Origin of the sequence: Streptomyces cinereoruber (genome assembly GCF_009299385.1) — a bacterium.
Classification (GTDB): domain Bacteria; phylum Actinomycetota; class Actinomycetes; order Streptomycetales; family Streptomycetaceae; genus Streptomyces; species Streptomyces bikiniensis.
Window position 1 is genome coordinate 4,148,852 of sequence record NZ_CP023693.1, and the last position, 57,671, is coordinate 4,206,522.

Genomic DNA, 57,671 nt, shown 5'->3' on the forward strand with positions numbered 1-57,671 from the left:
GGCGTCGGCGCGCTCCTGCCCGCGCAGGAAGAGCGGGAGACGGTCTCCGCGGACCGCGCCAACCCGAACCCGCTGACCTCCGCCACGTACACCACCGAGGCCGACGAGCGGGCCTCGCGGTCCGGCCAGGTCACGCGGACGAGCCTGACGACGGCGGAAGCCCCGGGCGCCGCCGACGCCGGCGAGGCCCTGCGCGCCCGCATCCTCCAGCAGGCCGAGCAGCAGCAGGCCTCCGCCGACGCCGCCGAGAAGGCCGCGGCGGAGAAGGCGGCCGCCGAGAAGGCCGCCGCCGAGGCGCAGGCCAAGGCCGATGCCGCGGAGAAGGCGGAAGCCGAGGCGAAGGCGAAGGCCGAGGCGGAGGCCAAGGCCAAGGCGGAGGCGGAAGCCAGGGCGAAGGCCGAGGCCGAGCGCCTCGCCAAGCTCGCCGCCAGCTACTCGATGCCCCTCTCCTCGTACTCCCTCACCGCCACCTACATGCAGTCCGGCTCCATGTGGTCCTCCGGCTACCACACGGGCCTCGACTTCGCCGCCCCCACCGGCACCCCGCTCAAGGCGGTCCACGGCGCCACGGTCAAGTCGGCGGGCTGGTCCGGCTCCTACGGCTACCGGATCGTCCTGGAGCTGGAGGACGGCACCGAGATCTGGTACTGCCACCTCTCCTCCATGACGGTCAGCGCCGGCCAGACCGTGGGCACCGGCGAGACGATCGGCCGCGTCGGCGCCACCGGCAACGTCTCCGGCGCCCATCTCCACCTGGAGATCCACCCCGGCGGCGGCGACGGCGTCGACCCGGCGGCCTGGCTGCGCTCCAAGGGCCTGACGGTCTGACCCCTTCCCGGATTCCCGGAAACTTCCTCCCCGGATTCCCGGAAACACGCGGAATAGGCCCGGCGGCGGAGGCCGTTGACCACCCCATGACCTCTCTCCGTACGCTGGGCACGTCCGACCTGCACGTCTTCCCGCTCGCCCTCGGCGGCAACGTCTTCGGCTGGACCGCCGACGAGGCGCAGTCCTTCGCCGTCCTCGACGCCTACGCCGCCGCCGGCGGCAACTTCGTCGACTCCGCCGACGTCTACTCGGCCTGGGCCGAGGGCAACGAGGGCGGCGAGTCCGAGACCGTCATCGGCCGCTGGCTCGCCTCCCGCGGCAACCGCGACGACGTCGTCGTCGCCACCAAGGCCGGCGCCCACCCCCGGTTCAAGGGCCTCTCCGCCCCCACGATCAAGGCCGCCGCCGAGGAGTCCCTGCGCCGCCTCGGCACCGACTACATCGACCTGTACTACACCCACTTCGACGACGAGTCCGTCCCCGTCGAGGAGATCGTCACCGCCCTCGACCAGCTGGTGCGGGACGGCAAGGCACGGGCCGTCGCCGCCTCCAACATCTCCCCGGAGCGGCTCCGCGCCTCCCTCGACTTCGCCGAGGCCGAGGGCCTCGCCCGCTACGTCGCCCTCCAGCCGCACTACAACCTGGTCTCCCGCGAGACCTACGAGGGCCCGCTCCTGGAGACCGCCGAGCGGGCGGGCCTCGCCGCCGTCCCGTACTACGGCCTCGCCTCCGGCTTCCTCACCGGCAAGTACCGTCCCGGCACCGCCGTCGACAGCGCCCGCGCCGCCGGGGCCGGCAAGCACCTCGACACCGAGCGGGGCCGGGCCGTGCTCTCCGCGCTCGACGCGGTCGCCGGGGCGCACGGCGCCGAGCCCGCCACCGTCGCCCTCGCCTGGCTCGCCTCCCGGCCGACGGTCGTCGCGCCGATCGCCTCGGCCCGTACGGTCGAACAGCTCCCGGCCCTGGTCGCCTCCGCCGGCCTGGAACTCACGGAGGAGGAACTGACCCTCCTGACCGAGGCGTCCGAGGCCTCCGAGGTCCAGGGCTGATCGCGGGCCGCTAACTGCGGTACGGGTTGTAACCGCTGTAGTCCAGGTACTGCGGCGGCGTCCACGCCCGGCCCGTCGCCCGCGCCGCGTACGTCAGCGCGGGCGAGGCGACCGTCCTGCGCTGCCACAGGTGGTGCAGCAGCTCCTGCTCGCGGGCCGCGAAGTCGGGCCCGGCGGTACCGCGCCGGGCCCGGTCCCGCAGGAACGCGAGGGTCGTCGCGAAGGACTCGTACTCGTTGACGGCCCGCGCCCCCTGCTTGCCGTACGTCCGGGCGGCGTAGGAGCGGGCGAGCTGCCGGGCCCGCATCGAGGAGAGCGCGAGCGGCTCGGCGGGGGAGAGCCAGCCGGCCGCCGCGTACGCCGGGAGCTCCCCGGAGACCGTACGCAGCTCCCGCTGCCGGCTCCACACCGCGAGCCAGGTCAGCAGGCCGAAGGCCGGCACCATGAGCGCCCCGTACACCGCGAAGAAGATCCAGGGGCCGCCGAAGGTGGCCGAGCCGTTCCAGGCGGCGTGCATGCCCATGGAGAGCAGCAGTCCGGCGAGCGGCAGTAGCACCTTCCGCAGCCGCTTCCCGCGCGGGGCGAGCGCGGCGAAACCGAAGCCGAGGCCGGTGAGCACGGTGAACAGCGGGTGCGCGAACGGCGACATCACGACCCGTACGAAGAAGGTCCCGGCGGTCACCATGCCGATGCCGGCGGCGCCGATCTCCTGGTCCTCGCCGAAGGCGTTGCCGAGGTAGAGGATGTTCTCGGTGAAGGCGAAGCCGGTCGCGGTGAAACCGGCGATCACCACCCCGTCGACGAGCCCGCCGAAGTTCCGGCGCCGGAAGAGGAAGAGCAGCAGGATCGCGGCGGCCTTGGCGCTCTCCTCCACCACCGGGGCGATGACGGTGGCGCCGAGGTGGCCGGCGGAGTCCGGGTCGGCGGTGGCCGTGGCGATCCAGCGGATCGCGAAGGAGTTCGCCAGGATCGCGACGAGCGCGGCGGCGAAGGCGCCCCACGCGAAGGCGAAGAGCAGGTTCTTCCAGGGGCCGGGCTCGACCCGGTCGAGCCAGCGGAACGCCGCCATCAGCAGCGGTACGGGGAGCACGGCGAGGCCCAGGCCGACGAGGAAGCCCTGCGTGCCCGTCTGCTCGCGGACCATCGCCAGGATGACCAGGGCGCATATCGCGAGCACGGTGACCACGCATATCGCCCGGACCAGCCGGCTGCGCCAGAAGGCCCGGCGCGGCCGGTAGCGCCACTGGGACCGGTCGGCCGCGGCGGGGAAGGCCGGTTCCTCGGTGTCCCGGTGGGGGACGGGGGCGGCTTCGGGGCCGTGCGCGGGACCGGCTTCGGCTTCGTGGCCGGGCCGAGGACCGTGCCCGGTTCCGGGGCCGGTTTCGGCGGGGGCGGGCTCAGGGCCGTGCGCGGGCCCGGGTCCGGCTTCGGCGGGGGCGGGGTTCGACACGTGAGCGACCCTAACGACCCGCACGGACAGCGGCGACGTACTTACGGGCCCGCCCTGCCCTCCCCGGCGCTACTTCCTCCGGAAGAGGAGGTCGTGGACGACGTGCCCCTTGTCCAGGCCCTGGCCCTCGAAGCGGGTGACGGGCCGGAAGCCGGGACGGGGCGCGTAGCCGCCGTCGGCCTGCGTGTTCTCGAAGTCCGGGTGCGCGGTGAGGACCTCCAGCATCTGCTCGGCGTACTCCTCCCAGTCGGTGGCGCAGTGCAGCACGCCGCCGGGCTTGAGCCGGGTCGCGAGGAGGCCGAGGAAATCGGGCTGGATCAGCCGCCGCTTGTGGTGGCGGGCCTTGGGCCACGGGTCCGGGAAGTACACCCGGCAGCCGTCGAGGGAGTCGCCGGTGAGCATCTCGCGGAGCAGGATGATCGCGTCGCCGTTGGCGACCCGGACGTTGGTGAGGCCGTTGCGGTCGGCGAGCCCGAGCAGATTGCCCTGGCCGGGGGTGTGCACGTCCACGGCCAGGATGCCGGTGCCGGGGTCGGCGGCCGCCATCTGCGCGGTCGCCTCGCCCATCCCGAAGCCGATCTCCAGGACGACCGGGAGCCCGCCGAACATCTCGTCCAGGTCCAGGACCCGCTTGCCGTCGATGTCGAGGCCCCAGTCGGGCCACCGCTTCAGCATGGCCTCGGCCTGCCCGGCGGTCACCCGGCTGCGCCGGGGCTGGAAGCTCCGGATCCGCCGCTCGTGGTGCGAACCGGCGGGGTCGGGCAGGGGACCCTCCCCGGGGGCGAACATCCGACTGCCCCGCCGCGCGACGGGCTGGGGGGCGGGGTCGGCGACGGGACGCGGGCTGTTCTCAGGCTGCTCAGACACAATGCGGCCGATTCTACGGGTGGGGACGACCGCACGCGGGTACGCGCGGGCGTGCACGGGCCGACGGCTACAGGAACGCCAGCGCCCGCCCCGCCACCTCCCGTCCGATCGGCAGCGAGGCCGTCGCCGCCGGGGAGGGCGCGTTCAGGACGTGGACCGTGCGCGCCGCCTCCCGGATCAGGAAGTCGTCGACGAGCGTCCCGTCCCGCAGCACCGCCTGCGCCCGCACCCCCGGCGCGGCCCGCCGCAGGTCGGACTCCTCCACTACCGGGAGCAGCCGCCGCACCGCCTCCGTGAAGGCCCGCTTCGAGAGCGAGCGGTGCAGCTCGCCCGCCCCGTACCGCCAGTGCTCCCGGGCGATGGCCCACGAGCCGGGCCACGCCAGGGTGGCGCCCAGCTCGCGCGGGCGGACGACGGACCAGCCGTACCCCTCGCGGGCGAGCGCCGGCACCGCGTTCGGCCCGATGTGGACCCCGCCGTCGATGCCCCGCGTCAGGTGCACCCCGAGGAACGGGAACGCCGGGTCCGGCACCGGATAGACCAGGCCCCGCACCAGCGACGGGTCCGCCAGCTCGTAGTACTCGCCCCGGAAGGGGACGATCCGCATACCCGGGTCGTCGCCCGCGAGCCGCGCGACCCGGTCGCAGTGCAGCCCCGCGCAGTTCACCAGGACCCGCGCCCGGACCACCCGCCCGTCCGCCGTCCGCACGGCGACGCCCCAGGGCCGCCGGTCGATCACGGCGGCCTCCGCGCCGTACAGGATCCGCGCTCCGGACGCCTCGGCGAGCCGCTCCGCCACGGCCCCGTAGTCGCAGATCCCGGTCGTGCCGACGTGGATCGCGGCGAGCCCCCGCACCCGCGGCTCGTACTCGCTGATCTGCGCCGGGCCCAGCTCCCGCACCGGGATGCCGTTCTCCCGGCCGCGCTGCACGAGCGCGTGCAGCCGGGGCAGCTCCTCGCGCGCGGTGGCGACGACGAGCTTCCCCGTCACCTCGTACGGAATGCCCCACTCCGCGCAGAACTTGACCATCTCGGCCGCGCCCTCGACCGCGAACCGGGCCTTGAGGGAACCCGGCCGGTAGTAGATGCCGCTGTGGATCACCCCGCTGTTGCGCCCGGTCTGGTGGCGCGCGAGGGCGTGCTCCTTCTCCAGGACCGTGACCCGGGTGCCGGGGGCGGCACGCGTCAGCGCGTACGCCGTCGACAGACCGACGATCCCGCCGCCGATCACCAGCACGTCACAGTCGAACACCGGCCCCACCTCCCACCCCCGATACTGCACTGGCCCACTGACAATCCCGTGAAACCCCGCGCGGCCTCATGAGACGCGGTTCACCCGGAGGCGGGTGTTCATGCGGGGCCGGGGGCCGCCCGGGGCGGGCCTCACGCCGGGGCGGCGAGCAGCGGCCGGGCCCGCTCGCGCAGCTCCATGACGCGCGGCTCGTCCCCGTACGGTTCGAGCCGGTGCAGCAGGTCCCGTACGTACTCGGTCGTCCGCGCCGACGAGATCCGCCCCGCCACCTCCACCGCGCGCGTGCCGGCCGCGCAGGCCGCGTCCAGGTTGCCGGACTCCAGTTCGGCGACGGCGGACACGACGAGCCGCAGGCCGTGCGAGCGGACGAACTCCTCCGTCGGCCGGGACAGCGCCTGCTCGGTGAAGCGGCGCACCTCGCGCGGCATCCGCAGGTCGCGGTAGCACTCGGCGGCGTCGGCGCAGAACCGGTCGTACGAGTAGAAGCCCAGCCAGGTCGGGTCGGAGTCGCCCGCCCGCGACCGCTCCAGCCAGCCCTCGGCGGACTTGAGCGCGGCCGCGGCGGCGGCCCCGTCCCCGGCCTTCGCGTGCGCGCGTGCCTCGACGAGCCGGAAGAAGGACATGGTGCGGGCGGTGGCGAGCCCCCGGTTGCGCTCCAGGGCCGCCTGGGCGAGGTCCACGCCCTCGTCGGCGAAGCCCCGGTAGGTGGCCTGGAGGGACATGGACGCCAGGACGTACCCGCCGAGGGGCACGTCGGCGGCGGCCCGGGCGAGCCGCAGGGCCTGGATGTAGTAGCGCTGGGCGGCCTCCTGCTGCCCGGTGTCGAAGGCCATCCAGCCGGCGAGCCGGGTGAGTTCGGCGGTCGCGCCGAACAGGGCCCGGCCGACCTCGTCCGAGTACGAGCCGAGCAGCAGCGGGGCCGCGTCCACGCGTAAGCACTCGGGGACCATGGACGAGCGCCAGTCCCCGCCGCCGTACTTGGAGTCCCAGCGGCGCGCGTCCTCGGCGGCCTCGCGGAGTTTGGCGACGTCGCTGTGGCCCACGCGCGCGTGCTCCGGCGCGGGCGCCGCCGGGGAGCCGGCCGCCGGGCGCGGGACCTCCCGCTCCACCGACGGGTCGGCCGGGGTTATCAGCCAGCGGGACGTGGGCGTGGCGTACGCGCTCACCGCGAACGACCCGGCGAGCGACTGCCAGATGCCGCCCCCGCCGGCCCGCCGCCCGGCGAGGTCGAGCCGGTACAGATCGGTGGCCGAGCGGACCGCCTCGCCCACGTCGCGCGGGAAGGCGAGGCCCACCTCGGGCGCCGGGTCGGCGTCGGCGAGCCCGATCTCGTGCAGCGGCACGGGCCGGCCGAGCTTCTGCCCGATCGCGGCGGCGATCAGGTGCGGGGCGGCGCCCTGCGGCACCATGCCCTTGGACACCCAGCGGGCGACCGAGGTCTTGTCGTACCGGAGCGTCAACCCCCGCTGCGCGCCGAGGTCGTTGACGCGCCGGGCGAGCCCGGCGTTGCTGATTCCCGCGAGGGCGAGAACCGTGCCGAGCTTTTCGTTCGGCCCGCGTTGCTCCCTGGACATGACGCCACCCCTCGACAGCACAGACGGCTGCCACGACGCCGGGCATAGGCGTGCGGCATTCGTAAGCACAGCGTAGTTCGCCGCATCCCTACCGTTAAGGGGCGGTGTTCCGTATGGCGAGATTGTTGTGTGACCAATCGGCGGGGAGGGCCGTCCGGGTGACGCGTGCTCCGGCCGTGTGGCCGTGCGCCCGGCCGTGCGCTCTCGTCCGGCCGGCGGGGGAGCGCTTCCATCGGTACCGCGTGGGTCGGCCCATTCGGCCGGGGTCGGAGTCCCGGACCAGTGGGCTGGGGGACACCGCCGCCCCATTCCCCGCGGGCGGCGGACGGCGCCGGGAGGCGGAAACGCCTCCCGGTCAGCTGGCGGCCGGTGGAGAACGGGCCGCTCCTGTTTGTGCCCGATCGCTTCCCAAACCTTCCGGCACGGTCGATATTCGGCCGAATGTCGGACGTGCCCAACTGGCCCATGCCAGGGGCGCATTCGGCTTTCGCGCGCGTGCACCCGGACACCGCCCCGTGCGCCGTTGTCATGGCAGCATGTCTCCCACCGAAACGGACGTGGAGGCGCCGATGCGATGGCTGGTGGGCTGGAGCAGTGTCGCCGCGAGCTTCGCAACGACCGGGGGCGCACGGTCGGGAGCGGCGAACGGCCCGTACGGCTCCGGCACGGCGACCGGCCCCGGTCCGTACGGCTCCGGTACGTACAGCCCCGGCCCCGGCTCGTACAACGCCGGCCCGTACGACCCCGATCCCTACAACTCCGACCCGTACGGCTCCGGTACGGCGGCGGCCGAGGGGCGCACGGTGCAACCGGTGGGCGCACAGCTCCTGTGGGGCGGCCCCGACCCGCTCTGGGCGGTCGGCGACTGGCGCCCCGACGAAGTCAGGGTCGTGTCCGTCGACGACCACACCCACATCGCCGTCCTCGGCTGCTGCGCCGCCGGCGACGACGAACTGCGCAGGGGACTGCTCACCGCGCGCGGGGGCGCCCTGCGGCACCTCACGGCCTGGCCGGGAAGCTACACCGCCGTCGTCAGGGCCGGCCGCCGCGTCACCGTCACGGGCGACCTCGCCGGAGCCCGGCCGGTCTTCCACACCCCGTGGCAGGGCGGCACCGCGTACGCCACCGCCGCCCTCCCGCTCGCCGACCTCGTCGAGGCCCAGCTCGATATCGGCCACCTGGGCGCCCTCCTCGCCTGCCCCGAGACCCCGGAGGCGCTGCGCGACTCCACCCCCTACGAGGGCGTCCGCCGGGTGCCGCCCGGCCACGCGCTGATCCTGCGGGAGGGCTCGCGCGAGATCACCGGGTACGAGCAGGTCGCCTCGCTCGCGGTCGCCACCCCCGAGTCCGACCCCCGGCAGGCCGTCGAAGGGGTCAGGGACGCCCTGGTCGAGGCCGTACGGGCCCGGCTCACCGCCCCCCGGCACGCGCCCGAGATGCCGCTGCCCGACCCGGGCCCGGTCCCCGGCATGGGGCCCGCCGACCGGCGCGCCGCCCGGGGCGCGGGCCCGGCGCCCGGCATCGGCGCCGACCTCTCCGGCGGCAGCGCCTCCGGCACCCTCGCCCTCCTGGCGGCCGGGCTCCCGGGCGTCCCCGGCACGATCACGGGCCACGGCACGGGCGCGGGGGAGCGGCTGCTCGCCGTCACCTTCAACGACCTCGCCACGCGCGCGGGTGCGGACCGCGAGGACGAACTGAAGCGGGCCCGGGAGCTGGCCGCCGACCCGCGCCTGCACCACGTGGTCGTCGCGGCCGGAGAGGAGGCCCTGCCGTACGCCTCCCTGGACGGGCCGCTCACCGACGAGCCGGGACCCGCGCTCGTCACCGCCGAACGGCACCGGCGGCGGCTCGCGGGCGGCAGCGCCGACCACTTCACCGGCATGGGCGCCAAGCAGGTCCTGGACGCGCACCCGGCGCGCCTCGCCGACCTCCTGATGGACCGCAGACGCCGCTCCCTGGTGCGCCCCGTGACCGCGCTCGCCAAGGCCTCGGGCCCTTCGGCGGGCGCGCTCCTGGTGCCGCTGACCGTGTACCGGGCGGCCCGCAAGCTGGCCCGCACCCCGTACCGCACGGGCCTGGAGACGGCGGCCCGCCGGGTCCTGGAGGCCAACCGTGCCGCTCCCGACGGCTTCGGCCCCCTGGAGGCGTCCCTCTCCGCCCTCGCCTGGTCGCGCCCGGGCCCGGCGGCGCGCTGGCTGACGGGGGAGGCGCTGGCCGAAGTATCGGTTCGCCTGAACCGGGCGGCGACCCTCCCGTCCTCCGTCCAGCGCCCCGGCGAGGCACGCGCGCGTGCGGCCCTCGCCCGCGCCGCCGCCGACCACCGGGTCCTGGAGCAGGCCGCCGAGATCCGCGGCCAGCGGCTGCACGCCCCCTTCCTCGACAACCAGGTCGTACGGGCCTGCCGCGCCCTCCCCGAATCGCTCCGGGTCCAGCCGGACGCCCGCGCCGGCGTCCTGCGCACGGTCCTGACCGGCGCCGGCGTCCACGACCTGCCGCCCGGCTGGGGCGCCCCCCACCCGGCCGTCCCGGCCGCCGCCGCCCGCGCGGGCCTGCGCGCCGCGCTCCCCCAGCTCCTGGCCCTCTTCGACGCGCCGCTCCTCGCGGACGCGGGCCTGATCGAGGCCCGCACCGTCCGCGAGGCCCTGCGCGCCGCCGCCGACGGCGAACCCGTCCCCCTCGACGGCCTCGCCGACCTCGTCTCCACCGAACTCTGGCTCCGCCGCCTCCTCGCCCGCCGCGGCTCCTGCTGGACCAACACCACGGAACCGCGCGCCCACCGCGCGGTCCAGGGGCCTTTGATCCCGGCGTCGCGGTCGCTGCCGGCGTGACGCTCCGCAGGGCGCGAGAACGCCCTCAAGACGACGGTGGAGCGGCTCCTCGAACTGCGCAGCGCCCGGGAACCCGAAGGGGCACGGGTGGAGCTGATCGAGGGAGAGATCTGCGTCAGCCCACTCGGTGACGGGCGACACCGTCCACAGGCCGGGGGCGCCCGTCCCGATCCCCGCGCCCCTGAACCCCACCCTGGAAACAGCCGAGTTCCGACGCCCGCGGACTCCGGGTCGGGCCCGGGGAAACCCCGAGGCGTCCGCGCGGCACGGCCGCCACAATGAACCGGTGCGGTATCTCATCCTCGGCACCACCGAGGCCCTTCGTCCCGACGGCACCCCCCTCCCCCTCGGCGGTGCCCGGCTGCGCGCGCTCCTCGCCGCGCTCGCGCTGCGCGGCGGACGGCCCGTGTCCGTCGGCGAGCTCGTCGACGACGTGTACGGGGACGCCCCGCCGCAGGACGCGCCCGCCGCCCTCCAGGCCCTGGCCGGCCGCCTCCGCCGGGTCCTCGGCCGGGAGGCCGTCGCCTCCACCCCCGGCCCGGGCTACCGGCTCGCCGCCGGGCCCGACGACATCGACCTGTACGTCTTCGAGCGCCGGACCGCAGAGGCGGGCGCCCGCCTCGACGCCGGCGACCCCGACACCGCCGCCGCCCTCCTCCGGGAGGCCCTCGGCCTCTTCCGCGGCCCCGCCCTCGCCGACCTGCCCGGCCCGGCGGGCGTCCGGCCCGAGGCCCAGCGGCTCGCCGCCCTGCGCCGCCGCGTCGAGGCGGACCTGCGCCGGGGCGCCACCGACGGACTCGTACCGGAACTGACCGAGCTCACCCTCACGTACCCGTACGACGAGGCCTTCCACGCCCACCTCATCCGCGCCCTGCGGGCCGAGGGCCGCCACGCCGACGCCCTCGCCGCGTACGAATCGGCCCGCCGCACCCTCGCGGACGCCCTCGGCACCGACCCCGGCCCCGAACTCACCGCCCTCCACCGCGAACTCCTCACGGGCCTGCCCGCACCGGCCGTACCAGCCGCATCAGCCTCACCGGCCCTGCCGACCGAACCGACTGCGCCGACCGAACCGGTCCCGCTGACCGCATCAGCCCCACCAGCCGCACCGGCCCCATCAGCCGCCCCGACCCCCACCCAAGCCCCCACCGGCAACATCCGTCCCCGCCTCACCTCCTTCGTCGGACGCGAACCCGAGCTCGACGCGCTCCGCACCGACCTGGCCGGTTCCCGCCTCGTCACGCTCACCGGCCCCGGCGGAAGCGGCAAGACGCGGCTCGCAGAAGAGGCCGCGCTGCGGACCGGCGGCTCCGCCGCCTGGATCGCCGAGCTCGCCCCGCTCGACGACCCCGGGGCCGTCCCCGGCGCCGTCCTCTCCGCGCTCCGCCTCCGCGAGACCAGCCTCATCGCCCGCGACGGCGCACCCCTCCAGAACGACCCCACCGCCCACCTCGTGGAGCACCTGGCCGACCGCCCCCTCCTCCTCGTCCTCGACAACTGCGAGCACGTGATCGACGCGGCCGCCGCCCTCGCCGAGACCCTGCTCACCCACTGCCCCCGGCTCCGCGTCCTCGCCACCAGCCGCGAACCCCTCGGCGTCCCCGGCGAGACGGTCCGTCCCGTCGAACCCCTCCCGCCCGACCCGGCCCACCGCCTCTTCGCCGAACGAGCCCGCGCCGTCCACCCCTCCTTCGACCCCACCGGGGACAGCGACGCGGCCGTGGCCGAGATCTGCCGCCGCCTCGACGGCCTCCCGCTCGCCATCGAGCTCGCCGCCGCCCGCCTCCGCCTCCTCGCCCCCCGCCAGATCGCGGACCGCCTCGACGACCGCTTCCGCCTCCTCACCTCCGGCTCCCGCACCGTCCTGCCCCGCCAGCAGACCCTGCGCGCGGTCGTCGACTGGTCCTGGGACCTCCTCGAACCGGACGAGCGCACCCTGCTCCGGCAGGTCTCGGTCTTCGCCGGCGGCTGGGACCTCGCCGCCGCCGAGGCCCTCTCCCCGCACGCCGCCGACACCCTGGGCGCCCTGGTCGACAAGTCCCTCGTCGTCGCCACCCCCACCGAGGACGGCGGGATGCGCTACCGGCTCCTGGAGACCATCCACGAGTACGCGGCCGAGCGCGCCGCCGAGGCCCCCGCCCTGCTCGCCGCCGCCGAAGCCGCCCACACCGCCCGCTTCACCGCCCTCGTGGAGACCGCAGAGCCCCGACTGCGCTCCGGCGAGCAACTGCCCTGGATCGACCGGCTGGAGCGCGAGCTCGACAACATCCGCGCCGCCCTCCACCGCACCCTCATCACCGCCCCCGACGAGACCGCCGCCCTCCGGCTCGTCTTCGCCCTGGGCTGGTTCTGGTGGCTGCGCAACCACCGCTCCGAGGGCCTGGCCTGGACCGAACGCGCGGTCGCCCTCGGCGAGGACCCCGACGACCCGGCCGACCCGCGGTACTGGCCGCGGATGCGCCTGCGGATGCTGCACTTCTTCCTCGCGATCGAGAACCACACCGTCGCGGAGCTCCGCGAAGACCCCGAGACCCTCACCCTGGTCCGCCGGGTGCGGTCCGCGTTCGGGGACGAGCCGGGCCCCGAGGCCGCCCGCTTCCCCGGTCTGCTCTGGCCGTTCACCGAAGCCCTCGTCGGCACCCACGCCGAGGAACCGGACGGGATGCGGCGCCTGCTCGACACCGCCATCGCCAACTGCCGCCGCCACGGCGGGGACTGGGAGGTCGGCGTCACCCTGATGTTCCGTACGCACATGGTCGTCGACATGCCCGGCGGCCTGTCCGGCGTGGACGAGGACCTGGCCGAACTCCGCCGCGTCGCCCGCCGGGTCGGCGACCGCTGGATGGGGGCGCAGATCGCGAGCGCGGCGGCCGAGGCCTGCATGATGCGCGGCCGGTACGAGGAGGCCGGGGCGGACTACGAGGAGGCGCTCCGCCTCGCCCGCGAGGTGGGCGCCCACGCCGAGGCCCCGTTCCTCCTCGCCCGCCTCGCCGAGATCGCCTACCGCCACGGCGACACGGAGACCGCCGACCGGGGTCTCGCCGAGGCCTCGGCGGAGGCCGAGCGCCACCACGTCGGGGACGCCCGGCCCTTCATCGTCTTCCTCCGCGCCGCCATCGCCCTCCACCGGGGCGACATCGGGGCGGCCCGCGCCCACGTGGAGGAGGCGAGCCGCCTGGTCGAGGCCGGGAGCCCGCCACCGCACTTCACGGCCGCGGTCATCGGACTCGCCGCCCGCGTCGAGGCGTACGGGGGCGGGGGCGCCGCGGCCGTCGCCTCCGCCGCGACCGCGCTGCGCGCCGCGCGGGACGCCCGCTGCGCGGACCTCATCGCCGCGACGCTCGGTCAGGGGCTCGCGCTAGCCCTGTCCCGGGCGGACGAACCGGTCCTCGCCGCCACGGTCCTGGCCGCCGTGGACTCCTGGCGCCGCGAACTGCCCCGCTCGGTCCCGGAGCTGGAGGAGGCGGAATCGGTCACGGCCCGCTCGCTCGCGGCCCTCGGCGCGCCGGGCCTCGCCGCCGCCCGGACGGTGGGCGAGGACCTGGACGTCGACGGGGTCCTGTCCCTGGTGAAGGACTCTTCCGGCCCGTGAGGGACTTTCCCGGTCCGTGAAGGACTCTTCCGGTCCGGGCGGCGTCAGGAGCAGCTGATCCGGGACCGCGCCCAGTCGGCGATCGCGGCCCGCCCCAGCGGCCCGGCCTCCTCGACCACGAGCCGGAGCCTGGAGCGCCCGGTGATGTCGACGTGCACCGGGACCGGCGGGTCGCCCGCCTCGATCACGCCGGACCGCCAGAGCCGCTGCCCGTCGCCGTAGACGGAGAAGCGGACGCCGCCGACGCCGAACAGGGCGCTCAGGTCGTCGACGCCGACCATCGCGTCGTAACTCGTGCACTGCCGGTTCAGGTCGATGACCAGCGAGGACGGCGCGTGGACGCTCACCCCGTGCGCGTACCGGGTGCCGCCGACGGACAGGCCCCTGCGCTGCCACATGAAGCCGCTCTCCGCCATGGACACCTCGGGCTTGGTGCCGTCGCCGAAGATCTCGTAGTCCAGCTCGTCGACCGGGTAGACGGCCGGCGGCGCGGGCGGGGGCTTCTCGGGGCTCGGCGTCGGCTTCGGCTTCGGGGCGGGCGTCGGTTTCGGGGTGGGCTTCGGGCTCGCCGGCGGCGTGGGCCTCGGCGTCGGCTCCGGGGCCGGCGGGGCGGGTTCCGGCGTCGGCGCGGGCTTCGAGGTCGGTGCCGGCTTCGGCGTCGGCTTCGGGGCGGGCTTCTCCGGGGCGGGCGCGGTCGTCGGCGCGGGCGCCGGGGCATCGGCCTTCGCGGGCGGGGCCGGCGGTACGGGCTGTGCCGGGGGCGCGGGCTCCTGCGGCGCCACCGGGATGACGACCGGCTGCGAGGGCCGGGGCGCGGCCACGGGCTCCGGGTCCCCGGCCATGGCCCAGACGAGCCCGGCCGCAGCGGCGACGGCCGCGGCCGCGGCGATCCCCACCTTGGCCGGGGTGCCGAGTCCCTCGGCGGCGGCACCGCCCGAGGCGGCGCCCCCCGAGGCCCCGGAGGCGGCGGCCGCCGCACCGACCCCGGCCGCGGCGGCGCTGCCGCCCGCGACGACCCCGGCGGCCTTGAGCGAGTACCCGGCGGCGAACCAGCCGATGACGGCGACCGGCAGCAGCGCGGGGATGCCGGCGTTCACGTGCGCCAGCTCACCGGCGGCGAGCCGGCACTTGGCGCACTCCTCCAGGTGCTTGCGCAGCCCGCGCTCGGCCCGCATCCGCAGCCCGCCGCGCGCGTAGGCGCCGAGCCGGTCCGCGTACCGGGCGCAGTCGCCGCCCGCCGTCAGGGACTGGCTGACGTGGGCCTGGAGGTAGGCCTGCTTGAGCCCTTCGCGGGCCCGGCTGGCGAGCACGGCCGTGGCGTTGGCGGTCAGCCCGAAGAGCGGGGCGACCTCGCTCGGCGACTCCTCCTCGACGGTGGTGTGCCACAGCACGGCCTGCCACCGCTCGGGCAGCGATCGGAAGGCCTGCATGGCGAGCGACTGCTCGGCCTCGTGCATGGCCAGGACGTCCGCGCCGAGGTCCATCGTGTCCTGGTCGGAGACCTCGGAGGAGCGGGCGGCCTCCGCCGCGAACACCGCGAAGTCCTCGACGAGGTGTTCCCGCTTCTGCGTCCTGGCCCAGTTCGCGGCGACCCGCCGGACGGTGGTCATGAGGTAGGCGCGCACCGCCTGTTCGGGCCCGGCCCCGCCCCGTACGGCCTGGAGGGTGCGGGCGAACACCTCGGCGGTGAGGTCGTCGGCGGTGTGCGCGTCGCGGCAGCAGGTCTTGGCGTACCGGCGCACGGCCTCGGAGTGGCGGCGGAACAGCTCCTCGTACGCGGAGTCGTCGCCGTCCCGCATGAGCTGCACGAGGTCGGCGTCGGAGGGCGGCAGTTCGAGGGGCGGCGGAAGCACGCCCTCGGCCTCGACGTCCCCCTCGCCCGCGTCCTCCGCGAGGCCGCCCTCCGTGGGACCGGCCTCACCGAACCCGGCCCCGTCGTACGCGCCGGCGCCAGTACCGGACCCGGCCCCGGTGGCCGCCCCCGCGACGACCCCGGCCCCGTCCCCGGCACCCGGCCCGCTGGACTTCCCCTCGCGCTGCTGCGGAACGCTCGCGTCGAGCGCCTCGACCGGATCGACGTACCCGGGCGGCGCTCCTACCCCTCCTGAGGAACCCACCGCTCCCGCAGGACCCGAGGGACCCGCCGCTCCCGAGGGCCCCACCGGCCCGCCCTGGCTAGGCACCTGCCGGGCGGGCAGGCCTCCGGCCTCCGCGGTGCCGCTGTTCCCCAACGGCTCGTCCCGACCCTCACCGCTCATCGCGGAAGCCCCCGTACGCATGCTCAGAACCGAACACCGGCCAAGCCTGCCACAGAGCGCGGGCACGCCGAAGCGCCCCGTCCACATACCACTCGTCCGGGGCGACTTCCCGTATCCGGGCGTAACCGCTCACACGTTCGTGTCATGCTCGTCGGTCCGCCCGGACCACGGATCACACACCCGGCGAGGAGACGACTCCTCCCGGAAGAGCCCGCGGGAAGGTCCCGCCCCTACCGGGAGCGCAGCCCCTCGAGCAGGATGTCCAGGAGCCGCGCCGAAGCCGCCGCCTGCTGCACCGCGTCCGGCAGGGCCGGCGCCGCGGTCGCGATCACGAGCAGGACGTCCGCCACGGTCACGTCCTTCCGCAGCTCACCCGCCTCCCGCGCCCGGTCGACCAGCCGCCCGACGACCTCCAGGAGCTCGGAGGCCCCCGCGTCGTCCCGCTCCTCGGCCGGCACGCCGCGCGGCGCGACCACCCGCGCGTCCGCCTGCCCGTCACCACCCCGCTGGTACGGCACCCGGGCCGCCTCGTCCGCGTCGTCGGCGACGTCCGGCAGCACCGATTCGTCCACGCCCACCCGCAGCACCTGCGGCGGCAGCAGCCGCCCCGCGCCCGAGGCCACCGAGGTCCGCAGGAACCGGGAGAGCGCCGACCACGGCTCCTCCTCCTGGCCCAGCGCGGCCCGCGCCTGCTCGGTCAGCCGCGCGGTCTCCTCCTCGGCTATCCGGCGCACCAGCACGTCCTTGCTGGGGAAGCGCCGGTAGACGGTGCCGACGCCCACGCGCGCGCGACGCGCCACGTCCTCCATCGGAGCCCCGTAGCCGAGCTCGCCGAACACCTCGCGCGCGGCCCGCAGCACGTGCTCCAGATTGCGCTGCGCATCCACCCGCAGCGGCGCGGACCGGCCGCCCAGCGACAGCGCGCCGCGCTCGAAGCCGACGGCCCCCGCGGCACGCGCGTCGTCGACGGCCACCGATCCGGTGCCCGGCTGCCGACGTGAATCCTGCATCTGCATAAGCGTTCCCCCGCTCATGATGTCTCCCCCCGGAGACTCCCCGCCCTGACACGGGGCTTCCGGTCGACGAGCGCTTCGGTCCACGCGCTCCCATCCGACACCCCGACGAAGTACGAACATAGTTGAGTCGGAGTCAATTCAGAAGGGGGTGTTCCGCACGGTCCGCCCCCCGATCGGAGCAAGGACCGGATCACTCCCGTTTCCCACCCCCCGCCGGACCCGCCCCGACCTCCGTGACCAGGGTGGATCCTCCCGCGCCCGCCTCGCGCGCCACCCCGCGCCTCCGTACCCGCCCGGTCACACAATTTGTCGAGCCTGTGGACAAACAACGGGCGGGGGTGCGTCATGGGACAGTGACCGAACCTGCGCGCATTCTCGTGGTCGGCGGTGGCTACGTCGGCATGTACACCGCGCTGCGCCTCCAGCGGCAGCTCAGGGCGGAACTCCGATCCGGCGCCGCCGAGATCGTCGTGGTCACCCCCGAGCCGTACATGACGTACCAGCCGTTCCTGCCCGAGGCCGCCGCCGGCTCCATCTCCCCGCGCCACGTCGTCGTACCGCTGCGCCGCGTCCTCGACCGCTGCCGGATCCTCATCGGCGAGGTCCTCTCCGTCGACCACGCCAAGCGGACCGCGACCCTCTCCACCCTCGCCACCGACGAGGAGGGCACCGGCCCGGTCGAGCTCGCCTACGACGAACTGGTCCTCGCGCCCGGCTCCGTCTCCCGCACCCTCCCGGTCCCCGGCCTGGCCGAGCACGGCATCGGCTTCAAGACCGTCGAGGAGGCCATCGGCCTGCGCAACCACGTCATCGAGCAGATGGACATCGCCTCCTCCACCCGCGACCCCGCGATCCGCGACGCCGCCCTCACCTTCGTCTTCGTCGGCGGCGGCTACGCGGGCGTGGAGGCCCTCGCCGAGCTGGAGGACATGGCCCGCTACACCGCGCGGTACTACCACAACATCAAGCCCGGCGACCTGCGCTGGGTCCTCGTCGAGGCCTCCGACCGGATCCTCCCCGAGGTCGGCGAGACGATGGGCCGGTACGCCGTCCGCGAGCTGCGCGGCCGGAACGTCGACGTGCGCCTGGGAACCCGCCTCGACTCCTGCGAGGACCGGACCGCCGTGCTCAGCGACGGCACCCGGCTCCCCACCCGCACCGTCGTCTGGACCGCCGGCGTCAGGCCCGCCCCCCTCCTCGCCGCCACCGGCCTGCCCCTGAACGAACGCGGCCGGATCCGCTGCACCGCCCGGCTCTCCGTCGAGGGCGTCGACCACGCCTGGGCCGCCGGCGACGCCGCCGCCGTCCCCGACGTGACCTCCGGCGAACCCGGCAGGGAGTGCGCCCCCAACGCCCAGCACGCCGTCCGCCAGGCCCGCGTCCTCGCCGACAACATCGTCGCCTCCCTGCGCGGGCAGCCGCTCGAGGAGTACGCGCACGCGTACGCGGGCTCCGTCGCCTCCCTCGGCCTCCACAAGGGCGTCGCCCACGTCTACGGACGCAAACTCAAGGGATACCCGGCGTGGCTCATGCACCGGGCCTACCATCTGAGCCGGGTCCCCACCTTCAACCGGAAGGCCCGGGTCCTGGCCGAATGGACCCTGTCCGGCCTGTTCAAACGGGAGATCGTCTCCCTCGGCTCCCTGGAACACCCCCGCGCCGAATTCGAACTCGCCGCCTCCCCGCCCCCCGGAGACGACGACGAGCCGTCGTCCTGACATCACTGTCAGTGCACTCGTCCACACTGGGCGTGTGACCATAGGTGGGCTCACACCTGCACAGCGTGACTCTGCACGGCACCGACACCACGAGGCATACAGATCCGTGAACTTCACCCGTTGGAGCGCCCGGCTCCCCGGCACACAGCGCCGCACGGCGCGGGGGACCGAAGGCTCCGTGCCCGCCGCCCGCGGTGAGCACGGGCAGCAGCCGGAGCGGCCGGCCGACGTCGCCGAGGACGTCCCCTCCCTGGAGGACTTCTCCGTACGGGAGCTCCTCGGCCGCCTCCCCGGCCTGGTCGCGCTCGTGTACGGCCCGGAGCACCGCATCGCGTACGTCAACGACGCGTACGCCACCGCCTTCGGCCCCCGCACCCCCGGCGCCACCGTCGCCGCCACCTGCCCGGAGGCCGAGGACCTGGGCCTGGAGCCCCTCATGGACCAGGTGCTGCGCAGCGGCAAGCCCCGCACGGTCAAGTCCCGCCGCACCCGGGACGGCGGCTCGTACACGGTCACCTGCCTGCCCGTCGACAGCCCCCGGCTCGACGGCGGCGCCGTCCTCGTCCACGCCGCGGACGTCACCGACCACGCCGAGGCCGCCGAGCGGCTGCGCGCCAGCGAGCGCAAGCACCGCGAGACCGCCGTCACCCTCCAGCGCTCCCTGCTCCCGCAGGACCTGGAGCAGCCCGACGACCTGCGGATCGCCGCCACCTACCAGCCCGGCGGCACCGACGCGGCCGTCGGCGGCGACTGGTACGACGTGATCACCCTCGGCGCCGGCCGCACCGCGCTCGTCATCGGCGACGTGATGGGCCGGGGCGTCCGCGCCGCCGCCGGCATGGGCCAGCTCCGCACCGCCGTCCGGGCGTACGCGCGCCTGGACCTGCCCCCGCACGAGGTCCTCCAGCTCCTCGACGGCCTCGCCGCCGAGATCGACGCCAGCCAGATCGCCACCTGCGTGTACGCGGTCCACGACCCCAACGAGGGCAAGCTGGTGTACGCCTCCGCCGGCCACCTCCCGATCCTCGTACGGGACGAGGACGGCACCGTCCGCCAGGCCGAGGACCCCACGGGCCCGCCGCTCGGCACCGGCGGCTGGCTCCACACCTCGGGCTCCATCGCCCTGCCGCCCGGCTCCACCGCCGTCCTCTACACCGACGGCCTGGTCGAGCGGCGCCGCGAGGACATCGACGAGGGCGTCGCCGCCCTGGCCCGCGCCCTCTCCGGCGCGAGCGGCACCCCGCAGGTGGTCTGCGACCGGCTCCTGCGCTCCCTGGGAGTGACCGCCGAGCACGACGACGACGTCGCCGTCCTGGTCGTCCAGCACCCCTCCCGCGAGGGCACGGACGCGGAGCTCTTCCACAACGCCGCCCTGGAGCTCCTCGGCGGGGTGGAGGCGGCCCCCCGCGCGCGTGCCTTCGCCTCCGGGGTCCTCTCCAGCTGGCGCTTCCCGGTCGAACTGCGCGACCTGGGGGTCCTCGCCACCAGCGAGCTGGTGGGCAACTCCCTCCAGCACGGCACCCCGCCCATGCGCCTGCGACTGCGCCGCACCGACCGGCGCCTGATCATCGAGGTGACGGACGGCGACGACCACCTGCCGCGCCGCCGGAGGGCGGAAACGGAGGACGAGGCGGGTCGCGGAATCTCGATCATCGCGACGATCGCCTCGTCCTGGGGGAGCCGCCGCACCCCTGGCGGAGGCAAAGCGGTCTGGTGCGAGTTCGCCCTGAAGGACTAGGACGCCCCGACCGGCACGTCCTTCTCGACCGGCTCGTGCCGGGCGACGACCTTCGACGGCCGGAGGGCCAGGGACGGCTGGTTCTGCTCGGGGGTCAGCTGCTTGCCGAGCCGGACGGCGAGGAACGTGATCCCGAGCGAGAAGAGCACGAAGGTCACGATGTACGGACCGTGCAGCGCGGCCCCCATGGGCCCGCCCACGGCCGGACCGACGGCCAGCGCCAGCTGCTTCACCAGGGCGAAGGCCGAGTTGTACGAGCCGACCATCGACTCCGGCGCCAGATCGGCCACCAGCGGGGCCACGGTCGGCGACAGCATCGCCTCACCGAGCCCGAAGAGGGCGTACGTGGAGACGAAGGCCGCCGTCGCCATGGCCTGGCTGCCGTGCCCGAGGCCCGCGTACCCGGCGATGAGCCAGGCGACGGTCCAGATCAGGCCCACGGCCGCGATGACCCGGGACCGCTTGCGGCGCTCGACGAACTTCAGCACCAGGAACTGGGCCAGCACGATCACCGCCGTGTTGGCGGCGAGCGCGAGGCCGAGCGCGGACGGCTGGATCCCGGCGGCCTCGGTGCCGTACGCGGCGAGGCCCGACTCGAACTGTCCGTAGCAGGCGAAGAAGAGGACGAAGCCGAGGACGCACAGCTGCACCATCGCCTTGTGCCCGAGCAGCGCCCGGACGCCACCGCCCTTGCCGGCCCCGGACGGGCGGGCGTCCTGGAGCGCGGGGGAGCCCGGCATCCGGACGGCCCCGACGATCCCGGCGAGCACCAGGAACATCGCCGCCTCGATCGAGAACAGCAGGATGAAGCTGCCCGGCCGGCTGGTGTCGACCAGCTGCCCGCCGATCAGACCGCCGACGCCGAGGCCCAGGTTCTGCAGGAAGAACTGCGTGGCGAACGCCCGGGTGCGCCCGACGGGTGTCGAGCACCAGACGATCATCGTGGCGAGGGCCGGCTGGAGGACGGCCGTACCGGCACCCAGCAGCGTCGCGGCCCCCACGGCCGTCGGCACGCTGGAGGCGAAGCCCATCCCCACCGCGCCCACGGCGGCGACGACCGAGGCCACGAGCAGCACGGGCACGGGCCCGCGCCGGTCGATGGTCCGTCCGCTGAAGGGCAGCACCACGAGCGCGGCCATGGCGAAGACGGCCAGGACGATGCCCGCCGTCGCCGCGCCCAGATCCCGCACCTGTGCCACGTACACATAGAGGTACGGCACGGTGAAGCCGAGTCCGAACGCGCTCAGCGCGCTGCCTGCCTGAATCCGGCGCATCTCCGCGCCCCTCGCCTTGGTCACACTCACCCACTTCGGTCGCGGGTTCAGCCCTGTAGCCCTGAACCCTGAAGACTTAAAAGCTAAAGTTAACTCCTCAACTGTACACATAGAAGGACTTCGACGCCAACGAGGTCCGTGGGATACTCGCCGCATGCCCGAAAACCCCGAGCGGTCCGGCCCGCAGGCCCTCCAGGAGCCGAGCCTCGACGAGCAGATCGCCGCCTACCAGCGCGAGTTCCGCGACCTCGACCCCCAGGTCGAGAAGGTCGTCTCCGCCCTCGGCCGGCTGAACCGACGGATGAACGTGGCGTACGGACGCCAGCTCGCCGACCTCGGCATCAGCAACGCCGAATGGGAGGTCCTCAAGACGCTGGTCCTCTCCGGGGAGCCCTACCGGCTCGGCCCCGGCGAGCTGGCCAAGCGCCTGGGCCTCACCCCGGCCGCGATGACCCACCGCATCGACCGCATGGCGGGCGAGGGCCTGGTCACCCGCGACCGCGACGAGAACAACCGGGTCCGCGTGATCGTGGAGCTCACGGACGAGGGCCGTACGAAGTGGCTGGAGGCCATGCGCATGGCCACGGCCTTCGAGGAGGACCTCCTCCAGGACCTCACCGCGGAGGAGAAGGGCGTCCTGGGCGACGTCCTCATCCGCCTCCTCCGCCGCGTGGAGCACACCCAGCCCGACGCCGGCGGCCGCCTGACGGACCTCGACTGAGGCGACGGGGCGGCGGCCCGGGGCAGGTCGGAGGGAGGGGGTTGACACGCCCCTTTCGGATGCGTAGTGTTCTCCGAGTTGTCACGGAGCCGGAACGGTTCTGCGACAGCCACTCCCGCCGCTGATGCGGCACCTCTACTCAGCACGATCTCCCTCACGGGAAGAATTTCGGCATGCCGAAATTCATTTCGAAAGACTCGATTATGAGTCGCCGGGAGAATCCGCTAGAGTTTGAGACGTCGGAACGGCCCAACGGCCGGAAAGACAACTCCCGCTGACTGGGAATCAGACGCCGAAAGGATCTGATAGAGTCGGAACCGCCGGAAGGGCCCGGAGCGAAAGCGAAAGGGGCCGGAAAGCACCGAGGAAATCGGGTCGGAAAGATCTGATAGAGTCGGAAACGCAAGACCGAAGGGAAAAGCCCGGAGGAAAGCCCGCGAGGGTGAGTACGAAGGAAGCGTCCGTTCCTTGAGAACTCAACAGCGTGCCAAAAATCAACGCCAGATTAGTTGATACCCCGTCCATCTTCGGATGGTCGAGGTTCCTTTGAAAAAGTCCACCCCTTCGGGGTGGCACACACAGCGAGGACGCTGTGGACAGCCGGCCTTATTCCGGTCTGGCTGTCCCGCTCAACGCGAGTGTCACACCCGATTACGGGTAAACATTCACGGAGAGTTTGATCCTGGCTCAGGACGAACGCTGGCGGCGTGCTTAACACATGCAAGTCGAACGATGAAGCCCTTCGGGGTGGATTAGTGGCGAACGGGTGAGTAACACGTGGGCAATCTGCCCTTCACTCTGGGACAAGCCCTGGAAACGGGGTCTAATACCGGATACGACCTGCCGAGGCATCTCGGCGGGTGGAAAGCTCCGGCGGTGAAGGATGAGCCCGCGGCCTATCAGCTTGTTGGTGGGGTAATGGCCTACCAAGGCGACGACGGGTAGCCGGCCTGAGAGGGCGACCGGCCACACTGGGACTGAGACACGGCCCAGACTCCTACGGGAGGCAGCAGTGGGGAATATTGCACAATGGGCGCAAGCCTGATGCAGCGACGCCGCGTGAGGGATGACGGCCTTCGGGTTGTAAACCTCTTTCAGCAGGGAAGAAGCGCAAGTGACGGTACCTGCAGAAGAAGCGCCGGCTAACTACGTGCCAGCAGCCGCGGTAATACGTAGGGCGCAAGCGTTGTCCGGAATTATTGGGCGTAAAGAGCTCGTAGGCGGCTTGTCACGTCGGGTGTGAAAGCCCGGGGCTTAACCCCGGGTCTGCATCCGATACGGGCAGGCTAGAGTGTGGTAGGGGAGATCGGAATTCCTGGTGTAGCGGTGAAATGCGCAGATATCAGGAGGAACACCGGTGGCGAAGGCGGATCTCTGGGCCATTACTGACGCTGAGGAGCGAAAGCGTGGGGAGCGAACAGGATTAGATACCCTGGTAGTCCACGCCGTAAACGTTGGGAACTAGGTGTTGGCGACATTCCACGTCGTCGGTGCCGCAGCTAACGCATTAAGTTCCCCGCCTGGGGAGTACGGCCGCAAGGCTAAAACTCAAAGGAATTGACGGGGGCCCGCACAAGCAGCGGAGCATGTGGCTTAATTCGACGCAACGCGAAGAACCTTACCAAGGCTTGACATATACCGGAAAGCATCAGAGATGGTGCCCCCCTTGTGGTCGGTATACAGGTGGTGCATGGCTGTCGTCAGCTCGTGTCGTGAGATGTTGGGTTAAGTCCCGCAACGAGCGCAACCCTTGTCCTGTGTTGCCAGCATGCCCTTCGGGGTGATGGGGACTCACAGGAGACCGCCGGGGTCAACTCGGAGGAAGGTGGGGACGACGTCAAGTCATCATGCCCCTTATGTCTTGGGCTGCACACGTGCTACAATGGCCGGTACAAAGAGCTGCGATGCCGCGAGGCGGAGCGAATCTCAAAAAGCCGGTCTCAGTTCGGATTGGGGTCTGCAACTCGACCCCATGAAGTCGGAGTTGCTAGTAATCGCAGATCAGCATTGCTGCGGTGAATACGTTCCCGGGCCTTGTACACACCGCCCGTCACGTCACGAAAGTCGGTAACACCCGAAGCCGGTGGCCCAACCCCTTGTGGGAGGGAGCTGTCGAAGGTGGGACTGGCGATTGGGACGAAGTCGTAACAAGGTAGCCGTACCGGAAGGTGCGGCTGGATCACCTCCTTTCTAAGGAGCACAGCACCGGATGCAGACGAACGTTCTGCACGGTCAGCTCATGGGTGGAACGTTGATTAGTTGGCGTGAGTGTGACCTGAGGGTCTTCGAGTACTGCTTCGGCGTGGAAAGAAGTCACCGACGGCGGCTCACGCTTGGCACGTTGTTGGGTGTCTGAGGGTACGGCCGTCATGGTCTGCCTTCGTGGATGCCGGCCCCAGTAAAGCGACACAGCAGTGTCGTGTGATGGGTGGCTGGTCGTTGTTTGAGAACTACACAGTGGACGCGAGCATCTGTGGCCAAGTTTTTAAGGGCGCACGGTGGATGCCTTGGCACCAGGAACCGATGAAGGACGTGGGAGGCCACGATAGTCCCCGGGGAGCCGTCAACCAGGCTTTGATCCGGGGGTTTCCGAATGGGGAAACCCGGCAGTCGTCATGGGCTGTCACCCATGCCTGAACACATAGGGCATGTGGAGGGAACGAGGGGAAGTGAAACATCTCAGTACCCTCAGGAAGAGAAAACAACCGTGATTCCGGGAGTAGTGGCGAGCGAAACCGGATGAGGCCAAACCGTATGCGTGTGAGACCCGGCAGGGGTTGCGCATGCGGGGTTGTGGGATCTCTCTTTCACAGTCTGCCGGCTGTGAGGCGAGTCAGAAACCGTTGGTGTAGTCGAAGGACATGCGAAAGGTCCGGCGTAGAGGGTAAGACCCCCGTAGACGAAACATCAGCGGCTCGTTTGAGAGACACCCAAGTAGCACGGGGCCCGAGAAATCCCGTGTGAATCTGGCGGGACCACCCGCTAAGCCTAAATATTCCCTGGTGACCGATAGCGGATAGTACCGTGAGGGAATGGTGAAAAGTACCGCGGGAGCGGAGTGAAATAGTACCTGAAACCGTGTGCCTACAAGCCGTGGGAGCGTCGGACACAAGCTTGCTTGTGTCTCGTGACTGCGTGCCTTTTGAAGAATGAGCCTGCGAGTTTGCGGTGTGTTGCGAGGTTAACCCGTGTGGGGAAGCCGTAGCGAAAGCGAGTCCGAACAGGGCGCTTTTAGTAGCACGCTCAAGACCCGAAGCGGAGTGATCTAGCCATGGGCAGGTTGAAGCGGAGGTAAGACTTCGTGGAGGACCGAACCCACCAGGGTTGAAAACCTGGGGGATGACCTGTGGTTAGGGGTGAAAGGCCAATCAAACTCCGTGATAGCTGGTTCTCCCCGAAATGCATTTAGGTGCAGCGTCGTGTGTTTCTTGCCGGAGGTAGAGCACTGGATAGGCGATGGGCCCTACCGGGTTACTGACCTTAGCCAAACTCCGAATGCCGGTAAGTGAGAGCACGGCAGTGAGACTGTGGGGGATAAGCTCCATGGTCGAGAGGGAAACAGCCCAGAGCATCGACTAAGGCCCCTAAGCGTACGCTAAGTGGGAAAGGATGTGGAGTCGCAGAGACAACCAGGAGGTTGGCTTAGAAGCAGCCACCCTTGAAAGAGTGCGTAATAGCTCACTGGTCAAGTGATTCCGCGCCGACAATGTAGCGGGGCTCAAGCGTACCGCCGAAGTCGTGTCATTGCAGCATGTACTCCCAACGGAGGCTGTGATGGGTAGGGGAGCGTCGTGTGCCGGGTGAAGCAGCCGCGGAAGCGAGTTGTGGACGGTTCACGAGTGAGAATGCAGGCATGAGTAGCGATACACACGTGAGAAACGTGTGCGCCGATTGACTAAGGGTTCCTGGGTCAAGCTGATCTGCCCAGGGTAAGTCGGGACCTAAGGCGAGGCCGACAGGCGTAGTCGATGGACAACCGGTTGATATTCCGGTACCCGCTTTGAAACGCCCAATATCGAATCAGGCGATGCTAAGTCCGTGAAGCCGCCCCGGAGCCTTCGGGCAAAGGGGAGTGGTGGAGCCGACGAACCAGACTTGTAGTAGGTAAGCGATGGGGTGACGCAGGAAGGTAGTCCAGCCCGGGCGGTGGTTGTCCCGGGGTAAGGGTGTAGGCCGTGTGATAGGCAAATCCGTCACACATCAAGGCTGAGACCTGATGCCGAGCCGATTGTGGTGAAGTGGATGATCCTATGCTGTCGAGAAAAGCCTCTAGCGAGTTTCATGGCGGCCCGTACCCTAAACCGACTCAGGTGGTCAGGTAGAGAATACCGAGGCGTTCGGGTGAACTATGGTTAAGGAACTCGGCAAAATGCCCCCGTAACTTCGGGAGAAGGGGGGCCATCACTGGTGAAGGAACTTGCTTCCTGAGCTGGGGGTGGCCGCAGAGACCAGCGAGAAGCGACTGTTTACTAAAAACACAGGTCCGTGCGAAGCCGTAAGGCGATGTATACGGACTGACGCCTGCCCGGTGCTGGAACGTTAAGGGGACCGGTTAGTGACCTTTCGGGGTTGCGAAGCTGAGAACTTAAGCGCCAGTAAACGGCGGTGGTAACTATAACCATCCTAAGGTAGCGAAATTCCTTGTCGGGTAAGTTCCGACCTGCACGAATGGCGTAACGACTTCTCGACTGTCTCAACCATAGGCCCGGTGAAATTGCACTACGAGTAAAGATGCTCGTTTCGCGCAGCAGGACGGAAAGACCCCGGGACCTTTACTACAGTTTGATATTGGTGTTCGGTTCGGCTTGTGTAGGATAGGTGGGAGACTGTGAAACCGTGACGCCAGTCATGGTGGAGTCGTCGTTGAAATACCACTCTGGTCGTGCTGGATGTCTAACCTCGGTCCGTGATCCGGATCAGGGACAGTGTCTGATGGGTAGTTTAACTGGGGCGGTTGCCTCCCAAAGGGTAACGGAGGCGCCCAAAGGTTCCCTCAGCCTGGTTGGCAATCAGGTGTTGAGTGTAAGTGCACAAGGGAGCTTGACTGTGAGACCGACGGGTCGAGCAGGGACGAAAGTCGGGACTAGTGATCCGGCGGTGGCTTGTGGAAGCGCCGTCGCTCAACGGATAAAAGGTACCCCGGGGATAACAGGCTGATCTTCCCCAAGAGTCCATATCGACGGGATGGTTTGGCACCTCGATGTCGGCTCGTCGCATCCTGGGGCTGGAGTCGGTCCCAAGGGTTGGGCTGTTCGCCCATTAAAGCGGTACGCGAGCTGGGTTTAGAACGTCGTGAGACAGTTCGGTCCCTATCCGCTGTGCGCGTAGGAATATTGAGAAGGGCTGTCCCTAGTACGAGAGGACCGGGACGGACGAACCTCTGGTGTGCCAGTTGTCCTGCCAAGGGCATGGCTGGTTGGCTACGTTCGGGAGGGATAACCGCTGAAAGCATCTAAGCGGGAAGCCTGCTTCGAGATGAGTATTCCCACCTCCTTGAGAGGGTAAGGCTCCCAGTAGACGACTGGGTTGATAGGCCGGATGTGGAAGCCCCGTAAGGGGTGGAGCTGACCGGTACTAATAGGCCGAGGGCTTGTCCTCAGTTGCTCGCGTCCACTGTGTTAGTTCTGAAGCAACGAACACGCCCCCTGCGGGGTGCGGCGGTTCGTGAACTTCATAGAGTTTCGGTGGTCATAGCGTTAGGGAAACGCCCGGTTACATTCCGAACCCGGAAGCTAAGCCTTTCAGCGCCGATGGTACTGCAGGGGGGACCCTGTGGGAGAGTAGGACACCGCCGAACAATCATTGTGGGAAAGCCCCGCACCTCTGGTGCGGGGCTTTCCTGCGTTTACGGGGCCTTCGGTGGCCCCGGGAAATGTGATTGCCAGGGGCGTGTGTCCGTCGTCAGGATCGGGCTCATGGACGACTACCTGATACGCACCCCCCGCGCCGACGAGTGGGAGAAGGCCCGCGAGATCCGTCTCGACGCCCTTCGGGACCCGATCGCGCACCTGGCGTTCCTCGACACGTACGAGGCGGCCGTCGAGCGGCCCGACTCCTCCTGGCGGGAGTGGGCGGAGAAGTCGTCCGAGGGCGGTGACGGGAAGGCGCGGCAGTTCGTGGCCGAGAGGCCGGACGGCTCCTGGGCCGGCACGATCACGCTGCTCGTGGAGCGGCCCTCGGACGAGGCGGGGTTCGGCGAGGCGGCGAAGGCCGATCAGACGCACGTCGTGGGGGTGTACGTGCGTCCCGAGACGCGCGGGACGGGTGTGATCGACGCGCTGTTCCGGGCGGGCGTGGAGTGGTCCTGGTCGCTGACGGACCCGGTGGTCGAGCGGGTGCGGCTGTACGTGCACGAGGAGAACGCGCGGGCGGCGGCCTTCTACCGGCGGTTCGGGTTCGCGCCGACGGGCGAGCGGGTCGCGGTGCCGGGGAGCGGCTCGGCGGAGGAAGTGGAGTACGAGCTGAAGCGGCCGGAGGGCTCCGGGGCGCGGTAGGCGTGTTCCGTCGTGGGCCGGCCGCCCGCTTCCCCGGGTTCCGTGCGGGGGCGGCGGCCCGCCAGGCGACAGCCCAGGCAGTCGGGGTGGCCCTCACGGGCGGTGGTGTCCCGGACCCGCCAGTCCCACTGGTCGGCGGGGCGTGGGCCGGAGGGTTTGCCCCAGCCCGCCAGGTGCAGGACCCAGGTCGCGGCGGCGGCGAGAACGACCAGGGTCGCGCCGAGCCACAGGAGCCAGGCGCGGTCCAGGCAGATCCCGGCCCCGGCGGCGGTCGCGCCCGCTGCGGCGAAGGCGGTTCCGGTCCAGCCGGCCGGGGTGTGGCCGAGGTCGACGTCGCCGTGGGCACTCATGGGTGGCTCCTGTAGGGGTTCTGGGCGGGCAGGATGAAGGCACGAGAGAGACGTTTTATCTCACGAGCTAAGTAACTTAGATGCTAAGGAGTCTCTGCGTGCAGGGCAAGAGCCGCCCCCCGGCCACCGTCGGTGAGGCGATCCAGCGGATGGACGCGTACGTGGCCCTGGGCCTGATCGGACAGCAGGAGGTCGCACAGGCCCTCGGCGTCAACGTGACCGATCTGACCTGCCTCGGTCACGTCCTCGGCGCCGGCGAGGAGCCCCTCTCCGCCGGGGACCTGGCCGAACGCGCCAACCTCACCACCGGTGCCGTGACTGGTGTGCTCAACCGCCTGGAGAAGGCCGGGTACGCCCACCGCGTCCCCGACCCCGGCGACCGGCGCCGGGTGAGGGTCGTGGCCGACCCGGACGCGGCCGCGCGGCTCGTCGAGCTGTACGGGCCGTTCTACGCGCGCCTGGAGCAGGTCTTCGCCCGGTACACCCCGGAGGAGACCGCCGTGATCGCGGACTGGTTCGCCCACGCGGCCGAGGCTGCCCGCGCCCACCTCGACGCCCTGCGCGCCCGCTGAGGGGCGTCAGCCCCGGGGAGCCAGGGCGTCGTTCGGCCAGCGGGTTCTCGCCTGTTCGCGGGAGCGCATCAGGGCCAGGGTGGGAAGGCCCCGGGGCTCGCCCTCGGCCAGGAGGGCCGGGAGCGCGGGGAACGGGGCGACGGCGGCGACGTCGTCGAGCACCAGGGTGAGTGGTGGGTCGAGCCGACCGCCGGATGACCGTGCGGCCATGTGGCGGCCGCGCTCGACCACGCTTGCGGCGAGCGCCGTCAGGAGCGGCATCGCGCCGGGGTGGGTGCGGGGGTCCTCGATCGACTCACCCACCACGTAGAGGGTTCCCCCTTCGGGGAGGAAAGATGCCAGGGCCAGCGAATCCGTTCGATTCGGGGTGCAGGCCTCCCTGATGTGGACCGTGGAGAACGCCGAGAACGCACGGGCCGTCAGCTCCTGTGCCAGCCGGCGGCTTTCGGGGTGCGCGGTCAGGGCGGATTCGAGGAGCCCGGCCAGCCCGGACACTGCCCTGGGGTGGCTGCGGAGGACCCGTACGGGTTCATGGGCGTCCGAGCCCTGGGCCCAGCGGTGCACCTGCCGGAAGGGGCGCCCGTCGACGGCCGCCGCGTGCAGCCAGCAGCGCAGGAGCGTTTCCGCGGTGTCGGCGGTCGCCGCGTCGAGCCGGGAGTGCGGGCGGACCGGGGCGAGCAGGGCGGCGGCCCTGGCCTGGGCGGTCTCCGGATCCTCGCAGCCCTCGGAGGGCGACCAGTGCAGTCGGCCCGGGGTGTCGCAGAGGTGCCCGGGGTCGTAGACGAGGACCGGGCCGAGCTTGCCGCGCGCGTCCTTGGTGTCCGCCCAGACGGTGGGGTCGGAGGTGACGACGAGGACCGGGCCCTCGGCGTCCCGCACCGCCTGCACGGCGGCGGGGCGGCGGGCTTCGGGCGGGCCGAAGAGGGTGCCGGATCCTGCGTGGGCGTGGGCGTGACCGGGGGCCGGGTGGACGGGCGCAGGCTCGGGGATGGGGCGGGGCTGCGGGGGGATCTGCGGCTCGGTCGCGGTGAGGGGCGGCCTCGGGGTCTCCCGTACGGGGGTCAGGGGGGTGGGGGCGGGTTCCCGGGTGTGCTCGGGCGGAGTGGTGGACGCCGGGGCGGTGAACGCCGTGGGGGCCGGGGCCGGGGCGCTCGCCGGGTGGGGGCGGTCGTGGTCCCGTACGGGAGGCGGCGGGGCCCCGTCCCGTACCGGGTGCGGTCGTTCCTCCCGTACACGGGCGGCCTCGTGGGACTCCCGTACGGGAGTCCCGTACGTGCCCGTCTTGCGGTGGCTGCGGACCGCGCGCCAGCGGGCCACCGTGCCCAGGACGAAGATCGCGAGGACCGCCAGGATCATCGCCTCGCCGATCAGGAGGCCCCAGAAGAGGCCGTACCCGGACAGCTGGTCCGGCGGGGTGGCGGGCCAGGCCGCCGCGAGGTCCGTCGGGGCCGTCGCCAGGGAGCGCAGGGCCGGCGGCGTACCGGTGAAGGCGACGCCGTCCGGCCAGGACCCGTGGGCGAACAGGCCCGCCAGGCCGGTCGCCGTCCACACCAGGACCGTCAGGCAGAGGAGGAGGACGAACAGGCTGAGCAGCAGCCCGTCCGAGATCCCTCCGCCTCCCTTGCGCGCCGCGTCCGTCCGATCCATCCGCCCCACCTGCCTTGCCGTTCCGCCTCGCCGGGCCCGGCCCGTCGCGCCTACGCCACCGTGGACTGCGAGGAGCCGTTCATCTGCTGCTCGACGAGCATTGCCCGCTGCTCGGTCTCCCACTCCAGTTCCGGGTCGGTGACCGAGGACTCGGTCATGGCGCGGTCGGTGTAGACGAGCGGGCGTTCCTTCTCGGTGATGAGGTGTTTGACCACCTGCACGTTGCCGTTGACGTCCCAGACCGCGATGCCGGGGGTGAGGGTCGGGATGATCTCGACCGCCCAGCGGGGCAGGCCGAGGACCCGGCCGGTGTTGCGGGCCTCGTCGGCCTTCTGGGCGTAGATGGTCCTGGTCGAGGCCATTTTGAGGATCGCCGCGGCCTCCTTCGCGGCCGCTCCGTCCACGACGTCGGAGAGGTGGTGGACGACGGCGACGAAGGAGAGGCCGAGGCGGCGGCCGAACTTCAGGAGGCGCTGGAACAGCTGGGCCACGAACGGGCTGTTGATGATGTGCCAGGCCTCCTCGACCAGGAAGATGCGCTTCTTCCGGTCGGGGCGGATCCAGGTGTGCTCCAGCCAGACGCCGACGATCGCCATGAGGATCGGCATGGCGATGGAGTTGCGGTCGATGTGGGAGAGGTCGAAGACGATCAGGGGCGCGTCGAGGTCGATGCCGACGGTCGTCGGGCCGTCGAACATGCCGCGCAGGTCGCCGTCGACCAGGCGGTCCAGGACGAGGGCGACGTCCAGGCCCCAGGCGCGTACGTCCTCTATGGCGACGTTCATCGCCTCCGCCGACTCGGCCTTGGGGTGGCGCAGTTGCTCGACGATGTCGGTGAGGATCGGCTGGCGGTCGGTGACGTGGTTGTTCACGTACGCGTGGGCGACCTTGAGCGCGAAGCCGGAGCGCTCGTCGAGGCCGTGGCCCATCGCCACCTCGATGATGGTGCGGAGCAGCGCGAGCTGGCCCGTGGTGGTGATCGACGGGTCGAGCGGGTTGAGGCGGATCCCGGCGTCGTTGGCGACCATCGGGTCCAGGCGGATGGGGGTTATCCCCAGCTCCTGGGCGATGAGGTTCCACTCGCCGACGCCGTCCTCGCCCTGGGCGTCGAGGACGACGACCTGCCGGTCGCGGAAGCGGAGCTGGCGGAGGACGTACGTCTTCTCCAGGGCCGACTTGCCGTTGCCGGACTCGCCGAGGACCAGCCAGTGGGGGGCGGGGAGCTGCTGCCCGTACAGCTGGAAGGGGTCGTAGATGTAGCCCTTGCCGCTGTAGACCTCGCGGCCGATGATGACGCCGGAGTCGCCGAGGCCGGGGGCGGCGGTCGGCAGGTAGACGGCCTGGGCCTGTCCGGTGGAGGTGCGGACGGGCAGGCGGGTCGTCTCCACCTTCCCGAAGAGGAAGGAGGTGAAGGCCTCGGTGAGGACGGACAGCGGATCTCGCATGGGTCTGTGCCCCTTCGGCCCTAGCGGCGGATGCCGGTCGCGAACGGCAAGGTGTTCACAAAGGCCCGGTGGTGCTCGCGGTCGCACCACTCCAGCTTCAGGTACGACTTGCCGGCCGAGGCCCTGATCGTGCGCTTGTCCCGGGCGAGGGCCTCGGGCGAACGCGACGACACCGTGATGTACCCGACGAGGTTGACCCCGGCAGCGCCGCTGGCGAGATCTTCACCCCGCTGGTCGAGCCGGCCGTGGGCGGCGATGTCGCGCGGGTCGACCGTGCGGTTCATCTTGGCGGCGCGGCTGGCGTCGGCCTCGTCGTTGGTCTTCTCGGTGAGCATGCGCTCGATGGCGACCTCGGTGGGTTCCAGGTCCATGGTGACGGCGACCGTGCGGATGACGTCGGGGGTGTGGACGAGGAGCGGGGCGAGGAAGTTGACGCCGACGGGGGTCATCGGCCACTCCTTGACCCAGGCGGTGGCGTGGCACCAGGGGGCGCGGGTGGAGGACTCGCGGGTCTTGGCCTGCAGGTACGTCGGTTCCATCGCGTCCAGCTCGGCCGGCCAGGCGTTTCGTTTCGTCATGGCCTGGATGTGGTCGATGGGGTGGTCCGGGTCGTACATGGAGTGCACGAGGGACGCGAGCCGGGACTGGCCGAGGGGCTGGCGGACGCGGATGTCGGCCTCGGCGAGGCGGGCGCAGATGTCGGTGAGCTCGCGGGCCATGACGACGGCGAGGCCGGCGTCGCGGTCGAGGCGGCGGGCGCCGGAGGCGTGCTTGGCGGCGCGGGCCATGGCGTTGGCCTCGGCGGCGAGCTCGCGGGTGTAGTGCATGCAGGCGACGAGGTAGGCGCGGTGCTGCTCGCTGGAGGTGGAGACCATGGACTGGAGCTGGTCGTAGGACTCCTGGAGCCACGCGGGCGCGTGCGGGTCGCCGCGCTGGCCGACGTCCTTGGCGTGCGCGTCGGGGTCGGCGGGGAGGGTGCGGGCGAGCATCTGGAGGCGGGTGACGAAGCCGTCGCCGTTGGCGACGTGCTTGAGGAGGGTGCCGAAGCGGTCGACGAGGGCCTCCTGGTCCTCGCTGTCGCGCAGGCCGACGCCGGGGCCCTCGATCTCGATGGCGGCGGTGACGGTGCGGCGGTCGGCGTGGAGGAGGACGGCGATCTCGTCGGGGCCGAAGGGGGCGGAGAGCCAGCCGACGCGGCCGATGCCGGGGGGCGGGCCGATCTCGACCTCGCGGCCGTCGAGGCGGGTGCCGGCCTCGACGACGGAGGAGCGGTAGGCGGTGCCGCGCTTGAGCATGCGCTTGTAGCTGCGGTTGATCTCGTACCACTTGTAGAAGGTGCGGCCCTTGTACGGGAGGTACACGGCGGCGATCGCGAGCATGGGGAGGCCCGCGAGGAGGGCGATCCGCAGGGGGAGGGAGGGGACGAGGAGTCCGCTCATCATGCCGAGGAAGGCGCCGACGATGATCAGGGCGATCTCGCCGGTCTCGCGGTTCTTGCCGACGATCGCGTTCGGCCGGGCGCGGCCGATGAGATACGTGCGGCGGGGCGCGACCGGCTGGGACTGGGTCGTCAACGCCCTGCACCTCCAGAGTTCTTGCGGTTGCCGTGCGGGGTGCCCGCGGTGGGGCTGCTGCTGCGGGGGGCGGGGGGCGGTGTCGCGCCGCCGCCTCCGGCGCCGCCGCGGCCGCTGTGGGCGGCCATGCCGCCGGAGAGCTGGTTGGCGGGGCGGGGGGCGGGGGAGGCCTGACCGCCGCCTCCGCCGTCGCCGCGGGAGCTGTGGGTCTTGATGCCCTGGGAGACGAGGGAGGCGGGGGAGGAGATGACGGCGGCGGCGGTGTTCTCGCCCGCGCGGTGGAGGCGGTTGTTGCGGGAGGCGACGATCTCGTCGCCGAAGCCGGGGACGAAGCGGTAGATCATCGCGGAGGCGAAGATGGCGAGCAGGATGATCGCGAGGCCGGAGACGACGGCGGAGAAGGAGTCGGGGCCGGTGCCGGAGGAGAGGGCGCCGGCGAGGCCGAGGACGATGACGATGACCGGCTTGACCAGGATGATCGCGATCATGATGCCGGCCCAGCGGCGGACGTGGCCCCACATGTTCTTGTCGACGAGGCCGGAGTAGACGACGACGCCGAGGAGGGCGCCGACGTACAGCATGACGGCGCGGAGGAACAGCTCCAGGTAGAGGACGCCGGCGGCGATCACGGTCACCAGGGACACGATGATCAGCATGATGGGGCCGCCGCCGATGCTGTCGCCCTTCTGGAGGGCCTCCTTGAAGCTGCCGAAGAAGACGTCGGTCTGCTGGCCGGTGCCGGAGGCGATGACCTCGGTGACGGCGTCGGTGGCGTTGACGACGGTGTAGAGGATCAGGGGGGTGAAGGCGGAGGCGAGGACCGTCAGCCAGAGGAAACCGATGGCTTCGGAGAGGGCGGTGGTGAGGGGGACGCCGCGGATGGCTCGCTTGGCGACGGCGAGGAGCCAGAGGAGGAGGGTGAGGACGGTGGAGGCGGCGAAGACGACGGCGTAGCGGCCGAGGAACTCCATGTTGGTGAAGTCCACGTCGGCGGTCTCTTTGACGGCCTTGGAGAGGTAGTCGATGGTGGCGGTGGCGGCGTCGGCGAAGCCTCGGGAGAGGGAGGTTAGGGGGTCGAGGGCCGTGGTGGGGTCGGTGAGGGGGTCCTGGGTGCCTCCGCCGCCGGTCTCTCCCTTCTCGCAGTGCTCCCTGGCCTGTCCCGTGAGGAGGTCGCAGCCCCTGCTGCTCGCGCTCGGGGAAGGCGTGGGCGTGGGTGTCGGCGGTGGCGTGGGGTCCGCGAAGGCCCGGTCGGCGAACAGGACGGCGGCCGTCTGGACCGCGCCGAACGCGGTGACGAACCAGGAGCCGCGGACGAGGGGCTTACCGGGCATAAGTGAAGCCTCCGAACTGTCCGACGGCGTCCGCCATGTCCTGGGCGGCGGAAGCCCGCTGGTCGCGGGCGACGGGCACGGGGCCGTCCTTCTGGGTGGTCTTGGTGACCTTCCAGTCGCCGTCGGCCCACCGCAGTTCGAACGTGTCGGTGTACCAGGCCTCGGAGACGGGGTTCCGCGAGGTCTCGCCCGCGAGGCCGAACAGGGTCGAGTACCAGACCGACACCGTCGCCCGGTCGGCGGTGTAGCTCTCCACCTTGGAGCCCACGGGAATGACCCGGGAGATGAACGTCATGCCCTGCGGGGCCGTGCCGTCGGCCTCCAGGCCGATGCGGGCCAGGAGTTCCCTGGAGCCGTAGGCCTGGTCGAGGTCGTTCCTGCGGGCGGCCGCGGCGTCGGGGGTGTAGACCGTGGTGACGATCTCGTCGCGTCCGGCGGTGGTGAACATCGCCGCCGACCCCAGCGCCACCGCGTAGTTCGTCGCCGCGCTCTGGGCGCCCTGTTCGTCGTGGGCGTAGCCCGTGGGGATCGGGCCGTTCTTGGTGGTGACCGGGGGGACGCCGGTGGCGGCAGTGGGGGCCGCCTTGCCCGGGGTGCCGGAGCGGGGGGCGGACGGGTCCGCCGGGTCGCCCCCGCCGCGGTTGGCGAGGGCGATGGCGCCGACGAGGAGGACCACCACGCCCACGACCGTGACGAGGGAGCGGGAGCTGCGGACGGGGCGGCGGCCGGCGCCGTACACGTCGCCGCTGTTGCCCTCGGGCAGGCGGGTCCGGGTCTGGCCCGAGCCGCCCACGCCGCCGAAGCTGTCGTGCTCGTCTCCGGGACTCATGCCGGGTACGCCCCCTCACTCGTTCGCGGGTACGGCCGTGCTGCAACAGGACTGGGCATCAGGTTCAGGTGGGCAATCCGGGTGGGCGGGTCGCGGAGCGGTCGGTCCGACGGGTCGTCAGACGGCCATCCCGTACACGATGGTGAAGAGCGTCCCCAGCGAGCCGATGATGAAGACGCCGGTCAGGCCGGCCACGATCAGGCCCTTGCCCTGTTCCGCGCTGAACGTGTCGCGGAGGGCGGTCGCGCCGATGCGCTGCTTGGCCGCGCCCCAGATGGCGATGCCCAGGCAGAGCAGGATGGCCACCGCCATCACGACCTCGATCATGATCTTGGCCTCGTTGCCCAGGCTCCCGAAGGGCCCCCAGTTCGGGGCGATTCCACCGATAATGGTGGTGATGTCGCCTTTTTCAGCCGCCAGGTACATGTAACTCACCGCCCCTGTATGGGTTGTTGGCCGCCCTTCTCGGACGGCACGGGTCATCGCCCTATCTTCGCTGATGAAACCGCTCGCGTGTGACTGCTTGACGGCTCTCTTTACCCGATCCCCGCACACTTGACCGGTCTGACCGTCTTGACCTGCGGTGGCGTGGCCGGTTTTCGTGTGAAGAAGCGTATGGTCACTCTGTGTATCACGGAGGGTGACTCCGGGCAATGATCGTCGTTGTTCCACTCTTGGGGCGGCGTGCGGGCGGCGGGCGGGCGGCGCACGCAGGGCGCGTGTGACGAGGTCGTCGCGCACCGTCCCCACGGGGGGCTTCGCCGCCTAGACTGGCTTCCCGGACGTACTGCCATGGGCCGAGGGGTGGTTGACGGTGCGTAGGGCGGCCCGCGGGGCGGGCAGGGCGTGGCTGGTGGCCGGCGGGGTCTTCGGGGTCTGCCTCGCCTTCGTGGCCATGCTCGTCGTCGGCACGTACTCCGCGGCCTCGGGCCTCGCCGCCGGCGCGGGCAGCGGGAAGAACGGCACCGTGGCGCTCGCCAAGGGCGCCGTCCCGGCCCTCTACCAGGGGCTCGTGCAGCGCTGGGGGAACCTCTGCCCCGCCATCAACCCGGCCCTGCTCGCCGCGCAGCTCTACCAGGAGAGCGGCTGGAACCCGCGGGCCGTCTCCCCGGCCGACGCCCGGGGCATCGCCCAGTTCATCCCCGGCACCTGGGCCAGCCACGGCATCGACGGGGACGGGGACGGGGACCGGGACATCTGGGACCCGAAGGACGCGATCCCGTCGGCCGCCTCGTACGACTGCGAGCTCGCCACGTACGTGAAGGACGTGCCCGGGGACCCGGCGAGCAACATGCTGGCCGCGTACAACGCGGGCGCGTACCGGGTGATCCGGCACGGCGGGGTCCCGCCCATCAGCGAGACCCAGAACTACGTCCGCATCATCAAGTCCCTGGAGAAGAGCTTCGCCCGGCCCCTCGGCCGCGTCGACCCGTCGCGGCAGGCCGCGGGCGCCATCCACTTCGCACAGCAGAAGCTCGGCACCCTCTACCTCTGGGGCGGTACGGGCACGGCCGCGCAGAACGGCCGGTTCGACTGCTCCGGGCTGACCCAGGCCGCGTACGACACCGTCGGCATCCCGCTGCCGCGCGTCGCCAACGACCAGTACAACGCCGGGCCGCACCCCTCGCGCGAGGAGCTGCTCCCCGGGGACCTGGTCTTCTTCTCGGACGACCTGACCAACTCGCGGGCCATCCGGCACGTCGGCATCTACGTCGGCGGCGGGTACATGATCAACGCGCCGCGGACCGGGGCGGTGATCCGCTTCGACCGGATCGACACGCCGGACTACTTCGGCGCCACCCGGGTCACCCCGGAGGGCGCCGCCGCCCTGCCCACGCACCCGCCGCAGACGTAGGGAGGCGTTCGGGGCGTACGGGACATGGCCGGAACTCTCCGTCATGCACAGGCCCTGAGCTGCGGCCGGCCGTCACTCTTCGATAACGTCCTCATGATCCACCGGAGAGAGCGGAACGCACGCCTCAGGCGGTTCGTTCCCTGATCCGACCGCTCTGACCACGGGGGTTGGAAACCGCAGACACGAGAGCAAGGGGCCGCAGCAGATGGCTGTACTCGCATCGGACGGTTCGAACCCCGATGTCAGCCTGCTCTACGACATCAACGGACTGGCCAGGTCCGCTCCTCCGTGGTTCGACCGCGTCATGGCGTACGTCGGCGAGTACGGGATCGTCCTCGCGCTCGTCCTCACCGTGCTCGGGTGCTGGTGGAGCGTCCGCCGGCGCGGCGCCCCCGCCGACTCCGTCTCGGCCGTCGCCGGTCTCGTCTGGGCCCCGCTGGCGGCCGGGATCGCCCTCCTGGTCAACATCCCGATCCGGGGCTTCGTCGAGCGCCCCCGCCCCTTCGTGGACCACCGGGGCCTGGAGGTCCTCGTCGGCGGGAAGACCGACTTCTCCTTCGTCAGCGACCACGCCACCCTCGCGATGGCCCTCGCCGTCGGCGTCTTCGTCGCCCACCGCGGCTTCGGGCTCGCCGCGATCGGCCTCGCCCTCGCCGAGGGCTTCGCCCGGGTCTACATGGGCGTCCACTACCCGACCGACGTCATCGGCGGCCTCGCCCTCGGCACGGCGGTCGCGCTGCTCCTCGCCCCGCTCGCGCTCGCCCTGCTGACCCCGGTCGTCTCCGCCGTCGCCCGCTCGGGCCGCGGCGCCCGTCTCGTCCGCTCCCGGCGGGCCGAGGCGGTGCGGCTCCCGGAGACGGTCGGCATCCCCGAGTCCCGCGTCGGCGGAGCGTCCACCGGGGCCGGCCGCAAGGACCGCAAGGACCTGGCCGCCTGACGGCGAGTGGGGGGAGTCCCTAGGGCGTCTCCGGGTCCGTCGCCGTACGGGCGTGGTCCGCCGCGTCCGTGCGGGCGCGGTCCCTCGATCTGCGGGCCGGGCCCGACCAGCCGCAGCTGCAGCGCGCCAGCGCGAACGAGCCGCGTTCCGTCGTGGTGGTGGTGTGGGAGGAAGCCTGCGCGTGCACGCGACCACCGTACTGCGCGTGACGGCTCGCCCGGGCCGTCGTTATCCGGAACGGACGCCCCCGGGCCGGGGGCGAGGCGGTCCCGGGCGGACAGCGCTGAGGCGCGGGGGGTTGGCAGGCGATGACGGTGCAGGGGTACGGGCGTCCGCAGGGCCGGGGGAGCGGGGCGATCGCCGCCACCGTCGTCCTGGTCGGCTCCCTCGTCGGGTCCGCCGCCGCCTCCGGGTGCGCCGCGCCCCCGGACCCGAAGCCCGCGGCCGACCCCGCGCCCGCCGTGCGGGGCGCCGCCGACGCGCTGGCCCGGGCCGGCACCGCCAAGGCCAGTACCGCCATGGAGATGGCCTCGGGCGGGACCCGGGTCACCATCCGGGGCGAGGGCGGCTACGACTTCCGGCGCCGGACCGGGCACCTCCAGGTGGTGCTGCCCGGGGACCCGGCGGGGACGAGCGGCCACCGGCCGATCACCGAACTCCTCACCCCCGGCGCCCTCTACATGAAGAACCGCGGGGCCGGGGTGCCCGCCGACAAGTGGGTCCGCGTCGACACCACCGCCCTCGACGACGGGAACCTCGTCACGGGCGGCGCCACCGACCCGGCCGCCGCGGCCGAACTGCTGCGGGGCGTCCGGGAGGTCGCGTACGTCGGCGAGGTCGAGCTCGCGGGCGAGAAGGTCGGCCACTACCGGGGGGTCGCCGACATCGCGCACGCCGCCCGGGCCGCGTCGCCGCAGCTGCGCGGGGCGCTCGCCGCGGCGGCGAAAGGGTTCTCCGACGACGCGGTGCCGTTCGACGCGTACCTGGACGGGGAGGGGCGGCTGCGGAAGGTCCGCCACCAGTTCAGCTTCAGCAACCAGGGCCGTACGGTCGCCGTCGCGTCGACCACGCTCCTGTACGGCTTCGGGGTCCCCGTCCGGGTCGTGCTGCCGGACCGCCGGGACCTCTACGACGGGAAGGTCGAGGGCTGACACGGGCCATCGGCAAATGGTCCAGACGTGTCATGCGCGGTGCGCGGCTCCGTCCCTACGCTGGGAGGCCGCTGGGAGACCGACGCCGGCAGGAAGAGGTGGATGCGCGTGGCCCCGCCCGGTACCGCGACCGTGCCCGCAGACCAGGAGCGCGTCGCCCTCGCCGAGATAGAGCTGTGCGGCGAGCTGATCATCGCCGCCTCCGCCGCCGACGGGGAGCGGCTGAGCGCCGACCGGATAGACGAGGTGCTGAGGGTGGCGGCGGAGCGGGCCGTACGGGGCCGCTGAGCGCACGCCGGCCCCCGTACGGGGCCGCCCCTCAGGTGCGCATCATGCGGGCGATGGCCTTCGTGGCCTCCTCGACCTTGGCGTCGACGTCGCCGCCGCCCTTGGCCGCCGCGTCCGCCACGCAGTGCCGCAGGTGCTCCTCCAGGAGCTGGAGGGCGAAGGACTGGAGCGCCTTCGTGGAGGCGGAGACCTGCGTGAGTATGTCGATGCAGTACACGTCCTCGTCGACCATCCGCTGGAGGCCGCGGATCTGGCCCTCGATCCGGCGGAGGCGCTTGAGGTGCTCGTCCTTCTGCTTGTGGTAGCCGTGCACGCCCTGCTCGTGGCCGGGCTCGTGACCGGCCGCTCCGGTGGTCTCGACGGGCCCGACGGCCTCGACGGGCTCGGGGGTGACCTGGTCCGTCTCGGTGGTCGTCATCGCGTCCTCCCGTTGTCCAGAAAGGGGGTGTATACCCCTCGTGGGTATATGGTACCGATCCCCGCCGAACCGGGCGGGGGCCCGTGCAGATCACTGTGCCTGATGGGCGACACTGAGAGGACGCCGGTTAGCCGTGGCCGGATGATGCGCCTAGCATCAGCCTGACCCAACCCAGCACCCCGAGGACCTCACGTGCGATTTCGTCTGACCCCCAGGGAGACGAGCTTCTACGACATGTTCGCCGCGTCCGCGGACAACATCGTCACGGGCTCGAAGCTCCTGATGGAACTGCTCGGAGCGGAGCCTTCCGCCCGGGCCGAGATCGCGGAGCGGATGCGGGCAGCGGAGCACGCCGGCGACGACGCCACCCACGCGATCTTCCACCAGCTGAACTCCTCCTTCATCACGCCGTTCGACCGCGAGGACATCTACTCCCTGGCCTCGTCCCTCGACGACATCATGGACTTCATGGAGGAGGCCGTCGACCTGGTCGTCCTCTACAACATCGAGGAGCTCCCCAAGGGCGTCGAGCAGCAGATCGAGGTCCTGGCCCGGGCGGCGGAGCTGACCGCCGAGGCCATGCCGAACCTGCGGACGATGTCCAACCTCACCGAGTACTGGATCGAGGTCAACCGGCTGGAGAACCAGGCCGACCAGATCCACCGCAAGCTGCTCGCCCAGCTCTTCAACGGCAAGTACGACGCCATCGAGGTGCTGAAGCTCAAGCAGGTCGTGGACGTCCTCGAAGAGGCGGCGGACGCGTTCGAGCACGTGGCCAACACGGTGGAGACCATCGCGGTCAAGGAGTCCTGAGGCTTCGTGGACACCTTCGCTCTGGTCGTGACCATCGGTGTCGCGCTCGGTTTCACGTACACCAACGGATTCCACGACTCCGCCAACGCCATCGCCACCTCGGTGTCCACCCGGGCGCTGACGCCCCGGGCGGCCCTGGCGATGGCGGCGGTGATGAACCTCGCGGGCGCCTTCATGGGCCAGGGGGTCGCCAAGACCGTCAGTGAGGGGCTCATCGCGACCCCCACCGGCGACAAGGGGATGGGCATCCTCTTCGCCGCGCTCGTCGGCGCGATCATCTGGAACCTGGTCACCTGGTACTTCGGTCTGCCGTCCTCCTCCTCGCACGCCCTGTTCGGCGGCATGGTGGGCGCGGCGCTCGCCGGCGGCACCGAGGTGATCTGGGGCGGGGTGCTCGACAAGATCGTCATCCCGATGTTCGTCTCCCCGGTGGTCGGCCTGGTGGCCGGTTACCTGGTGATGTGCGCGATCATGTGGATCTTCCGCAAGGCCAACCCGCACAAGGCGAAGCGCGGCTTCCGCATCGCGCAGACGGTGTCGGCGGCCGGCATGGCCCTCGGCCACGGCCTCCAGGACGCCCAGAAGACGATGGGCATCGTGGTGATGGCCCTGGTCATCGCCGACGTGCAGGAGGCCGGCGACGACATCCCGGTGTGGGTGAAGATCGCCTGTGCGGTGATGCTGTCGCTCGGTACGTACGCGGGCGGCTGGCGCATCATGCGGACCCTCGGCCGCAAGATCATCGAGCTGGACCCGCCGCAGGGCTTCGCGGCGGAGACCACGGGCGCGTCGATCATGTTCGGCTCGGCGTTCCTGTTCCACGCGCCGATCTCGACCACGCACGTCATCACCTCCGCGATCATGGGCGTGGGCGCGACGAAGCGCGTCAACGCGGTCCGGTGGGGCGTCGCCAAGAACATCATTCTCGGCTGGTTCATCACGATGCCGGCGGCGGCGCTGGTCGCTGCGCTGAGTTTCTACGTGGTGCAGCTGGTCTTCGGATAGTCGGACAGGAGTCCCGTACGGAAACGGGCCCGGTTCCCCTCGTGGGGGAGCCGGGCCCTTCGTCGTGCGGTGGCACCGCCATGCAGCACCGCAGGACGCCACGCGGCGGAGCCGCATGGTCTGGAGGGGCTATCCGAAGCGGCCGGAGATGTAGTCCTCGGTCGCCTGGACGCTCGGGTTGGAGAAGATGCGCTCCGTGTCGTCCAGCTCGATCAGCTTGCCGGGCTGGCCGACGGCCGCCAGGTTGAAGAAGGCGGTGCGGTCGGAGACGCGGGCGGCCTGCTGCATGTTGTGCGTCACGATGACGATCGTGAAGCGCTCCTTCAGCTCGCCGATCAGGTCCTCGATGGCGAGGGTGGAGATCGGGTCGAGGGCCGAGCAGGGCTCGTCCATCAGCAGGACGTCGGGCTCGACCGCGATGGCGCGGGCGATGCACAGGCGCTGCTGCTGGCCGCCGGAGAGGCCGGAGCCCGGCTTGTTGAGGCGGTCCTTGACCTCGTTCCAGAGGTTCGCGCCCTTGAGGGACCTCTCCACGATGTCGCTGAGCTGCGACTTCTTGTAGTTGCCGTTGAGGCGCAGGCCCGCCGCCACGTTGTCGAAGATCGACATGGTGGGGAAGGGGTTCGGGCGCTGGAAGACCATGCCGACCGTGCGGCGCACGGCGACCGGGTCGACGTTCGCGCCGTACAGGTTCTCGTCGTCCAGCATCACCTTGCCCTCGACGCGGCCGCCGGGGGTGACCTCGTGCATGCGGTTCAGGGTGCGCAGGAAGGTGGACTTGCCGCAGCCGGAGGGGCCGATGAAGGCCGTCACGGAGCGGGGCTCGACGGTCATCGAGATGTCGTCGATCGCCTTGTGGGCGCCGTAGTAGGCGGAGAGGCCGCTGACGTCGATTCGCTTGGCCATATCAGTTCACTTCCAGGATGACCGCGTCAGCGGCCGGTCTTCGGGGCCTTCCAGCGGGCGATGCCGCGGGCCACCAGGTTGAGGATCATGACGAAGGCGATCAGGACGAGCGCGGCGGCCCAGGCGCGGGCCACGGCGGCGTCGGTGCCGACCGCGTACTGCTCGTACACGTAGAGCGGCAGGGAGGACTGGGCGCCTTCGAAGGGGTTCGGGTTGATGAGCTTCGTACCGAACACGAGGAGCAGGACGGGGGCCGTCTCGCCGGTGATGCGGGCGACCGCGAGCATGACGCCCGTGGTGATGCCGCCGATCGCGGTGGGCAGGACCACCTTCAGGATGGTGCGCCACTTGGGGATGCCGAGGGCGAGGGAGGCCTCGCGGAGCTCGTTCGGGACGAGCTTGAGCATCTCCTCGGTGGAACGGACCACGACCGGCATCATCAGGATGGCGAGGGCCATCGCGCCGGCGAAACCGGAGGGGCCGAAGCCCAGCATCAGGTTCCAGGTGGCGAGGACGAAGAGGCCGGCGACGATCGACGGGATGCCCGTCATGACGTCGACGAAGAAGGTGACGGCCTGGGCGAGCTTCCCGCCGCCGTACTCGACCAGGTAGACCGCGGTCAGCAGGCCGATCGGGGCGGCGATCAGGGTCGCGATGCCGACCTGCTCGATGGTGCCGAGCAGCGCGTGGTAGACGCCGCCGCCGGCCTCGGCGTCGAGGACGCCGTTCATCGAGTGGGTCAGGAAGTAGCCGTCGAGGACGGCCATGCCCTTGCTGACCGTGACCCAGGCGAGGGAGAGCAGCGGGACGACGGCGAGGACGAAGCAGACCCAGACGAGGCTGGTGGCGACGCGGTCCTTGGCCTGTCGGCTGCCCTCGACCTTGCTGGTCAGGGCGTACGTCACGAGGACGAAGAGCAGGGCCGAGACCAGGCCCCACTGGACCTTGCTGTGCCAGCCGGCGGCGAGGCCGATGCCGACGCCCGCGACGACCGAGCCGACGGCGACGGCCGCCGGGGTCCAGCGGGGGAGGCGGGCGTGGGAGAGGGATCCGCGGCGCGGGGCCACCGCGAGCGGTCGGTCCTGAATGGCGTGGCTCATGCCGCTGCCCCCGAGTACTCCTTGCGGCGGCCGATGATCCAGCGGGCCGCGCCGTTGACGAGCAGGGTGATGGCGAAGAGGACGAGACCGGACGCGATGAGGGCGTCCCGGCCGAACTCGTTGGCCTCGTTGAACTTGGCGGCGATGTTCTGGGCGAAGGTGCCGCCGCCCGGGTCGAGCAGGTGGCCCGAGATGAGGAAGCTGGGGGAGAGGACCACGGCGACGGCCATGGTCTCGCCGAGCGCGCGGCCGAGGCCCAGCATGGAGGCGGAGATGATGCCAGAGCGGCCGAAGGGCAGCACCGACATGCGGATGACCTCCCAGCGCGTGGCGCCGAGGGCGAGGGCGGCCTCCTCGTGCATCTTCGGGACCTGGAGGAAGACCTCGCGGGTCACGTTGGTGATGATCGGGAGGATCATGATCGCCAGGAGGATGCCCACGGTGAAGAGGTTGCGGGCGACGCCGTCCTGGGACTTGTCGAAGATGTACGTCCAGCCGAGGTACCGGTCGAGCCACTCGTTGAGGCCGGCCAGGTACGGGACGAGGAAGATCGCGCCCCAGAGGCCGTAGATGATGCTGGGCACGGCGGCGAGCAGGTCGACCACGTACGCGAGGGGCTTGGCGAGCCGGCGCGGGGCGTAGTGCGAGATGAAGAGCGCGATGCCGATCGCGACCGGCACGGCGATGACCATCGCGACGATCGAGGAGACGACGGTGCCGAAGGCGAGGACGGCGATGCCGAAGACCGGGGGGTCACCGGCCGGGTTCCACTCGAAGGTGGTGAAGAAGTTGGTGCTGTCCTTCGAGATGGCGAGGACGGCGCGGTAGCTGAGGAAGACCGCGATCGCGGCCATGATGACGAGGAGGGTGATGCCGGAGCCTCGGGAGAGGCCGCTGAAGATGCGGTCCCCGGGGCGGGAGGCGCTCTTGGCGCCCCGGCTCCTCTTGATCTCTGGTGTGGTGGTGGCCATCTGCTTCTCCGGTCTGCGGGGCCGGTACGGGTCGTACGGCTCCTGGCGGCGGTGCACCGGATGCCGGGGGCGGCTCCTCCACGGGAGGTGAGGGGCCGCCCCCGGCCGCGGGTCAGGACAGGGTCGGGACGATCGTGCGGACCTTGGCGGCGATCTCGGCCGGGAGCGGGGCGTAGCCGGCGTCGGCGAGGACCTTCTGGCCCTCCTCGCTCACGGTGTAGTTGAGGAAGGCCTTCAGGGTCGGCAGGGTCTCCGCCTTGTTGCCCTTGTCGCAGGCGATCTCGTACGTGACGAGGACGATCGGGTAGGCGCCCTCGGCCTTGGTGGCGTAGTCGAGGGAGAGGGCCAGGTCGCTGCCGGTGCCCTTGACCTTGGCGGCGGCGATGGCCTTGGAGGCGTTCTCCGAGGTGGCGGCGACCGGGGCGGCGGCGCCGGTGTCGATGCTGACGGTGGAGATCTTGTTCGCGGTGGCGTACGAGAGCTCGAAGTAGCCGATGGAGCCCTCGGCGTCCTTGACGGCGGTGGCGACGCCGGAGGAGCCGTTGGCGGCCTGGCCGCCCTGGGCGGGCCACGACTTCGACTTCGGGTCGTGCTTCCAGTCGGCCGGGGCGGCCTCGGAGAGGTACTTGCCCAGGTTCTGGGTGGTGCCCGACTCGTCGGAGCGGTGGAAGGCCTGGATGGTGGAGTCGGGGAGCTTGACGCCCGGGTTCAGCTTGGTGATCGCCTCGTCGTTCCACTTGGTGATCTTGTTGTCGAAGATCTTGGCGAGGGTGGGGGCGTCCAGGACCAGGTTGTCCACGCCCTCCAGCTTGTAGCCGATGGCGACGGGGCCGCCGACCATGGGCAGGTTGACGCCCTTGCCGCCCTTGCAGATCTTCTGCGACTCGGCGACCTCTTCCTCCTTCAGGGCGGAGTCGGAGCCCGCGAAGGCGACCTGGCCCTGGTTGAACTTGGTGATGCCGCCGCCGGAACCGATGGCCTGGTAGTTGATCTCGACGCCGGAGCAGGCCGCCTGGAAGTTCTTGACCCACAGGTCCATCGCGTTCTTCTGCGCGCTGGAGCCGGCGGCGAGAAGCTGTCCCTTGGCGCCCTCACAGGCGATGTCGGAGGCGGCGGCCGAGGTGCTGCCGCCGTCCTTCTTGTCCGGGGTCGCGGTGTTGTCGTCCGAGCCACACGCCGAGAGGACAAGGGCGCCGGAGACGACGAGGGCACCGATCGCGGAGGCGCGAAGCCCGTTCTTGCGCGAAAGCTTCACTTTCGGGTGTTCCTTCCAGAAGCCGCCTTGTCGCGGACCGAGTGTCCTGAACGTTCTACGGCGGCGTGTGTCGGTTTGGCGGGTGCTTCGCTGTGCTCCGAGCACCTCGTAAGGCCGAAATTAGGCAGAACAGGTGAAGCCGCCGACGGGGGAGGGTGAACGGGAAGTGAACCGTGCCGGAAGGCCGGGGGTGGGGGGCGCGGGCGGGTGACGCGGTGCCGTGGCGGCGCGGGTCCCGGGTGGCGCGGTGGTGCCGGGCCGGCGCCGGAGCGGACGGCGGGCGCCCGGCTCGGCGGCGGGCCGGGGCGGTCCGGCTCAGTGGCGGGTCGCGACCGCCGCGTCCAGGAGTTCGCGGTCCCTCGGCTGGGTCAGGCGGGGGCGGGCCCGGTCCGGGGGGAGCCAGAGGAGGGTGTCGATCTCTCGGGTCGGGGTGAAGGTGCCGGTGAGGGCGCGGGCCGACCAGTAGGCGACCTCCTTGGGGCGGCCCGCCACCGTGTAGTGGACCGTGGGGAGGCGGGCGCCCAGCTCGCAGTGCCGGCCCGTCTCCTCCAGGACCTCGCGCCGTGCGCACTCCTCCGCCGTCTCGCCGCGCTTCAGCTTCCCCTTCGGATGCGACCAGTCGTCGTACTTGGGGCGGTGGACGAGCGCGATCTCGATCCCCCGCCCCGAGGGCGACGGGCGCCACAGGACGCAGCCCGCCGCCAGGATCGGGGTGTCGCGGGGGGTCATGGGACCGGGGCCGTCGTTCTGCGCCAGGCGCGCTGGAAGGCGAAGCGGGCCGCTTCGACCTCGTGGCGCTGGTCGGCGTGGAGGACGCCGAGGGCGTAGGCGGTCGCCGGGGCGATCCGGGGGGTGCGGGCGGCCGTGGCGGCGGCCGACGCGGCCTCGGCGGCGTCGCGGTGCCGGTCCAGGGCGCGGGCCGCCTCGTACAGGACGGCGTCCGGCTCGCCCCCGGCGTACAGGGCCTCGGTGGCGTACCGGTGCAGCCGGAGCAGCAGCCGGGTCTGGTGCCAGGGCGCGTCCTGGGCCTCGCCGGCGGCCAGGGCGAGGGCCTCGGCGTTGTACGGGTGGGCCGCCCGGGTCAGCGGAAGGGCGGCGACCGCGTCCAGGAGGCGCCTTTCGGCCACCCCGGCGGAGGCGTCCAGGACCTCGGCGGCGGGCGCGGCGGAGGCGGGCCCGAGCGGCACCTCGGAGGCGAGGAGGGCGACGGCGTCCGCGACCGCGTGGAAGCGGGCGGAGCCGAGCGCCTGGAGGGCCGCCGAGTGGGCGCGCGTACGGGCCAGGGTCAGCTGGCGCTCCAGGAGCGCGCCGGCCCGGGCCGCGCCGACCGAGAGCCCTGCCGATTCGCTGCCGCGGGCGGCGGGGACGGGCCCGCCGCCGTTCGACAGGCGGGACAGCGCGTCCACCAGGCGGACGAGCCGGGAGGTGCAGGCCTGCTCGACGGCCAGGGTGCCCGAGAGCCAGGCCAGCTCGGTGCGCAGGTCGTCGGCCCAGGGGCCGTCGAGCAGCGGCCGGAAGGTGTGGAGGGTGGCGCCGATCCGCCGGGCGGCGGCCCGCAGCGTACGGGCCGCCTCCTCCGCCCCGGCGGTGTCGGAGCCGCTCTCGCCGTGCAGGCGCAGGCCGCGGAGGAAGTCCGCGGCCCGCGCGTGGAGGTACGGGGCCAGGACCTCGCCCGCCGTGACGTCCTGCGACTGGTCAGGGTTGTGCACGCCTGCGCCTCCGCGCGTCGATGAGCATCTCCTGGACGTGCCGCAGGGGCCGTCCCTCGGGGTCGGTCGCGTGTCGCGTCCAGTTCCCGTCCGGGCCGAGGTGCCAGGAGGAGGTGGTGTCGGACATCCCGGTCTCCAGGAACCGGATGAGGGCCGCCCGGTGCGCCGGGTCGGAGACCCGTACGAGGGCCTCGATCCGGCGGTCCAGGTTGCGGTGCATCATGTCGGCGCTGCCGAACCACACCTCGGGCTCGCCGCCGTTGCAGAAGGCGAAGATCCGGGAGTGCTCCAGGAAGCGGCCGAGGACGGAGCGGACCCGGATGTTCTCGGAGAGCCCGGCGACCCCGGGCCGTACGGCGCAGATGCCGCGGACCCAGATGTCGACGGGGACGCCGGCCCGCGAGGCCTGGTAGCAGGCGTCGATGACGGCCTCGTCGACCATCGAGTTGACCTTGATCCGCACGTACGCGGGCCGTCCGGCGCGGTGGTGGGCGATCTCCTTGGTGATCCGGGAGACCAGGCCGTCGCGGAGCGACTTGGGGGCGGTGAGCAGGCGCCGGTAGGTCTCGCGGCGCGAGTAGCCGGAGAGCCGGTTGAACAGGTCGGAGAGGTCCGCGCCGACCTGCGGGTCGGCGGTGAGCAGGCCGAGGTCCTCGTAGAGCCGGGCCGTCTTGGGGTGGTAGTTGCCGGTGCCGACGTGCGAGTACCGGCGAAGGAGCTCGCCCTCCTGCCGTACCACCAGGGACAGCTTGCAGTGGGTCTTGAGGCCGACGAGGCCGTAGACGACGTGGCAGCCGGCCTCCTCCAGCTTGCGCGCCCACTTGATGTTGGCCTGCTCGTCGAAGCGGGCCTTGATCTCGACCAGGACGAGGACCTGCTTGCCGGACTCGGCGGCGTCGATGAGGGCGTCCACTATCGGGGAGTCGCCGGAGGTCCGGTACAGCGTCTGCTTGATCGCCAGGACGTCCGGGTCGGCCGCCGCCTGCTCCAGGAAGGCCTGGACGGAGGTGGAGAACGAGTCGTACGGGTGGTGCAGGAGCACGTCCCGCTCGCGCAGCGCGGCGAAGACGTCCGGCGCGGACGCGGACTCGACCTCGGCGAGGTCCCGGTGGGTGCCGGCGACGAACGTCGGGTACTTCAGCTCGGGCCGGTCCTGCCCGGAGATCCCGAAGAGGCCGGTGAGGTCGAGCGGCCCGGGCAGCGGGTAGACCTCGGCGTCGGAGACCTTCAGCTCGCGCACGAGCAGGTCGAGGACGTACGGGTCGATGGACTCCTCGACCTCCAGGCGGACCGGCGGGCCGAAGCGGCGCCGCATGAGCTCCTTCTCCAGGGCCTGGAGCAGGTTCTCGGCGTCGTCCTCCTCGACCTCCAGGTCCTCGTTCCTGGTCACCCGGAACATGTGGTGCGCGAGCACCTCCATGCCGGGGAACAGCTCCTCCAGGTGCGCGGCGATGACGTCCTCCAGGGGGACGTACCGCTGCGGGGAGGCCTCCAGGAAGCGGGAGAGCAGCGGGGGCACCTTCACGCGCGCGAAGTGGCGGTGGCCGCTGACCGGATTGCGCACGACCACGGCGAGGTTGAGCGAGAGCCCCGAGATGTACGGGAAGGGGTGGGCCGGGTCGACGGCGAGCGGGGTGAGGACGGGGAAGATCTGCTGCCGGAAGAGGGTGAAGAGCCGGGCCTGCTCCTTCTCCGTGAGCTCGGGCCAGCGGATCAGGTGGATGCCCTCGTCGGCCAGGGCCGGGGCCACGTCCTGCTGGTAGCAGGCGGCGTGCCGGGCCATGAGTTCGCGCGAGCGGGTCCAGATCAGGTCGAGGACCTCGCGGGGCTGGAGGCCGGAGGCGGAGCGGGTGGCGACGCCGGTGGCGATGCGGCGCTTGAGGCCGGCGACCCGGACCATGAAGAACTCGTCCAGGTTCGAGGCGAAGATCGCGAGGAAGTTCGCCCGTTCGAGGAGGGGGGTCGTGGGGTCCTCGGCGAGTTCGAGGACGCGCTCGTTGAACGCGAGCCAGCTGCGCTCCCGGTCGAGGAACCGCCCCTGCGGCAGTTCGTCACCGAGCGCGCCGTCGCTCTCGTACGCGTCGGGATCGGTGTCCAGACCGGAGTCGAGGTCGGTGACCGCCTGGGGGCGGTGCGCGGCTATGGATCCGAGGGAGGCGGAGGACGCGGAGGCGGCGGAGGGCTGGACCGGGACCTCGGCGGGCTGCTGGCTCATGACCCTATTCTTCCGCGCGAGAGGCTGCTCAGGCGCGTCGGAGCGGGCCGCGGGGGAGGGAAGCCTCCCTTTGGGGAGGCCGGACACGGAGCGCTTCATTGCGTGAGCGTCGCAAGCGCTTCTGAATGGCCGGTAACGACGACATGTCGTACGGGAATCGGGGGCGGGGCCGTGTGCGGGCCCCGCGCCCCTTTTCCTTTTACGGAGGGTGTCTACGGGAGGTGTCTACGGAGGGTTACGGGTGCCGGGCCCGCAGGAGGCGGAAGGCGGCGTAGGCCGCGAGGGCGGCGAGGGCGAGGAGGATGCCGGACTCGATGAGTTGGGTGGGCCAGAAGTGGGACTGGGGGTGGTAGTCGGCGTACTGGGCGGCGATGCCTTCGTCGGGGCGGCAGTGCTCCGCCGGGGCGTCGGGGGAGCAGAACCAGCCGGGCAGCCGCTTCCCGGAGACGCCGATCAGTCCCTGCTCGACGAGCAGGGCGTCCCCGGGAACCATGAGGGTCGAGGCGTTCTCCAGGGCCGGGCCCGTGACCGTCCGTACCGGCAGGAAGTCCCACCGGAAGGAGCTGAGGACGAGCATGACCACGCCCATGATCCCTCCGGTGGCGGCCATGGCGAGGAGCGTGCGCCGGACCAGCTGGCCGACGAGGGCGCCGACGGCGACGGCGAGGAGGACGTACGAGACGAGGACGACACCGGTGATCTCGTACGGTCCGCGGTCCGCCCAGCTGAACTGCCAGGTGCCCGACACCCGGCCCCAGCCGATCAGGTAGATCGCGGTGAGGACCAGGGTCGTTCCGACGACGACGGCGGTCGTGGTGAGGAGCTTGGCGCGGAGCCAGGCCGCCGGGCTCACCGACTGGGTGAGCGAGAGCTTGTACGTCCCCGACTCGAACTCGCGGGCGATCAGCGGGCCCGCGACGAAGACGCCGGTGAGGAAGGGGAGGAGGACCATGGCCACGGAGAACTGCTCCATGGCCCCGCGCAGCAACTGGTAGCCGCTGTTGTCGTCGGCCACGTGCTGGTAGCCGTCCTCCACGTACACGTCCGGGTACTGCAGGTCCCAGATCCGCAGCCCCCCGATCACCGCCAGCGCCGCGAGCACCAGCGCGCCCGTCAGCCACAGTGTCCGCCGGTACTGCCGGACCGTCACCCAGTACGGACCCCTCAGGGCGAGCGTGCTCATGCTGCGGCTCCCTCGGGGGTGCGGAGGTGGGCGAGGAGGAGTTCTTCCAGGGAGGGTTCGGAGGTCTCCCAGGGGCCTTCGACCGGGCCCTCGCGGCGGATCAGGGCGGTGAGCTGACGGCCGGTCGTGCGGGACTCGACCACCGTGTGCGGGGCGAGGTCGGCGACGGGGCCGGTGAGCAGGGTGTGGGCGGCGAGGAGGTCCTCGACGGGCCCGTCGAGGCGGATCCGGCCGCCGTGGAGCAGGAGGAGGTGGTCGCAGGCGCCCTCCAGCTCGGTGAGGATGTGGGACGACATGACGACGGTGGTGCCGTTCTCGGCGGCCTCCGCCATGAGCAGGCCCAACAGCTGGTGGCGGGCGAGCGGGTCGAGGTCGGCCATCGGCTCGTCCAGGAGGAGCAGTTCGGGCCGCTTGCCGAGGGCGAGCGCGAGGGCGACGCGGGTGCGCTGGCCGCCGGAGAGGTGGTGGACGAGGGTGCCGGAGGAGAAGCCGCCGCCCTCGACGACCCGTTCGGCGAGGGCGGGGTCCCAGCGTCCGGGGTTGAGTTCGCGGCCCATGCGCAGGGTGTCGTCCACGCTGAGCCGGGGGTGGAGCGGCTTGTCCTGGGCGACGTACGCGAGGAGTTCGCGCGCGGGGGCCTCGATGGTGCCCTCGGTGGGGCGCAGGAGGCCGGCGGCGAGGGCGAGGAGGGTGGACTTGCCGGCGCCGTTGGGGCCGACGAGGGCGCAGATCCGCCCCCGGGGGAGCGTGAAGTCGCACTCCCGCAGGGCCCAGCCGCCTCTGCGTCCGCCGTATTTCCTGCCCAGGAGTTCCGCCCTCAGGGCGGTGTCCTCGGTCATCGGTCGTCGTCCCCCTCGAAGTGTTCTTTCAGTACGGATGTGAAGAGCGCGGCCACGTCGTCCCGTTCGAGCCCCGCGGCCCGTGCCCGGCGCGCCCAGTCGGCGAGTTCGCCGCGCAGCGGCGAGTCGGCCGGGTTGGTGCCGAGGGTGGCGCGGACGAAGGTGCCGAGGCCGCGGCGGGCCTCGACGAGGCCTTCGCGTTCGAGCTCGCGGTAGGCCTTGAGGACCGTGTTGGGGTTGATGGCCGTCGCTTCGACGACCTCGCGTGCGGTGGGCAGTCGGTCGCCGGGCTCCAGGAGGCCCATGCGGAGGGCCTGTTTCGTCTGCTGGACGATCTGGAGGTAGGTGGCGACGCCACTGCGCCGGTCGATGCGGTACTCGACCACGTTCCCTTCCACCACCCTTTCACTAATCAAGTAGTGAAAGGGTGGTGGAAGGAAGGGGGCGGTGTCAACCGCCCCCTGAACACGAGCCCTTACGGCACCGCGCGTACGGGTCTACGACTCCGTGCGGTACATCAGGTCCACCTCGTGCGTGGCGAAGCCGAGCCCCTCGTACACCCGCACCGCCGTCGAGTTGTCCCCGTCCACGTACAGCATCGCCGTCGGCAGCCCCTGGGCCGCCAGGTGCCGCAGGCCGATCGCGGTGAGCGCCTTGCCGAGGCCGCCGCCCTGGGCGTCGGGCAGGACGCCGACCACGTACACCTCGCCGAGCTGCTCCTCGGCGTGCGTCTTCGTCCAGTGGAAGCCGACGATCCGCCCGTCCTTCTCCGCGAGGAAGAAACCCTTAGGGTCGAACCACGGCTCGGCGGTGCGGTCGTCCAGGTCCCGCTGGGTGAGGGAGCCCTGCTCGGGGTGGTGGGCGAAGGCGGCGGCGTTGACGGCGAGCCAGGCCGCGTCGTCCTGACCGGGGACGAAGGTGCGGACGGTGACGCCCTCGGGCAGCACCGGCTCCGGGATCTCCAGCGGCACCAGGGACCGCCGCAGCTGGCGCAGTTCGCGGAAGAGGGTCAGGCCGAGGACCTGGGCGAGGTGCCGGGCGGCCGGCTTGCCGCCGTGCGCCCAGACGCGCAGCCGCTTGCCGGAGGCGTCGAGCAGGGCGGTGCCGAGCGCCCGCCCGTGGCCGCGCCCGCGCCGGTCGGGGTGGACGACCAGCTCGGCGGCCGGGGCCTCGATCGGGTCGGTCTCCTCCAGCTGGGCGTACCCGTACAGCCGGGAGCCGACGGTCAGCAGGAAGTGCCGCACGCCCTCGCGCCGTCCGTTGCGCAGGTAGAGCCGGCCCTGCTCGGACACGGCGTGCATCCCGTCGGCCCGGTCGGCGGCCTCCAGGAGCTCCGATACGTCCTGGACCTGCTCGGGCGTGAGCTCGTCGTACGTGTGGATCTGCCGTCCGGGTTCGAGGGCCGGTGCCGCGTCGGAAGTCATGGAACGAGCCTACGGCGGCCCGGCGCCGCCCGGCGGAAAGCGGGCGGCAACCGTCTTGTAATCCTCTCCCCCCTGTTGTGCTACGCGCGTTGACCCTAGGCTGCACCGGCATACGGGAAGTGCGTCCCGTAGAGGTGCAGAGGGAACAGAGGGCAGATGGCAGCGACACCCAGGAAGAACAAGACGGCGCGGCGGATCCTCGCCGCGGGGGCCGGGCTCGTGACGGTCGGGGCGCTCGTCGCCGCGATGCCGTCGGCCGGCGCGGTCGGCGACCGGTCCGGCGGCGGGCACGGACACGGGCACGACAAGGGGCAGGGCCGTCTGGTCGACGTCCAGCTGCTCTCCTTCAACGACCTGCACGGCAACCTGGAGCCGCCGACCGGCTCGTCGGGCCGGCTGACCCACCTGAACGAGGACGGGACGACCCGGACCGTCGAGGGCGTCGGCGGCGTCGAGTACCTCGCCACGCACCTGCGGCAGGCCCGCCAGGGCCACCCGTACTCCATCACCGCCGCGGCGGGCGACATGATCGGCGCCTCGCCGCTGGTCTCCGGCCTCTTCCACGACGAGCCGACCATCGAGGCGCTGAACAGGCTCGACCTCGACGTCACCTCGGTCGGCAACCACGAGTTCGACGAGGGCGCGCGCGAGCTGGCCCGGATGCAGAACGGCGGCTGCCACCCGACCGAGGGCTGTTTCGAGAAGGGCAAGAGGTTCCAGGGAGCCGACTTCCCCTACCTCGCGGCCAACGTGACGAACGAGAAGAGCGGAAAGCCGCTGCTCGACCCGTACTTCGTGTGGGAGCGCAACGGGGTCCGGATCGGCTTCATCGGCGTCACCCTCGAAGGCACGGCCGACATCGTGTCCGCCGAGGGCATCAAGGGCCTGAAGTTCGGCGACGAGGTCGAGACGATCAACAAGTACGCCAAGGTGCTGGAGCGCAAGGGCGTGAAGTCGATCGTCGCCCTGCTCCACGAGGGCGGGCTGCCCGCCTCGGGCGCGTACAACTACGACTGTGACAGCCCGGGCCCCGGCAACGGCATCTCCGGCCCGATCGTGGACATCGCCAAGAACGTCAGCCCGCAGGTCGACGCCCTGGTCACCGGCCACACCCACCAGGCGTACGCGTGCACGATCCCGGACCCGGCGGGCAAGCCGCGCACGGTCACCTCGGCGGCCTCCTTCGGGCGGCTCTACACCGACACGACGCTCACCTACGACCGGCGCACCAAGGACATCGTCCGCACGGCCGTCGCCTCCGCGAACCACGTCGTCAGCCGTGACGTGAAGCCGGCGCGTGACATGACCAGGCTGATCGACCGCTGGAAGACCCTGGCCGCGCCGATCGCCAACCGCCCCGTCGGCCACATCGCCGCCGACATCGAGAACCCGATCGACGCGTACGAGAAGCCGCTGGGCGACCTGATCGCGGACGCGCAGCTGGAGGGCATGGCCCCGGCCGACAAGGGCGGCGCGCAGCTGGCCCTGATGAACCCGGGCGGCATCCGCGCCCCGCTGTCCCACAAGGCGTCCGGCGCCGAGGGCGTCGGGGTCGTGACCTACGGCGAGGCGTACACCGTCCAGCCGTTCACCAACATGATGACGGCGGTCGACCTGACCGGCGCCCAGCTCGTCACCGCGCTCCAGCAGCAGGTCAGCGGCCCGAACCAGGCGGCCCCGAAGATCCTCCAGGTGTCGAAGGGCTTCACGTACACCCTGGACATGACGAAGACCGGCGCCGACCGGGTCGTGGTCTCCTCGGTGCGCCTGAACGGCGAGCCGATCGACCCGGCGAAGACCTACCGCGTCGCGATGAACGAGTTCCTCTCCGGCGGCGGCGACGGCTTCACCGTCCTGAAGGAGCACAAGAACAAGCTGGTCGGCGCCTCCGACCTGGACATGTTCACCGCCTACCTGACGGCCCACTCCTCGGCCTCCGCACCGCTGCCGGTGCCGGCGGCGGACCGCATCACCGTCATCAAGTAAGCCCGTAAGGGGGGGGCGGCGGACCGTTTCGGCGGCCTGCCGCCCCTTCGCGTTTCCGGTTGCCGCTCCCTCTCCGCTCCCGGCCGCCGCCCCTTCGCTTTCCCCCGTGCCGCACCCTGGCGGAGGTTGAAGTGGACCTGTCATAGTGCGGTGCCATGGAGCGACGACGATTCCTCGTGGGGGTCGCGGCCGCCGGTGCCGCGCTGGTCGTCGGGGCGCCTTCCGCCTCGGCCGTGGACGTGCGGGCGTGGATGGGGGCGCACGGGGACGGGACCGAGCTGGCGCGGCTCACCATCCCCGGCACGCACGACTCCGGCGCCCGGTTCGGCGGGCCCTGGAGCGAGTGCCAGAACAGCACCATTGCCCAGCAGCTGGACAGCGGTGTTCGCTTCCTGGACGTGCGGTGCCGGGTGACCGGGGGCTCGTTCGCGATCCACCACGGGGCCTCGTACCAGAACATGATGTTCGGCGACGTGCTGATCGCCTGCCGGGACTTCCTCGCCGCCCACCCCTCCGAGACCGTCCTCATGCGGGTCAAGCAGGAGTACTCCGAGGAGTCCGACGCCGCCTTCCGGGCGGTCTTCGACGACTATCTGGACAACCGGGGCTGGCGTCCCCTCTTCCGCATCGGGGACCGGCTGCCGCTCCTCGGCGAGGCCCGCGGGAAGGTCGTCCTCATCGCCGACAACGGAGGCCTTCCGGGGCTGAAGTGGTGGGACGGGTCCCAGATCGCGCTCCAGGACGACTGGAACGCGCTGCCCGACGCCAAGTACCCGAAGATCCAGGCCCACTTCCGAGCCGCCGTCGCACAACCGGGGCGGCTCTACGTCAACTTCGTCAGCACCTCCGCGTACCTCCCGCCCCGCTGGAACTCCGACCGGCTCAACCCCCGCGTCCACGGCTTCCTCGACAGTGCCGAACTGGCCGGCCGGACCGGGCTCGGGATCGTCCCCCTGGACTTCCCGAACACCCGGTCAGGCCTGGTCGAAGCCCTCCTCCGGCACAACTGAGGCCCCGCCCGGCGGCGGCGTCGGCGCCCCCGGCAGCCGGACCGTCGCCACCGTCCCGCCGCCCTCCGCCGGGGCCAGCGCGACCGTGCCGCCCGCCTGCCGGACCGTACGCGCCACGATCGACAGGCCCAGGCCCGAGCCCGGCAGGCTGCGGGCCGACGGCGAGCGCCAGAAGCGGTCGAAGACGTGCGGCAGCTCG

The 57,671-nt window shown here is 71.7% G+C and carries 44 protein-coding genes, 3 rRNA genes and 1 pseudogene (2 of these 48 running past the window's edge); 20 read left to right on the forward strand and 28 right to left on the reverse strand.

The genetic code is table 11. From position 1 onward, the window contains the following. Together CP977_RS18605 and CP977_RS18610 are read left to right on the forward strand one after the other, a co-directional pair. A protein-coding gene (locus tag CP977_RS18605; RefSeq protein ID WP_062753482.1) for a M23 family metallopeptidase crosses the window boundary here: on the forward strand, window positions 1–828 show its 3' portion. 297 nt of this gene lie to the left of the window's left edge; only the last 828 of its 1,125 coding nucleotides appear in the window; its start codon lies beyond the left edge, outside the window; it ends in the stop codon at window positions 826–828. A gap of 86 nt (window positions 829–914) precedes the next feature. Next, window positions 915–1,877, forward strand: coding sequence for an aldo/keto reductase (locus CP977_RS18610; protein ID WP_152370510.1), 963 nt, complete (start codon window positions 915–917; stop codon window positions 1,875–1,877). Between the two features lie 10 nt (window positions 1,878–1,887). On the opposite strand, the gene CP977_RS18615 is transcribed toward CP977_RS18610, so the two are convergent. The 4 genes from CP977_RS18615 to CP977_RS18630 all read right to left on the reverse strand — a co-directional run bounded on the left by CP977_RS18615 (window position 1,888) and on the right by CP977_RS18630 (window position 7,020). After that, window positions 1,888–3,327 carry a PrsW family intramembrane metalloprotease gene (locus CP977_RS18615; protein WP_229991615.1) on the reverse strand — a complete coding sequence of 480 codons (1,440 nt, stop codon included), beginning with the start codon at window positions 3,325–3,327 and terminating at the stop codon, window positions 1,888–1,890. A 69-nt stretch (window positions 3,328–3,396) separates the two neighbouring features. Further along, window positions 3,397–4,116 (reverse strand): tRNA (guanosine(46)-N7)-methyltransferase TrmB, encoded by a 720-nt coding sequence (trmB, locus tag CP977_RS18620; protein ID WP_208420956.1) that lies wholly within the window; start codon window positions 4,114–4,116, stop codon window positions 3,397–3,399. Between the two features lie 145 nt (window positions 4,117–4,261). Then, window positions 4,262–5,446 carry an L-2-hydroxyglutarate oxidase gene (lhgO, locus tag CP977_RS18625; RefSeq protein WP_062753475.1) on the reverse strand — a complete coding sequence of 395 codons (1,185 nt, stop codon included), beginning with the start codon at window positions 5,444–5,446 and terminating at the stop codon, window positions 4,262–4,264. A 131-nt stretch (window positions 5,447–5,577) separates the two neighbouring features. Next, window positions 5,578–7,020 carry an NsdA family TPR-like regulatory protein gene (locus tag CP977_RS18630; RefSeq protein ID WP_062753473.1) on the reverse strand — a complete coding sequence of 481 codons (1,443 nt, stop codon included), beginning with the start codon at window positions 7,018–7,020 and terminating at the stop codon, window positions 5,578–5,580. Window positions 7,021–7,589: 569 nt separating this feature from the next. On the opposite strand from CP977_RS18630, the gene CP977_RS18635 reads away from it, so the two are divergent. Further along, window positions 7,590–9,848 carry an asparagine synthase-related protein gene (locus CP977_RS18635; RefSeq protein WP_062753471.1) on the forward strand — a complete coding sequence of 753 codons (2,259 nt, stop codon included), beginning with the start codon at window positions 7,590–7,592 and terminating at the stop codon, window positions 9,846–9,848. 286 nt (window positions 9,849–10,134) lie between these two features. Continuing rightward, window positions 10,135–13,440, forward strand: coding sequence for an ATP-binding protein (locus CP977_RS18640; RefSeq protein WP_152370512.1), 3,306 nt, complete (start codon window positions 10,135–10,137; stop codon window positions 13,438–13,440). 44 nt (window positions 13,441–13,484) lie between these two features. Here the strand turns inward: CP977_RS18640 and CP977_RS18645 are convergent, their stop codons facing one another. Together CP977_RS18645 and CP977_RS18650 are read right to left on the reverse strand one after the other, a co-directional pair. Further along, window positions 13,485–15,698 carry a sigma-70 family RNA polymerase sigma factor gene (locus tag CP977_RS18645; RefSeq protein WP_152370513.1) on the reverse strand — a complete coding sequence of 738 codons (2,214 nt, stop codon included), beginning with the start codon at window positions 15,696–15,698 and terminating at the stop codon, window positions 13,485–13,487. Between the two features lie 230 nt (window positions 15,699–15,928). Then, window positions 15,929–16,708, reverse strand: coding sequence for a TetR/AcrR family transcriptional regulator (locus tag CP977_RS18650; RefSeq protein WP_372460709.1), 780 nt, complete (start codon window positions 16,706–16,708; stop codon window positions 15,929–15,931). Between the two features lie 359 nt (window positions 16,709–17,067). Between CP977_RS18650 and CP977_RS18655 the strand changes: the two genes are divergently transcribed. Then, window positions 17,068–18,432, forward strand: a complete 1,365-nt coding sequence (locus CP977_RS18655; RefSeq protein WP_109186692.1) for an NAD(P)/FAD-dependent oxidoreductase — start codon at window positions 17,068–17,070, stop codon at window positions 18,430–18,432. 106 nt (window positions 18,433–18,538) lie between these two features. Continuing rightward, window positions 18,539–20,170: an ATP-binding SpoIIE family protein phosphatase gene (locus CP977_RS18660; RefSeq protein ID WP_152370514.1), complete on the forward strand. Its 1,632-nt coding sequence runs from the start codon at window positions 18,539–18,541 to the stop codon at window positions 20,168–20,170. Here CP977_RS18660 and CP977_RS18665 read toward each other — a convergent pair. Continuing rightward, a complete protein-coding gene (locus tag CP977_RS18665) occupies window positions 20,167–21,444 on the reverse strand; it encodes an MFS transporter (RefSeq protein WP_183953319.1) in 1,278 nt (425 codons plus the stop codon). The two genes, CP977_RS18660 and CP977_RS18665, sit on opposite strands and share 4 nt — an antisense overlap. A 154-nt stretch (window positions 21,445–21,598) precedes the next feature. On the opposite strand from CP977_RS18665, the gene CP977_RS18670 reads away from it, so the two are divergent. The 5 genes from CP977_RS18670 to CP977_RS18695 all read left to right on the forward strand — a co-directional run bounded on the left by CP977_RS18670 (window position 21,599) and on the right by CP977_RS18695 (window position 28,659). Continuing rightward, window positions 21,599–22,165 carry a MarR family winged helix-turn-helix transcriptional regulator gene (locus tag CP977_RS18670; RefSeq protein WP_062753456.1) on the forward strand — a complete coding sequence of 189 codons (567 nt, stop codon included), beginning with the start codon at window positions 21,599–21,601 and terminating at the stop codon, window positions 22,163–22,165. Window positions 22,166–22,829: 664 nt separating this feature from the next. After that, a 16S ribosomal RNA gene (locus tag CP977_RS18680) occupies window positions 22,830–24,355 on the forward strand. Between the two features lie 285 nt (window positions 24,356–24,640). After that, window positions 24,641–27,763, forward strand: a 23S ribosomal RNA gene (locus CP977_RS18685). A gap of 82 nt (window positions 27,764–27,845) precedes the next feature. Further along, a 5S ribosomal RNA gene (gene rrf / locus CP977_RS18690) occupies window positions 27,846–27,962 on the forward strand. Together the 16S, 23S and 5S rRNA genes form the textbook arrangement of a ribosomal RNA operon. A 118-nt stretch (window positions 27,963–28,080) precedes the next feature. Beyond that, window positions 28,081–28,659, forward strand: coding sequence for a GNAT family N-acetyltransferase (locus tag CP977_RS18695; protein WP_109185569.1), 579 nt, complete (start codon window positions 28,081–28,083; stop codon window positions 28,657–28,659). Window positions 28,660–28,694: 35 nt separating this feature from the next. On the opposite strand, the pseudogene CP977_RS18700 reads toward CP977_RS18695, so the two are convergent. Beyond that, window positions 28,695–29,009: pseudogene (locus tag CP977_RS18700) on the reverse strand (HGxxPAAW family protein); the annotation flags it as partial. A 98-nt stretch (window positions 29,010–29,107) separates the two neighbouring features. Between CP977_RS18700 and CP977_RS18705 the strand changes: the two are divergent. After that, window positions 29,108–29,581 carry a MarR family transcriptional regulator gene (locus CP977_RS18705; protein WP_062753454.1) on the forward strand — a complete coding sequence of 158 codons (474 nt, stop codon included), beginning with the start codon at window positions 29,108–29,110 and terminating at the stop codon, window positions 29,579–29,581. A gap of 6 nt (window positions 29,582–29,587) precedes the next feature. On the opposite strand, the gene CP977_RS18710 is transcribed toward CP977_RS18705, so the two are convergent. From CP977_RS18710 to CP977_RS18735, 6 genes are all read right to left on the reverse strand, one after another. Further along, window positions 29,588–31,228 (reverse strand): P-loop NTPase family protein, encoded by a 1,641-nt coding sequence (locus CP977_RS18710; RefSeq protein WP_152370516.1) that lies wholly within the window; start codon window positions 31,226–31,228, stop codon window positions 29,588–29,590. A 50-nt stretch (window positions 31,229–31,278) separates the two neighbouring features. Then, complete coding sequence (locus tag CP977_RS18715; RefSeq protein ID WP_062753450.1) at window positions 31,279–32,673, reverse strand: ATP-binding protein; 1,395 nt, start codon at window positions 32,671–32,673, stop codon at window positions 31,279–31,281. Window positions 32,674–32,693: 20 nt separating this feature from the next. Beyond that, window positions 32,694–34,247: an SCO6880 family protein gene (locus CP977_RS18720; protein ID WP_062753448.1), complete on the reverse strand. Its 1,554-nt coding sequence runs from the start codon at window positions 34,245–34,247 to the stop codon at window positions 32,694–32,696. Continuing rightward, complete coding sequence (locus tag CP977_RS18725; RefSeq protein ID WP_109185001.1) at window positions 34,244–35,578, reverse strand: hypothetical protein; 1,335 nt, start codon at window positions 35,576–35,578, stop codon at window positions 34,244–34,246. Before CP977_RS18725 ends, CP977_RS18720 begins: the two co-directional genes overlap by 4 nt. Continuing rightward, window positions 35,568–36,407: a DUF8175 domain-containg protein gene (locus CP977_RS18730; RefSeq protein ID WP_109185002.1), complete on the reverse strand. Its 840-nt coding sequence runs from the start codon at window positions 36,405–36,407 to the stop codon at window positions 35,568–35,570. Before CP977_RS18730 ends, CP977_RS18725 begins: the two co-directional genes overlap by 11 nt. Window positions 36,408–36,524: 117 nt before the next feature. Beyond that, complete coding sequence (locus CP977_RS18735) at window positions 36,525–36,833, reverse strand: hypothetical protein (RefSeq protein ID WP_030221046.1); 309 nt, start codon at window positions 36,831–36,833, stop codon at window positions 36,525–36,527. 469 nt (window positions 36,834–37,302) lie between these two features. On the opposite strand from CP977_RS18735, the gene CP977_RS18740 reads away from it, so the two are divergent. Both CP977_RS18740 and CP977_RS18745 read left to right on the forward strand, forming a co-directional pair. After that, the gene (locus tag CP977_RS18740) at window positions 37,303–38,262 is read left to right on the forward strand and encodes a C40 family peptidase (protein WP_229991437.1); all 960 of its coding nucleotides are present in this window, start codon (window positions 37,303–37,305) and stop codon (window positions 38,260–38,262) included. 205 nt (window positions 38,263–38,467) lie between these two features. Beyond that, window positions 38,468–39,199 (forward strand): phosphatase PAP2 family protein, encoded by a 732-nt coding sequence (locus CP977_RS18745; protein ID WP_062753440.1) that lies wholly within the window; start codon window positions 38,468–38,470, stop codon window positions 39,197–39,199. Window positions 39,200–39,218: 19 nt separating this feature from the next. Here the strand turns inward: CP977_RS18745 and CP977_RS34135 are convergent, their stop codons facing one another. Next, entirely contained in the window at window positions 39,219–39,386 is a 168-nt protein-coding gene (locus tag CP977_RS34135) for a hypothetical protein (protein WP_183953211.1), read from the reverse strand. Between the two features lie 121 nt (window positions 39,387–39,507). On the opposite strand from CP977_RS34135, the gene CP977_RS18750 reads away from it, so the two are divergent. Next, complete coding sequence (locus tag CP977_RS18750) at window positions 39,508–40,350, forward strand: SCO4651 family lipoprotein (RefSeq protein ID WP_152370517.1); 843 nt, start codon at window positions 39,508–39,510, stop codon at window positions 40,348–40,350. A 102-nt stretch (window positions 40,351–40,452) separates the two neighbouring features. Beyond that, on the forward strand, window positions 40,453–40,638 hold the full coding sequence (locus CP977_RS18755; RefSeq protein ID WP_183953212.1) for a hypothetical protein: 186 nt from the start codon (window positions 40,453–40,455) through the stop codon (window positions 40,636–40,638). A 31-nt stretch (window positions 40,639–40,669) separates the two neighbouring features. Here CP977_RS18755 and CP977_RS18760 read toward each other — a convergent pair whose 3' ends face one another. Further along, window positions 40,670–41,056 carry a metal-sensitive transcriptional regulator gene (locus CP977_RS18760; RefSeq protein WP_062753436.1) on the reverse strand — a complete coding sequence of 129 codons (387 nt, stop codon included), beginning with the start codon at window positions 41,054–41,056 and terminating at the stop codon, window positions 40,670–40,672. Between the two features lie 192 nt (window positions 41,057–41,248). Between CP977_RS18760 and CP977_RS18765 the strand changes: the two genes are divergently transcribed. Together CP977_RS18765 and CP977_RS18770 are read left to right on the forward strand one after the other, a co-directional pair. Next, on the forward strand, window positions 41,249–41,869 hold the full coding sequence (locus CP977_RS18765) for a DUF47 domain-containing protein (RefSeq protein WP_017242367.1): 621 nt from the start codon (window positions 41,249–41,251) through the stop codon (window positions 41,867–41,869). A gap of 6 nt (window positions 41,870–41,875) precedes the next feature. Then, window positions 41,876–42,874 carry an inorganic phosphate transporter gene (locus tag CP977_RS18770; RefSeq protein ID WP_062753434.1) on the forward strand — a complete coding sequence of 333 codons (999 nt, stop codon included), beginning with the start codon at window positions 41,876–41,878 and terminating at the stop codon, window positions 42,872–42,874. 129 nt (window positions 42,875–43,003) lie between these two features. Here the strand turns inward: CP977_RS18770 and pstB are convergent, their stop codons facing one another. The 11 genes from pstB to mshD form a co-directional block, all read right to left on the reverse strand. Continuing rightward, complete coding sequence (gene pstB / locus CP977_RS18775) at window positions 43,004–43,780, reverse strand: phosphate ABC transporter ATP-binding protein PstB (RefSeq protein ID WP_062753432.1); 777 nt, start codon at window positions 43,778–43,780, stop codon at window positions 43,004–43,006. Window positions 43,781–43,806: 26 nt separating this feature from the next. Continuing rightward, window positions 43,807–44,880 (reverse strand): phosphate ABC transporter permease PstA, encoded by a 1,074-nt coding sequence (gene pstA / locus CP977_RS18780; RefSeq protein ID WP_062753430.1) that lies wholly within the window; start codon window positions 44,878–44,880, stop codon window positions 43,807–43,809. Beyond that, window positions 44,877–45,851 (reverse strand): phosphate ABC transporter permease subunit PstC, encoded by a 975-nt coding sequence (pstC, locus tag CP977_RS18785; protein WP_152371592.1) that lies wholly within the window; start codon window positions 45,849–45,851, stop codon window positions 44,877–44,879. The genes pstA and pstC overlap by 4 nt, the downstream gene beginning before the upstream one ends. 112 nt (window positions 45,852–45,963) lie before the next feature. Then, a complete protein-coding gene (gene pstS, locus CP977_RS18790) occupies window positions 45,964–47,106 on the reverse strand; it encodes a phosphate ABC transporter substrate-binding protein PstS (RefSeq protein ID WP_062753427.1) in 1,143 nt (380 codons plus the stop codon). Window positions 47,107–47,421: 315 nt separating this feature from the next. Further along, the gene (locus CP977_RS18795) at window positions 47,422–47,835 is read right to left on the reverse strand and encodes an NUDIX hydrolase (RefSeq protein WP_152370518.1); all 414 of its coding nucleotides are present in this window, start codon (window positions 47,833–47,835) and stop codon (window positions 47,422–47,424) included. Beyond that, window positions 47,832–48,815: a CHAD domain-containing protein gene (locus CP977_RS18800; RefSeq protein ID WP_152370519.1), complete on the reverse strand. Its 984-nt coding sequence runs from the start codon at window positions 48,813–48,815 to the stop codon at window positions 47,832–47,834. The genes CP977_RS18795 and CP977_RS18800 overlap by 4 nt, the downstream gene beginning before the upstream one ends. After that, the gene (locus CP977_RS18805) at window positions 48,802–51,030 is read right to left on the reverse strand and encodes an RNA degradosome polyphosphate kinase (RefSeq protein ID WP_062753419.1); all 2,229 of its coding nucleotides are present in this window, start codon (window positions 51,028–51,030) and stop codon (window positions 48,802–48,804) included. Before CP977_RS18805 ends, CP977_RS18800 begins: the two co-directional genes overlap by 14 nt. 235 nt (window positions 51,031–51,265) lie before the next feature. Then, entirely contained in the window at window positions 51,266–52,213 is a 948-nt protein-coding gene (locus CP977_RS18810; protein WP_109185005.1) for an ABC transporter permease, read from the reverse strand. Then, entirely contained in the window at window positions 52,210–53,052 is an 843-nt protein-coding gene (locus CP977_RS18815) for an ATP-binding cassette domain-containing protein (RefSeq protein WP_109185006.1), read from the reverse strand. The genes CP977_RS18810 and CP977_RS18815 overlap by 4 nt, the downstream gene beginning before the upstream one ends. Then, window positions 53,049–53,438, reverse strand: a complete 390-nt coding sequence (locus CP977_RS18820; RefSeq protein ID WP_152370520.1) for a GntR family transcriptional regulator — start codon at window positions 53,436–53,438, stop codon at window positions 53,049–53,051. Before CP977_RS18820 ends, CP977_RS18815 begins: the two co-directional genes overlap by 4 nt. A gap of 111 nt (window positions 53,439–53,549) precedes the next feature. After that, the gene (mshD, locus tag CP977_RS18825; protein ID WP_062753413.1) at window positions 53,550–54,476 is read right to left on the reverse strand and encodes a mycothiol synthase; all 927 of its coding nucleotides are present in this window, start codon (window positions 54,474–54,476) and stop codon (window positions 53,550–53,552) included. A gap of 156 nt (window positions 54,477–54,632) precedes the next feature. Between mshD and CP977_RS18830 the strand changes: the two genes are divergently transcribed. Then, window positions 54,633–56,462 (forward strand): bifunctional metallophosphatase/5'-nucleotidase, encoded by a 1,830-nt coding sequence (locus CP977_RS18830; RefSeq protein ID WP_152370521.1) that lies wholly within the window; start codon window positions 54,633–54,635, stop codon window positions 56,460–56,462. A 155-nt stretch (window positions 56,463–56,617) separates the two neighbouring features. Next, a complete protein-coding gene (locus tag CP977_RS18835) occupies window positions 56,618–57,472 on the forward strand; it encodes a phosphatidylinositol-specific phospholipase C (protein ID WP_062753409.1) in 855 nt (284 codons plus the stop codon). Here the strand turns inward: CP977_RS18835 and CP977_RS18840 are convergent. Beyond that, on the reverse strand, window positions 57,437–57,671 hold the end of the coding sequence (locus tag CP977_RS18840) for a HAMP domain-containing sensor histidine kinase (protein WP_167308908.1). The gene runs 1,238 nt beyond the window's last position; the window shows 235 of its 1,473 coding nt (coding positions 1,239–1,473); its start codon lies off the right edge, out of view — the gene reads right to left on this strand; it ends in the stop codon at window positions 57,437–57,439. The genes CP977_RS18835 and CP977_RS18840 overlap by 36 nt on opposite strands.

Excerpts from the sequence above, each read along its gene's own strand:
- CP977_RS18610 (WP_152370510.1), top strand. The coding sequence starts at position 915 with ATGACCTCTCTCCGTACGCTGGGCACGTCCGACCTGCACGTCTTCCCG.
- trmB (WP_208420956.1), bottom strand. The coding sequence starts at position 4,116 with ATGTTCGCCCCCGGGGAGGGTCCCCTGCCCGACCCCGCCGGTTCGCAC.
- CP977_RS18630 (WP_062753473.1), bottom strand. The coding sequence starts at position 7,020 with ATGTCCAGGGAGCAACGCGGGCCGAACGAAAAGCTCGGCACGGTTCTC.
- CP977_RS18635 (WP_062753471.1), top strand. The coding sequence starts at position 7,590 with ATGCGATGGCTGGTGGGCTGGAGCAGTGTCGCCGCGAGCTTCGCAACG.
- CP977_RS18645 (WP_152370513.1), bottom strand. The coding sequence starts at position 15,698 with ATGAGCGGTGAGGGTCGGGACGAGCCGTTGGGGAACAGCGGCACCGCG.
- CP977_RS18650 (WP_372460709.1), bottom strand. The coding sequence starts at position 16,708 with ATGCAGGATTCACGTCGGCAGCCGGGCACCGGATCGGTGGCCGTCGAC.
- CP977_RS18665 (WP_183953319.1), bottom strand. The coding sequence starts at position 21,444 with ATGCGCCGGATTCAGGCAGGCAGCGCGCTGAGCGCGTTCGGACTCGGC.
- CP977_RS18670 (WP_062753456.1), top strand. The coding sequence starts at position 21,599 with ATGCCCGAAAACCCCGAGCGGTCCGGCCCGCAGGCCCTCCAGGAGCCG.
- CP977_RS18695 (WP_109185569.1), top strand. The coding sequence starts at position 28,081 with ATGGACGACTACCTGATACGCACCCCCCGCGCCGACGAGTGGGAGAAG.
- CP977_RS18710 (WP_152370516.1), bottom strand. The coding sequence starts at position 31,228 with ATGGATCGGACGGACGCGGCGCGCAAGGGAGGCGGAGGGATCTCGGAC.
- CP977_RS18715 (WP_062753450.1), bottom strand. The coding sequence starts at position 32,673 with ATGCGAGATCCGCTGTCCGTCCTCACCGAGGCCTTCACCTCCTTCCTC.
- CP977_RS18725 (WP_109185001.1), bottom strand. The coding sequence starts at position 35,578 with ATGCCCGGTAAGCCCCTCGTCCGCGGCTCCTGGTTCGTCACCGCGTTC.
- CP977_RS18730 (WP_109185002.1), bottom strand. The coding sequence starts at position 36,407 with ATGAGTCCCGGAGACGAGCACGACAGCTTCGGCGGCGTGGGCGGCTCG.
- CP977_RS18735 (WP_030221046.1), bottom strand. The coding sequence starts at position 36,833 with ATGTACCTGGCGGCTGAAAAAGGCGACATCACCACCATTATCGGTGGA.
- CP977_RS18740 (WP_229991437.1), top strand. The coding sequence starts at position 37,303 with ATGCTCGTCGTCGGCACGTACTCCGCGGCCTCGGGCCTCGCCGCCGGC.
- CP977_RS18745 (WP_062753440.1), top strand. The coding sequence starts at position 38,468 with ATGGCTGTACTCGCATCGGACGGTTCGAACCCCGATGTCAGCCTGCTC.
- CP977_RS18750 (WP_152370517.1), top strand. The coding sequence starts at position 39,508 with ATGACGGTGCAGGGGTACGGGCGTCCGCAGGGCCGGGGGAGCGGGGCG.
- CP977_RS18755 (WP_183953212.1), top strand. The coding sequence starts at position 40,453 with ATGCGCGTGGCCCCGCCCGGTACCGCGACCGTGCCCGCAGACCAGGAG.
- CP977_RS18760 (WP_062753436.1), bottom strand. The coding sequence starts at position 41,056 with ATGACGACCACCGAGACGGACCAGGTCACCCCCGAGCCCGTCGAGGCC.
- pstB (WP_062753432.1), bottom strand. The coding sequence starts at position 43,780 with ATGGCCAAGCGAATCGACGTCAGCGGCCTCTCCGCCTACTACGGCGCC.
- pstA (WP_062753430.1), bottom strand. The coding sequence starts at position 44,880 with ATGAGCCACGCCATTCAGGACCGACCGCTCGCGGTGGCCCCGCGCCGC.
- pstC (WP_152371592.1), bottom strand. The coding sequence starts at position 45,851 with ATGGCCACCACCACACCAGAGATCAAGAGGAGCCGGGGCGCCAAGAGC.
- CP977_RS18795 (WP_152370518.1), bottom strand. The coding sequence starts at position 47,835 with ATGACCCCCCGCGACACCCCGATCCTGGCGGCGGGCTGCGTCCTGTGG.
- CP977_RS18805 (WP_062753419.1), bottom strand. The coding sequence starts at position 51,030 with ATGAGCCAGCAGCCCGCCGAGGTCCCGGTCCAGCCCTCCGCCGCCTCC.
- CP977_RS18810 (WP_109185005.1), bottom strand. The coding sequence starts at position 52,213 with ATGAGCACGCTCGCCCTGAGGGGTCCGTACTGGGTGACGGTCCGGCAG.
- CP977_RS18815 (WP_109185006.1), bottom strand. The coding sequence starts at position 53,052 with ATGACCGAGGACACCGCCCTGAGGGCGGAACTCCTGGGCAGGAAATAC.
- mshD (WP_062753413.1), bottom strand. The coding sequence starts at position 54,476 with ATGACTTCCGACGCGGCACCGGCCCTCGAACCCGGACGGCAGATCCAC.
- CP977_RS18830 (WP_152370521.1), top strand. The coding sequence starts at position 54,633 with ATGGCAGCGACACCCAGGAAGAACAAGACGGCGCGGCGGATCCTCGCC.
- CP977_RS18835 (WP_062753409.1), top strand. The coding sequence starts at position 56,618 with ATGGAGCGACGACGATTCCTCGTGGGGGTCGCGGCCGCCGGTGCCGCG.